The sequence below is a fragment of the Gordonia sp. DT218 genome (assembly GCF_049847105.1).
GTDB lineage: Bacteria > Actinomycetota > Actinomycetes > Mycobacteriales > Mycobacteriaceae > Gordonia.
Genome location: NZ_JBNCNS010000003.1, coordinates 1 through 57,046, shown reverse-complemented (window position 1 = coordinate 57,046; position 57,046 = coordinate 1). Strand labels below are relative to the sequence as shown.

General features: G+C 67.7%; 55 protein-coding genes and 2 tRNA genes (1 of these 57 cut by a window edge). 25 read left to right on the top strand and 32 right to left on the bottom strand.

The features are described 5' to 3' along the window. Both ACPXCG_RS11750 and ACPXCG_RS11745 read right to left on the bottom strand, forming a co-directional pair. Positions 1-1,517, bottom strand: partial view of a hypothetical protein gene (locus tag ACPXCG_RS11750; RefSeq protein ID WP_425792160.1) — the 5' portion only. The gene continues 901 nt to the left of window position 1, outside the view; the window shows 1,517 of its 2,418 coding nt (coding positions 1-1,517); the start codon lies at positions 1,515-1,517; its stop codon lies off the left edge, out of view. Positions 1,518-1,550: 33 nt separating this feature from the next. Beyond that, on the bottom strand, positions 1,551-1,925 hold the full coding sequence (locus ACPXCG_RS11745) for a hypothetical protein (protein WP_425792159.1): 375 nt from the start codon (positions 1,923-1,925) through the stop codon (positions 1,551-1,553). A gap of 127 nt (positions 1,926-2,052) precedes the next feature. On the opposite strand from ACPXCG_RS11745, the gene ACPXCG_RS11740 reads away from it, so the two are divergent. The 3 genes from ACPXCG_RS11740 (at position 2,053) to ACPXCG_RS11730 (ending at position 3,498) form a co-directional block, all read left to right on the top strand. Beyond that, positions 2,053-2,128: transfer RNA gene (locus tag ACPXCG_RS11740), tRNA-Thr, on the top strand. A 132-nt stretch (positions 2,129-2,260) separates the two neighbouring features. Beyond that, the gene (locus ACPXCG_RS11735) at positions 2,261-2,473 is read left to right on the top strand and encodes a hypothetical protein (RefSeq protein WP_425792158.1); all 213 of its coding nucleotides are present in this window, start codon (positions 2,261-2,263) and stop codon (positions 2,471-2,473) included. A 101-nt stretch (positions 2,474-2,574) separates the two neighbouring features. Further along, positions 2,575-3,498, top strand: coding sequence for a LysR family transcriptional regulator (locus ACPXCG_RS11730; RefSeq protein WP_425792157.1), 924 nt, complete (start codon positions 2,575-2,577; stop codon positions 3,496-3,498). 3 nt (positions 3,499-3,501) lie between these two features. On the opposite strand, the gene ACPXCG_RS11725 is transcribed toward ACPXCG_RS11730, so the two are convergent. Continuing rightward, entirely contained in the window at positions 3,502-4,761 is a 1,260-nt protein-coding gene (locus ACPXCG_RS11725; protein WP_425792156.1) for a DNA polymerase III subunit delta', read from the bottom strand. A gap of 171 nt (positions 4,762-4,932) precedes the next feature. Here ACPXCG_RS11725 and ACPXCG_RS11720 point away from each other — a divergent pair, with 171 nt between their 5' ends. Next, complete coding sequence (locus ACPXCG_RS11720; RefSeq protein WP_425792802.1) at positions 4,933-6,429, top strand: adenylate/guanylate cyclase domain-containing protein; 1,497 nt, start codon at positions 4,933-4,935, stop codon at positions 6,427-6,429. 213 nt (positions 6,430-6,642) lie between these two features. Here ACPXCG_RS11720 and topA read toward each other — a convergent pair whose 3' ends face one another. The 3 genes from topA to ACPXCG_RS11705 form a co-directional block, all read right to left on the bottom strand. Further along, positions 6,643-9,678 carry a type I DNA topoisomerase gene (topA, locus tag ACPXCG_RS11715; protein ID WP_425792155.1) on the bottom strand — a complete coding sequence of 1,012 codons (3,036 nt, stop codon included), beginning with the start codon at positions 9,676-9,678 and terminating at the stop codon, positions 6,643-6,645. Between the two features lie 174 nt (positions 9,679-9,852). After that, positions 9,853-10,440 carry a hypothetical protein gene (locus tag ACPXCG_RS11710; protein WP_425792154.1) on the bottom strand — a complete coding sequence of 196 codons (588 nt, stop codon included), beginning with the start codon at positions 10,438-10,440 and terminating at the stop codon, positions 9,853-9,855. Positions 10,441-10,619: 179 nt separating this feature from the next. Continuing rightward, on the bottom strand, positions 10,620-10,823 hold the full coding sequence (locus ACPXCG_RS11705; protein ID WP_004022110.1) for a cold-shock protein: 204 nt from the start codon (positions 10,821-10,823) through the stop codon (positions 10,620-10,622). 330 nt (positions 10,824-11,153) lie between these two features. Between ACPXCG_RS11705 and ACPXCG_RS11700 the strand changes: the two genes are divergently transcribed. Further along, on the top strand, positions 11,154-13,481 hold the full coding sequence (locus ACPXCG_RS11700) for a DEAD/DEAH box helicase (RefSeq protein WP_425792153.1): 2,328 nt from the start codon (positions 11,154-11,156) through the stop codon (positions 13,479-13,481). Continuing rightward, the gene (locus ACPXCG_RS11695) at positions 13,474-14,025 is read left to right on the top strand and encodes a hypothetical protein (RefSeq protein WP_425792152.1); all 552 of its coding nucleotides are present in this window, start codon (positions 13,474-13,476) and stop codon (positions 14,023-14,025) included. Before ACPXCG_RS11700 ends, ACPXCG_RS11695 begins: the two co-directional genes overlap by 8 nt. A 7-nt stretch (positions 14,026-14,032) precedes the next feature. On the opposite strand, the gene ACPXCG_RS11690 is transcribed toward ACPXCG_RS11695, so the two are convergent. Beyond that, positions 14,033-15,082, bottom strand: coding sequence for a TIGR03857 family LLM class F420-dependent oxidoreductase (locus ACPXCG_RS11690; protein WP_425792151.1), 1,050 nt, complete (start codon positions 15,080-15,082; stop codon positions 14,033-14,035). Positions 15,083-15,175: 93 nt separating this feature from the next. On the opposite strand from ACPXCG_RS11690, the gene ACPXCG_RS11685 reads away from it, so the two are divergent. Beyond that, positions 15,176-15,775, top strand: coding sequence for a TetR/AcrR family transcriptional regulator (locus tag ACPXCG_RS11685; protein ID WP_425792150.1), 600 nt, complete (start codon positions 15,176-15,178; stop codon positions 15,773-15,775). A gap of 89 nt (positions 15,776-15,864) precedes the next feature. Next, positions 15,865-18,279 carry an AAA family ATPase gene (locus tag ACPXCG_RS11680; RefSeq protein ID WP_425792149.1) on the top strand — a complete coding sequence of 805 codons (2,415 nt, stop codon included), beginning with the start codon at positions 15,865-15,867 and terminating at the stop codon, positions 18,277-18,279. On the opposite strand, the gene ACPXCG_RS11675 is transcribed toward ACPXCG_RS11680, so the two are convergent. The 10 genes from ACPXCG_RS11675 to ACPXCG_RS11630 form a co-directional block, all read right to left on the bottom strand. Continuing rightward, a complete protein-coding gene (locus tag ACPXCG_RS11675) occupies positions 18,220-20,985 on the bottom strand; it encodes an AAA family ATPase (protein WP_425792148.1) in 2,766 nt (921 codons plus the stop codon). The two genes, ACPXCG_RS11680 and ACPXCG_RS11675, sit on opposite strands and share 60 nt — an antisense overlap. A gap of 219 nt (positions 20,986-21,204) precedes the next feature. Continuing rightward, positions 21,205-22,638: a hypothetical protein gene (locus tag ACPXCG_RS11670; RefSeq protein WP_425792147.1), complete on the bottom strand. Its 1,434-nt coding sequence runs from the start codon at positions 22,636-22,638 to the stop codon at positions 21,205-21,207. A 128-nt stretch (positions 22,639-22,766) separates the two neighbouring features. After that, a complete protein-coding gene (locus ACPXCG_RS11665; protein WP_425792146.1) occupies positions 22,767-23,120 on the bottom strand; it encodes an Rv3654c family TadE-like protein in 354 nt (117 codons plus the stop codon). A gap of 5 nt (positions 23,121-23,125) precedes the next feature. Then, positions 23,126-23,512, bottom strand: coding sequence for a TadE family type IV pilus minor pilin (locus tag ACPXCG_RS11660; RefSeq protein ID WP_425792145.1), 387 nt, complete (start codon positions 23,510-23,512; stop codon positions 23,126-23,128). 4 nt (positions 23,513-23,516) lie between these two features. Beyond that, the gene (locus tag ACPXCG_RS11655; RefSeq protein ID WP_425792144.1) at positions 23,517-23,735 is read right to left on the bottom strand and encodes a DUF4244 domain-containing protein; all 219 of its coding nucleotides are present in this window, start codon (positions 23,733-23,735) and stop codon (positions 23,517-23,519) included. A gap of 96 nt (positions 23,736-23,831) precedes the next feature. After that, the gene (locus ACPXCG_RS11650; RefSeq protein ID WP_425792143.1) at positions 23,832-24,476 is read right to left on the bottom strand and encodes a type II secretion system F family protein; all 645 of its coding nucleotides are present in this window, start codon (positions 24,474-24,476) and stop codon (positions 23,832-23,834) included. Then, positions 24,473-25,267 carry a type II secretion system F family protein gene (locus tag ACPXCG_RS11645; RefSeq protein ID WP_425792142.1) on the bottom strand — a complete coding sequence of 265 codons (795 nt, stop codon included), beginning with the start codon at positions 25,265-25,267 and terminating at the stop codon, positions 24,473-24,475. The genes ACPXCG_RS11650 and ACPXCG_RS11645 overlap by 4 nt, the downstream gene beginning before the upstream one ends. Then, positions 25,264-26,439, bottom strand: a complete 1,176-nt coding sequence (locus tag ACPXCG_RS11640) for a TadA family conjugal transfer-associated ATPase (protein ID WP_425792141.1) — start codon at positions 26,437-26,439, stop codon at positions 25,264-25,266. Before ACPXCG_RS11640 ends, ACPXCG_RS11645 begins: the two co-directional genes overlap by 4 nt. Next, positions 26,436-27,497: a septum site-determining protein Ssd gene (gene ssd / locus ACPXCG_RS11635; RefSeq protein WP_425792140.1), complete on the bottom strand. Its 1,062-nt coding sequence runs from the start codon at positions 27,495-27,497 to the stop codon at positions 26,436-26,438. The genes ACPXCG_RS11640 and ssd overlap by 4 nt, the downstream gene beginning before the upstream one ends. 128 nt (positions 27,498-27,625) lie before the next feature. Further along, positions 27,626-28,591 (bottom strand): esterase/lipase family protein, encoded by a 966-nt coding sequence (locus tag ACPXCG_RS11630; protein ID WP_425792139.1) that lies wholly within the window; start codon positions 28,589-28,591, stop codon positions 27,626-27,628. Between the two features lie 318 nt (positions 28,592-28,909). Between ACPXCG_RS11630 and ACPXCG_RS11625 the strand changes: the two genes are divergently transcribed. Continuing rightward, entirely contained in the window at positions 28,910-29,827 is a 918-nt protein-coding gene (locus tag ACPXCG_RS11625; protein ID WP_425792138.1) for an HAD family hydrolase, read from the top strand. Positions 29,828-30,524: 697 nt separating this feature from the next. Here the strand turns inward: ACPXCG_RS11625 and ACPXCG_RS11620 are convergent. Beyond that, positions 30,525-31,280 (bottom strand): oxidoreductase, encoded by a 756-nt coding sequence (locus ACPXCG_RS11620; RefSeq protein ID WP_425792137.1) that lies wholly within the window; start codon positions 31,278-31,280, stop codon positions 30,525-30,527. A gap of 267 nt (positions 31,281-31,547) precedes the next feature. Between ACPXCG_RS11620 and acs the strand changes: the two genes are divergently transcribed. The 5 genes from acs (at position 31,548) to ACPXCG_RS11595 (ending at position 36,887) form a co-directional block, all read left to right on the top strand. After that, positions 31,548-33,500, top strand: coding sequence for an acetate--CoA ligase (gene acs, locus ACPXCG_RS11615; RefSeq protein WP_425792136.1), 1,953 nt, complete (start codon positions 31,548-31,550; stop codon positions 33,498-33,500). A gap of 112 nt (positions 33,501-33,612) precedes the next feature. Continuing rightward, positions 33,613-34,290 carry a HEAT repeat domain-containing protein gene (locus tag ACPXCG_RS11610; RefSeq protein WP_425792135.1) on the top strand — a complete coding sequence of 226 codons (678 nt, stop codon included), beginning with the start codon at positions 33,613-33,615 and terminating at the stop codon, positions 34,288-34,290. Further along, positions 34,284-35,282, top strand: coding sequence for a MerR family transcriptional regulator (locus tag ACPXCG_RS11605; protein ID WP_425792134.1), 999 nt, complete (start codon positions 34,284-34,286; stop codon positions 35,280-35,282). Before ACPXCG_RS11610 ends, ACPXCG_RS11605 begins: the two co-directional genes overlap by 7 nt. 117 nt (positions 35,283-35,399) lie before the next feature. Beyond that, positions 35,400-35,939 carry a phage holin family protein gene (locus ACPXCG_RS11600; RefSeq protein ID WP_425792133.1) on the top strand — a complete coding sequence of 180 codons (540 nt, stop codon included), beginning with the start codon at positions 35,400-35,402 and terminating at the stop codon, positions 35,937-35,939. A 3-nt stretch (positions 35,940-35,942) separates the two neighbouring features. Next, positions 35,943-36,887 (top strand): alpha/beta fold hydrolase, encoded by a 945-nt coding sequence (locus tag ACPXCG_RS11595; protein ID WP_425792132.1) that lies wholly within the window; start codon positions 35,943-35,945, stop codon positions 36,885-36,887. Between the two features lie 59 nt (positions 36,888-36,946). Here the strand turns inward: ACPXCG_RS11595 and ACPXCG_RS11590 are convergent, their stop codons facing one another. From ACPXCG_RS11590 to nth, 4 genes are read right to left on the bottom strand one after another with little or no spacing between them, the layout of a single operon-like run. Beyond that, positions 36,947-38,146, bottom strand: a complete 1,200-nt coding sequence (locus ACPXCG_RS11590) for a MarP family serine protease (protein ID WP_425792131.1) — start codon at positions 38,144-38,146, stop codon at positions 36,947-36,949. Further along, positions 38,143-39,027, bottom strand: a complete 885-nt coding sequence (locus tag ACPXCG_RS11585) for an NUDIX hydrolase (RefSeq protein ID WP_425792801.1) — start codon at positions 39,025-39,027, stop codon at positions 38,143-38,145. The genes ACPXCG_RS11590 and ACPXCG_RS11585 overlap by 4 nt, the downstream gene beginning before the upstream one ends. Positions 39,028-39,083: 56 nt before the next feature. After that, positions 39,084-39,836 (bottom strand): TlpA disulfide reductase family protein, encoded by a 753-nt coding sequence (locus ACPXCG_RS11580; protein WP_425792130.1) that lies wholly within the window; start codon positions 39,834-39,836, stop codon positions 39,084-39,086. Further along, positions 39,833-40,630 (bottom strand): endonuclease III, encoded by a 798-nt coding sequence (gene nth / locus ACPXCG_RS11575; RefSeq protein ID WP_425792129.1) that lies wholly within the window; start codon positions 40,628-40,630, stop codon positions 39,833-39,835. Before nth ends, ACPXCG_RS11580 begins: the two co-directional genes overlap by 4 nt. Positions 40,631-40,788: 158 nt before the next feature. On the opposite strand from nth, the gene ACPXCG_RS11570 reads away from it, so the two are divergent. Continuing rightward, positions 40,789-41,061, top strand: coding sequence for a hypothetical protein (locus ACPXCG_RS11570; RefSeq protein ID WP_425792128.1), 273 nt, complete (start codon positions 40,789-40,791; stop codon positions 41,059-41,061). 190 nt (positions 41,062-41,251) lie between these two features. Continuing rightward, positions 41,252-41,926: a Crp/Fnr family transcriptional regulator gene (locus ACPXCG_RS11565; RefSeq protein WP_006330855.1), complete on the top strand. Its 675-nt coding sequence runs from the start codon at positions 41,252-41,254 to the stop codon at positions 41,924-41,926. A gap of 80 nt (positions 41,927-42,006) precedes the next feature. Here ACPXCG_RS11565 and ACPXCG_RS11560 read toward each other — a convergent pair whose 3' ends face one another. From ACPXCG_RS11560 to ACPXCG_RS11540, 5 genes are all read right to left on the bottom strand, one after another. Continuing rightward, positions 42,007-42,846 carry an MBL fold metallo-hydrolase gene (locus tag ACPXCG_RS11560; RefSeq protein WP_425792127.1) on the bottom strand — a complete coding sequence of 280 codons (840 nt, stop codon included), beginning with the start codon at positions 42,844-42,846 and terminating at the stop codon, positions 42,007-42,009. Between the two features lie 79 nt (positions 42,847-42,925). After that, the gene (locus ACPXCG_RS11555; protein WP_425792126.1) at positions 42,926-44,038 is read right to left on the bottom strand and encodes an SPFH domain-containing protein; all 1,113 of its coding nucleotides are present in this window, start codon (positions 44,036-44,038) and stop codon (positions 42,926-42,928) included. A 142-nt stretch (positions 44,039-44,180) separates the two neighbouring features. Continuing rightward, the gene (locus tag ACPXCG_RS11550) at positions 44,181-44,384 is read right to left on the bottom strand and encodes a hypothetical protein (RefSeq protein ID WP_425792800.1); all 204 of its coding nucleotides are present in this window, start codon (positions 44,382-44,384) and stop codon (positions 44,181-44,183) included. Positions 44,385-44,470: 86 nt separating this feature from the next. Beyond that, positions 44,471-44,944, bottom strand: coding sequence for a RidA family protein (locus ACPXCG_RS11545; protein WP_425792125.1), 474 nt, complete (start codon positions 44,942-44,944; stop codon positions 44,471-44,473). A 5-nt stretch (positions 44,945-44,949) separates the two neighbouring features. Continuing rightward, positions 44,950-45,114: a DUF4177 domain-containing protein gene (locus tag ACPXCG_RS11540; protein WP_161061438.1), complete on the bottom strand. Its 165-nt coding sequence runs from the start codon at positions 45,112-45,114 to the stop codon at positions 44,950-44,952. Positions 45,115-45,157: 43 nt separating this feature from the next. On the opposite strand from ACPXCG_RS11540, the gene ACPXCG_RS11535 reads away from it, so the two are divergent. Together ACPXCG_RS11535 and ACPXCG_RS11530 are read left to right on the top strand one after the other, a co-directional pair. Continuing rightward, positions 45,158-46,183 (top strand): ArsA-related P-loop ATPase, encoded by a 1,026-nt coding sequence (locus ACPXCG_RS11535; protein ID WP_425792124.1) that lies wholly within the window; start codon positions 45,158-45,160, stop codon positions 46,181-46,183. Beyond that, positions 46,184-47,341, top strand: coding sequence for an ArsA family ATPase (locus tag ACPXCG_RS11530; protein ID WP_425792123.1), 1,158 nt, complete (start codon positions 46,184-46,186; stop codon positions 47,339-47,341). A 161-nt stretch (positions 47,342-47,502) separates the two neighbouring features. On the opposite strand, the gene ACPXCG_RS11525 is transcribed toward ACPXCG_RS11530, so the two are convergent. Then, positions 47,503-47,817 (bottom strand): WhiB family transcriptional regulator, encoded by a 315-nt coding sequence (locus tag ACPXCG_RS11525; RefSeq protein WP_161061435.1) that lies wholly within the window; start codon positions 47,815-47,817, stop codon positions 47,503-47,505. A gap of 352 nt (positions 47,818-48,169) precedes the next feature. On the opposite strand from ACPXCG_RS11525, the gene ACPXCG_RS11520 reads away from it, so the two are divergent. The 3 genes from ACPXCG_RS11520 to ACPXCG_RS11510 all read left to right on the top strand — a co-directional run bounded on the left by ACPXCG_RS11520 (position 48,170) and on the right by ACPXCG_RS11510 (position 52,376). Further along, positions 48,170-50,614, top strand: a complete 2,445-nt coding sequence (locus ACPXCG_RS11520) for a penicillin-binding protein (RefSeq protein ID WP_425792799.1) — start codon at positions 48,170-48,172, stop codon at positions 50,612-50,614. A 62-nt stretch (positions 50,615-50,676) separates the two neighbouring features. Continuing rightward, on the top strand, positions 50,677-51,678 hold the full coding sequence (locus ACPXCG_RS11515) for a metallophosphoesterase (RefSeq protein WP_425792122.1): 1,002 nt from the start codon (positions 50,677-50,679) through the stop codon (positions 51,676-51,678). Positions 51,679-51,701: 23 nt separating this feature from the next. Further along, positions 51,702-52,376 (top strand): haloacid dehalogenase type II, encoded by a 675-nt coding sequence (locus ACPXCG_RS11510; protein WP_425792121.1) that lies wholly within the window; start codon positions 51,702-51,704, stop codon positions 52,374-52,376. A 43-nt stretch (positions 52,377-52,419) separates the two neighbouring features. Here the strand turns inward: ACPXCG_RS11510 and ACPXCG_RS11505 are convergent, their stop codons facing one another. Continuing rightward, on the bottom strand, positions 52,420-52,863 hold the full coding sequence (locus tag ACPXCG_RS11505; protein WP_425792120.1) for a nitroreductase family deazaflavin-dependent oxidoreductase: 444 nt from the start codon (positions 52,861-52,863) through the stop codon (positions 52,420-52,422). Positions 52,864-53,045: 182 nt separating this feature from the next. On the opposite strand from ACPXCG_RS11505, the gene ACPXCG_RS11500 reads away from it, so the two are divergent. Next, entirely contained in the window at positions 53,046-53,465 is a 420-nt protein-coding gene (locus ACPXCG_RS11500; RefSeq protein WP_425792119.1) for a DUF7144 family membrane protein, read from the top strand. 24 nt (positions 53,466-53,489) lie between these two features. On the opposite strand, the gene ACPXCG_RS11495 is transcribed toward ACPXCG_RS11500, so the two are convergent. After that, positions 53,490-54,302, bottom strand: coding sequence for a crotonase/enoyl-CoA hydratase family protein (locus ACPXCG_RS11495; protein WP_425792798.1), 813 nt, complete (start codon positions 54,300-54,302; stop codon positions 53,490-53,492). Between the two features lie 307 nt (positions 54,303-54,609). Between ACPXCG_RS11495 and ACPXCG_RS11490 the strand changes: the two genes are divergently transcribed. Then, the gene (locus tag ACPXCG_RS11490; RefSeq protein WP_425792118.1) at positions 54,610-55,065 is read left to right on the top strand and encodes an LppP/LprE family lipoprotein; all 456 of its coding nucleotides are present in this window, start codon (positions 54,610-54,612) and stop codon (positions 55,063-55,065) included. Between the two features lie 29 nt (positions 55,066-55,094). On the opposite strand, the gene ACPXCG_RS11485 is transcribed toward ACPXCG_RS11490, so the two are convergent. After that, complete coding sequence (locus tag ACPXCG_RS11485) at positions 55,095-55,373, bottom strand: hypothetical protein (RefSeq protein WP_425792117.1); 279 nt, start codon at positions 55,371-55,373, stop codon at positions 55,095-55,097. 101 nt (positions 55,374-55,474) lie between these two features. Further along, positions 55,475-55,548 (bottom strand) — tRNA-Pro (locus tag ACPXCG_RS11480). A 215-nt stretch (positions 55,549-55,763) separates the two neighbouring features. On the opposite strand from ACPXCG_RS11480, the gene ACPXCG_RS11475 reads away from it, so the two are divergent. Continuing rightward, a complete protein-coding gene (locus tag ACPXCG_RS11475) occupies positions 55,764-56,201 on the top strand; it encodes a DUF7144 family membrane protein (protein ID WP_425792116.1) in 438 nt (145 codons plus the stop codon). Positions 56,202-56,290: 89 nt separating this feature from the next. Further along, positions 56,291-56,917 carry a lipocalin family protein gene (locus tag ACPXCG_RS11470; RefSeq protein ID WP_425792115.1) on the top strand — a complete coding sequence of 209 codons (627 nt, stop codon included), beginning with the start codon at positions 56,291-56,293 and terminating at the stop codon, positions 56,915-56,917. The last annotated feature ends 129 nt before the right edge of the window (positions 56,918-57,046 follow it).

The following is a 57,046-nucleotide window of genomic DNA, read 5'->3' as shown; positions in this document are numbered from 1 at the left end:
TCTGGATTCACATCGCCCAACGACCCGGAATGGGCGCCGGACATATCCATCAGGGACGTGAAATTCTTCGAGTCGGTGGTGAAGTCGTACATCCCTCGGAACGCGTCCGCCGACAGCCCGGCACGGTAGCTGTTTCCTTGATCGCCCGCGTAATCATCGATCCAATCGGTCAGGTGGCCGACTGTGGAGCCACGATCTTCCCAATGGAACCCGTAGAGGACCTGAAGAGTCCGGCTCGAGTCGTACCCCGCCGGTAGCCCTGCATCGGCACCGCCATGACCGGTCAAGATTGCGGTCGATGATTCGTGGTTCAACGCACCTGCATTCAGCAGACTCCGCATGGTGTCGTCATATCGGTCCTTGAAGGCCGCCGCCGGGTCGTCACTCACGTTCGGATGAGCCGGATCCTGAAGGCCGTTGGCCTCACCCCACATGCTGTGCTGCACGAGTAGATCCGACATCGTGACCTGATATTGCGGGTTCGACCTGGCGAGATCTGCAAGGTCAGCCGACTTGAGTTCGAGCTGAGTGCCCAGCTTGGTGCCGGGTTGTGTCGTCGCTCCATTGAACAGCTGACCGAGCGCGAACGAACGCGCAAAGTAGTTGGCGAACTGGTCGCTACCCCGATCTCCGGGAACGCGCTCGCCGACGATGTCCTTCATCCATCCGGGCAGCTCGTCGTATCCGCCCGAAGTACCTCCGCCCGAGACTTTCTCGTTTCCGAGCGTATTGAGTCCGTCGGCGAACGCGGTGCCCGCCGCCGGGTCGCCGGCGTCCAGCCCATACCTCAGCGCCAACGCGTCCTTTGGGCTCAATCCGCCGAACATGTTGCGCAAGTACGACACGACACCAGGCGGCACGTCGGCCATCTTGCCGTCCATGAGCGCCTTGATCTGTTCGGGCGTGAGTTGAGCGTCCTTGAGATGTTGGCCGATCGTCCGCAGTTCCTCGGGCGTGTAGCCGCCTTTCGCCATGCCCGCGTCCCGTGCACCCATGGTCCCGTTGAGTGCCAAAGACGCGGGGGTCAGGGTTGTCAGCTGTCCGAGTTCGGATTGCAGCGAACTCGCCGCCGCCTGCACCGCGTGAAAGACCTCGTTTGCCTGCGCGACCAACCTCGTTCGCCACGACTCCATCGCAGCGGCGTCGCCGTCCTTCTCTTCTTCGCCTTCCTTACGCTTCAACGTCCAATTGGTGTCCCCGGTGGATCCGAGTTGGTACCCGGCATCGAGCGCACCGTTCTGCAAAGCGTCGAGAGCGGTCTTCTGGTTGGCGATGTTCGCGCAACCCTGCTCGATGGCCGTCGCCACATCTTCGAAGTTGTCTGACAGATTGGTCAGCCACTTCTTTTCGGCCTCGGCGCGATCGTCCGCTGACGCGCGGCTGTGACCGACCCAGCCGGTGGTGCGGTCGATGTCGGACACCACCGCGTTGCGAATCGGTCCTGACTTGGTCTCCAATGAACCGGCGACCGACCGGAGGGAGGCAGCGACGGGCAGCATCTGGTGGGGAAACCACATGTCGACGTCGGATCGAGCGGGTGTGGTCACGGATCAATTCCCCGGCGGTGTGGACGGAGCTGGCACATTGCCGGGATTCCACGGCTCGACGCTCGGTAGTTCACCCGCGTCCGAGAACCTGGTCGAATTGAAGTCGTCGGTCGACTCGGTGACGGACTTGGCGGCCCGCACCAACGCGCCGAACGCCTCGACCTGACCCCCGCAATTGCTGAGCGACGTCGTCACCGTCTGGTCAGCCCCGGCAGCGACGGGTTTGATCGGCGACGCGCAGTTCGGCGTGTCCGGGATGGCCTCGCCGAGCACCGACATCTTGGTTCCGAGCTCTAGCTCGCGAATCTCGCCCGCCAAGCCATCGAGCTTCGCCGCCGCGGCCGACAGTTGACCCGGCTCGACACTGAAGATTGCCATCGATCCCCCAACGCAGTCTGACCTGGGCACCTTACCAAGAACGTATTGCTGCGCAGTCGGTCGTTCGACTGGTTTTGTCCTTGTCCTCGGGGCTCGCTACACTCGTGTGCGCTGCCTTGCGCAGCACGCCGCCCTAGCTCAGTCGGTAGAGCAATTCACTCGTAATGAATAGGTCAGGAGTTCGATTCTCCTGGGCGGCTCCATCAAGGTGACGCGCGCGGGCCAGGGAGCCCCTGCCCCGAAGACTTCGGTCATTCTCGAAAGACTCCAGACGTCCTTATAGTGGTGTCGGGACCACCGGTCGAGCGGCCGGGCGAGGTGGCAAGGAGAACACGATGTCGGACTTCATCAACAAGATCAAAGAGGAAGCGAAGGCCGCCTCCGCTGCGTTCGATCAGGAACTCACCGTCCTCGAGGGCGTCGACGGCTATGACGCGCTCCGTGAGGAGGACGACGCGTCCGCAGACTCCACCGACGGTGACGGCGACACCGATGCCGCGACCCCGTCCGACGACACCGAAGGCGGCGGATCGGCGACGGACAAGTGACCGCAGTCCGTCGCTGTCCCAGATGACACGACAGCGGCCGGCCGGGGTTGTCCTCGGCGCGACGATGCGCTCAGGTGCCATCTGGGACAGAAGGTCAACGCATGGTGCAACGTCGGCTCCCTGACATCCCCGCGCTCGACGTCGTGGTGACCGTCGCCCGGCTCGGCAGCATGGGCGCCGCCGCACGGGACCTCGGCATCAGCCAGCAGGCGGTGAGCGCCCGTGTGCGGGGGGTCGAACGCGAGCTGGGTGTCGAGATCTTCATCCGCTCAACCGGCGGAGTCGACGTCACCGCGAACGGCATGGCGGTGCTGGAATGGGCGAACGCACTCGTCGAGCGGGCGACCCAATTCATGGCCGGCGTCGACGCGCTTGTCGGCGCCCGGCACGCGACGCTGGTGGTCGCTGCGTCGAAGACGGTCTCCGAATACCTGATACCACTTTGGATCAGCACCCTCGCACATCGCAGCGACGTCAAGATCTCGGTGCGCCCGATGAACTCGGCCGAGGTCATCGAGACCGTCCACGCCGGCAAGGCCGACCTCGGATTCATCGAGAGCCCCGGTCCGACAGGCGATCTCGACAGCGCGGTGGTCTCCCGCGACGAACTCGTCGTCGTCGCGGCGCCCGGCCATCCATGGGCCGACGGTCGGAGTGTCGGCCTCGACGAACTCGCGGCCACACCACTGATCCAACGCGAACCCGGGTCCGGCACCCGCGTCACCTTCGAAGCCACACTGCGTGATTCGGGCGTCACGCCGGCCGATCCGCTCATCGAACTCCGCTCGGTCACCGCGATCCGGTCGTCGGTGCTGACGTCTCCGGGCGCCGCAGTCCTGTCGCGTCTCTCCGTCGACGACGACATCGCCGCGGGCCGCCTGGTCCGCGTCGACGTGGCAGGCCTTCGCATGGTGCGTCCCCTGCGCGCGGTGTGGACTCCCCACATCTCGCTGCGCGGCCCGGCCCGCGACCTGCTCGACATCGCGATGCAGGTCGGCGCGGCAGGCCCATCGGTCAGCGCTTGAGGTTCACCTACCCGAGTTCATCGCCAGACCGATCTTGGCCACCATCGCGTCGACCGCGAACTTCGGTTTCACGTTCACGTCGAGGGCGGTCCGACAGTCCAGGACGGCCTCGACACACCGCAGGAGACGCTCGGGCGACGCGTAGTGCGCCATCCCGCCGACCAGATCCGCCTTGTCCGGGTGCATCGCGGTCACCGAGGCACCGACCGACACCACCAACGCATCGCGGAAGAGAGCGGCGAGATCGACCAGCGCGCGGTCGAGCATGTCGCGGGAGACCCGGGTGGCCCGCGACTTCTGCCGTCGCTCCAACTCTTTCAATGCACCAGCGCTCCCACGGGGCGGTCGGGCGGTGCCCTTGCCGGTGCCGCCCGCGCCCAGCGCCGTCCGCATCTCCTCGGTCTCGGGTTCGTCGAGTTCGGCACTGATGGCCTTGGCGGCCTCCTCCGCGGACTTCACCAACGACTCCGCAGCGGCGTACGCCGTCGAATCCCGAGTGGCGGCCCGCGCGAGCCCGAGGGCCTTCTCACGCTGGGCCCGAGCATCGTCGTCGGTGGCCAGCCGCCGAGCCCGGCCGACGTGACCTCCGCACACGCCCGCCGCCCAGGCCGCCCGCTGCGGTTCGATGCCGTCGCGGTCGATCAGGACCCGCTCGATGTCGGCCGGCCCCGGCGTGGTGAGGGCGACGTGCCGACACCGCGACCGCAGGGTGACCGAGATGTCCTCCGGGTCGACCGACGGCGCGCACAGCAGGAAGACCGTCCGGGACGCCGGCTCCTCGACCGCTTTCAGGAGGGCATTCGCCGCCTGCTCGGTGAGCCGATCGGCGTCCTCGACGATGACGATCTGCCAGCGGCCGGTCCCCGGGCGCCGCGCCGCGGCCTGCACCACGTCACGCGCTTCGTGCACCGACAGACTCAGCCCCTGGGGGACGACGTGCCGGATGTCGGCATGGGTCTGCGCCATCGCGGTGACACAGGCGCGGCACTCGCCGCAACCGACCTCGTCCTCGGCGTGGCATTGCAGCGCTGCGGCGAAACACGTCGCGGCCACCGAACGACCGCTGCCGGGCGGGCCGGTGAACAGCCATGCGTGGGTCATCGCCGCCCGGGACCGACTCGCGAATCGGTCGTCGTCCGGTTCGGCGGCGGCGGAATCGCCCTTGTCGAGTCGTGCGGCCACACCACGGGCGGCGTGGGCCGCTGCCTGCAGTTCCTCGGCCACGGCGACCTGGCCGATCAAACGGCTGAAGACATTCGTCACACCGCCACCCTAATGTGCTGCTCAGACACCTCCCACCGGGCTGCATGTGTTTAACAATTGCAAGCAGACAGCTACCGTTGTGACGTGATTGAACGGCGGTCTCGGTGGTCAAAGGGCCTGCATCTGGCCCGTTGGCTCGTGCACACACCGTGGCCGATCCTTGCCCTCGACATGCTGAGGGCAAATGTGGTCGGCGCCCTGTTCACCTTCGCGTTCCTCCGTTTCGGGATGCCGATGGAGGATTCGATCCGGCTCGACGAGATCACCGCGCTCAATCAGGTGATCTTCGCCGTCTACCTCGTCGGCGCGATGCTGGTCGGCGCGTTCCTGAGCATCCAACTGTCGCTGCCGGTACTGGTGTGGCATCGGCGGCGCACGCGCCTGGACAACGAGAACGCGCGACGGCGCGCGCTCAAACTCCCCTACCTGCTGTCGGTGGTCAACGCCGGTCTGTGGCTGGTCGGTGGGGTGCTGTTCACCCTGGTCAATTTCGCGGTCTCCCACCGGGACGCCTTCATCGTGGGCATGGCCAGCGCCATCGGCGCGATGATCACCTGCGTCCTCTCGTACATGCAGGCCGAGAAGGTGTTGCGACCCATCACGGTGGCCGCGATGGCGAACGAGCCCGACGGGGTGGTCGCGCCGAGCGTGACCACCCGCATCGCGGTGTTCTGGGTGATCAGCGTCGTCGCTCCGCTTGCGGTCATCATCGGACTGATCACCCTGCAACGGCTCGGCTGGATCGCGACCGATCCGGCCGGGCTGCAGCGACCGATCCTGTGGATGTCGGGTGCGGCGCTCGCATTCAGCGTCATCGCGATCGTCCGTGTGGTCGCCGCGATCAACGATCCGATCAAACAGTTGCGGCGCGCCCAGAGCCAGGTGTCGGCGGGCAACCTGAACGTCGCGGTCCGGATCTATGACGGCAGCGATCTCGGTCTGCTGCAGGCCGGCTTCAACGACATGGTCGCCGACCTGCGTGAGCGACAACAACTACGCAACCTGTTCGGCCGGTACGTGGGTGAGGACGTGGCGCGGCGGGCGATCGAGACCGGCACCGAACTCGGTGGCCAGGAACGCTACGTGGGTGTGCTGTTCGTCGACATCGTGGGGTCGACGCGGCTGGCGGTGAACCGGCCGCCACGCGAGGTGGTCGAGTTGCTCAACGAGTTCTTCCGCGTGGTGGTCGCCGTCGTCGGCCGCCACGGCGGCTTCGTCAACAAGTTCCAGGGTGACGCGGCGCTGGCCATCTTCGGTGCGCCGCTCGACCTCGAGGACTTCGCCGGACGTGCCCTCGCCTCGGCTCGTGAGCTACGCACCGAGCTGTACCGCACCCTGGGTGACACCGACATCGGGATCGGGGTGTCGGCGGGCAAGGCGATCGCCGGCCACATCGGCTCCGAGCAACGTCTCGAGTACACAGTGATCGGCGACCCGGTCAACGAGGCCGCGCGACTCACCGAACTCGCCAAGGACGAACCGAGCCGAGTACTCGGCAGCGCACGCGCCGTGTTCCTCGCGTCGCAGGAGGAGTCGGAGAACTGGGAGATCGGCGAGGGCGTCGAACTCCGCGGTCGCGGTATCGAGACGCTGCTCGCACGTCCGCTTCTCGAGCCGATGGGGACTGAGCAGACCGCCGACCAGGACCGACCACCGGTTGCCGAGTAGGCGGGGCCGCCCTCTTCGCCGGTCGAGTAGGCGCGAGCCGCTACCCCCGCCGGTCGAGTAGGTGCGAGCCGATAGGCGAGCACCGTATCGAGACCTCCTGCGGCACAAGTGGTCTCGATACCTCCCTCGCCTAGCGGCTCGGTCGTACTCGACCGGCGGGGAGGAGCGGCTCGGTCGTACTCGACCGGCGGGAGGGAGAGACCCGCGGGGGACCTACTCGGTCGCCTTCTTGGCCGGGGCCTTCTTCGCGGTTGTCTTCTTGGCCGGGGCCTTCTTCGCGGTTGTCTTCTTCGCAGCGGTCTTCTTCGCAGCCGTCTTCTTGGCCGGGGCCTTCTTCGCGGCGCGCTTCTTCACGGGTCCACGCGCCCGACGGTCGGCCAGCAGTTCCATCGCCCGCTCCGGGGTGATCGAGTCGACCTCGTCACCCTTGCGCAGGCTGGCGTTGGTCTCACCGTCGGTGACATACGGACCGAAACGGCCGTCCTTGATCACCATCGGCTTCTCACTGACCGAGTCGTTGCCCAGTTCACGCAACGGCGGAGCGGCGGCCTGGCGACCCCGGCGCTTGGGCTCGGAGTAGATCTTCAGCGCCTCGTCGAGGGTGATCTCGAAGAGCTGTTCCTCATTGGTCAGCGACCGCGAGTCGGTGCCCTTCTTGAGATACGGCCCGTAGCGGCCGTTCTGTGCGGTGATCTCGTCGCCGGACTCCGGATCGACTCCGACCACCCGCGGCAGTGAGAGCAGCTTGAGCGCATCCTCGAGGGTGACCGTGGAGATGTCCATCGTTTTGAACAGCGATCCCGTCCGCGGTTTCGGACCGGCCTTCTTGGCGGCCTTTTTCGCGGGGGCCTTTTTCGCAGGGGCCTTTTTCGCAGGGGCCTTCTTAGCGGTCTTGGTGCCGGTTCCGCCACCGCCGGTCGGCGCGTCGTCGAGGTGAACGACCTCGCCGCCGGTGTCGCCGTCGCGCGGCGTCGGCCCCGCGGGGACCGTGGCAGGCGCGCTGCCGGTGTCATCGTCGTCGTCCGACGGCAGGATCTCGGTCACGTACGGACCGAATCGGCCTTCCTTCGCGACGATCTCGTGGCCGGACTGCGGATCGACACCGAGGGTTCGCCCCTCCTGCGGCGTCGCGAACAACTTCTCCGCGACGGCGAGCGTCAACTCGTCCGGTGTGATGTCGGCAGGCAGGTTGGCGCGCTTGAGATCCGGTTCCGCACCCGCCTGGGCAACGTTGCGCTCGAGGTACGGCCCGTAACGACCGACACGGACGTAGACGGGCCGACCCTCTTCGTCGTCGAACAGGCGGATCGAGTTGACCTCGCGGGCGTCGATCTCCTCGAGGTTGACGCCGACCAGCTTTTTGAGCCCGCCGTGTTTGGCGATGTCGGATCCGGACGCTTCCGATCCCTCGGGCGCCTCGGCCCCGGCATCGTCGCCGAAGTAGAACTCGGTCAGCCAGCGGGTGCGGTTGGCGTTGCCGCTGGCGATCTGGTCGAGGTCGTCCTCGAGCGAGGCGGTGAAGTCGTAGTCGACGAGATTCTCGAAGTACGCCTCGAGCAGCCCGACGACCGCGAACGCGACCCACGACGGCACCAGGGCGTTGCCCTTCTTCACCACGTAGCCACGGTCCTGGATGGTGCCGATGATCGATGCGTACGTCGACGGCCTGCCGATCCCCAGTTCCTCGAGCACCTTGACCAGCGACGCCTCGGTGAAGCGCGCGGGCGGATTGGTGGAATGCCCGTCAGCGGTCAGCGAGGTCGCCGTCAGTGCCTGACCCTCGGTGAGGTTCGGGAGACGGTTCTCCTCGTCGTCGGCCTGCCCGCCGGTCTGCTCGTCGACGGTCTCGACGTAGGCCGACAGGAAGCCCGGGAACGTGATCGTGCGGCCGGACGCGGCGAATGTGCATCGCTCCCCCGTCGACGCCGTGCCACTGATCCGCAGACTCATCGTGGTGCCCTTGGCGTCGGCCATCTGCGATGCGACGGTCCGCTGCCAGATCAGCTCGTACAGCCGGAACTCATCGGTCTCGAGCTGACCCGCGACCTGGCCAGGGGTCCGGAAGGTCTCACCCGCGGGCCGGATCGCCTCGTGGGCTTCCTGCGCGTTCTTGACCTTGCGCGTGTACTGACGCGGCGTCGGATGCACGAACGACTCGCCGTACAGCTCGCGCGCCTGGCCGCGGGCCGCGTTGATCGCCGACTCGCTCAGCGTCGTCGAGTCGGTACGCATGTAGGTGATGAAACCGTTCTCGTACAGGCGCTGCGCGATCCGCATCGTGCGATCGGAGGAGAACCGCAGCTTGCGTCCGGCCTCCTGCTGCAATGTCGACGTCATGAACGGCGCATAGGGGCGGCGGGTGTACGGCTTCTCCTCGACCGAGGTCACCGACATGTCGGCACCGTCGAGGGCGTCGGCGAGGCCGGTTGCGCGCGCGCCGTCGAGCACGATGACGCCGTCGGATTTCTTCAGGACGCCGCGCGCGTCGAAATCACGGCCGGTCGCGACCCGGGCGTCGTCGACCGACACCAGCCGGGACCCGAAGGTCCTGGGCGTCGAACTGCTCTCGGCGCCGACATCCATGGTGGCGGCGATGTCCCAGTAGTCGGCGGAGACGAACGCCATCCGCTCGCGTTCCCGGTCGACGATGATCCGGGTGGCCACGGACTGCACACGGCCCGCCGACAGCTTCGGCATGACCTTCTTCCACAGCACCGGTGACACCTCGTAGCCGTAGAGACGGTCGAGGATGCGGCGGGTTTCCTGGGCGTCGACGAGGTCGTTGTCGAGGTCGCGCGGATTCTCGGCGGCCGCGCGGATCGCCGGCTCGGTGATCTCGTGGAAGACCATCCGCTTGACCGGGATCTTCGGCTTCAGCGTCTCCAGCAGATGCCAGGCGATGGCCTCGCCCTCACGGTCACCGTCTGTCGCGAGGTAGAGCTCGTCGACATCTTTCATCAGTGACTTCAGCTCGGTGACCGTGGACTTCTTGTCGGCGGAGACCACATAGAGCGGTTCGAAGTTGTCGTCGACGTTCACCCCGAGGCGCGCCCACGGCTGACCCTTGTACTTGGCCGGAACATCGGCGGCACCGCGAGGGAGGTCGCGGATGTGACCACGAGAGGACTCGACGACGTAGTTCGCCCCCAGGTAACCCGCGATCTTGCGGGCCTTGGTCGGCGACTCGACGATGACCAATCGTCGAATCGTGCTCCCGTTCGCGGGAGATGCGGTGCTGGTATCGGCCACCGGGCGTCCTTACTTCGCTATCGCTGCTCGTTGAGGTTTGTACCTTATATATAGCGTCATCTGCACATCTGGATTCCCTTCTCAAAGTCCCAGTGTGACAAATTGCGCCACGGTCAGCCCATAACCCCAGGTCACGGGATTTCCGTGAATTTCGGGTCTGTCGGGGGTGTTCGGTCAGATTCCGGTGACGATGGGCCAGTGTTCGGCCGCGCCGGGGAGTGCCGGCGCCTCACCGACGTACTCGAGCAGATGGGTGAGGCGGCGCTTCCCCGCGATCCGCAGGGCGGGCGACTGACCGCGGGTCCCGACCAGGGTCGGCGCAACACCGACCCGCATGAGTGCGGTCGCCAGCATCGCGTGTGTGTCGAGCGCGTGGGCATCGAGACCGAGGAGGTACCGCTCCCCCTCACGTTCACCGCCGGCGATCGTCCAGAGGCGCAGCGCGCGGGGCGACGGCACCCACCCGGCGGGCATCGCCTTGACCGCTCCGGCCGACCATCGCCGGTGCAACCCGTCGAGCTGATGGCTGTGCCCGGTCCGAGCGATCGGATTGCCCTCGTCGGAGGTGACGATCTCGACCGCCAGACCGGTGGCCGCGATCTCCTCGACGATCGCCGTGGCGCGCCACCTGTCGGCCACGACCACAGACACCCGCGTACCGGCATCGGAGCGGACCGCTTGGCCGTTGGTGGCCAGCAGACCCGCCAGATCGTCGTACGCGGGCTGATCGATCTGCGCCGAAAAGAACGACAACTGGCCCACATCACAGAGGTTACTGCGTGACGCAACAGACGGGTGGCGCAGACGCAACAGACGGGTGGCGCAACAGACGGGCGTTCCACTCACTTCGACAGCACGACGAAAAGCCGCTCCCGGTCACCGTGACGGTGACCGGGAGCGGCTTCGCTCAAGCGTGCTTCGCAGCTTGCAGGAGGTGACTCCTAGACGGCGCGAACACCGGTGGCCTGCGGGCCCTTGGTGCCCTGACCGACCTCGAACTCGACCCGCTGGTTCTCTTCGAGAGTGCGGAAACCGGATCCCTGGATCTCGGAGTAGTGGACGAACACGTCGTCGGACCCCTCATCAGGTGCGATGAAGCCGAAGCCCTTTTCCGCGTTGAACCACTTCACAGTTCCCTGTGCCATTACTGCAATCCTTTACATACATTCCAACAGACGCGACACGATGGGTCTCGTGTCGTGGTCGGTTCCGACCGCCATACCTCGATGGACCCCTGCGGAGAACCCGCGAAAACCAGCCTCAGTACCACGGCCACAACACGATCTCGCTGCGCAACCGGCTGTCCGGCGCCTCACGAAAGCTGCGACCGCCACTAGTCAATCATGTTCGGCCCGCCTGCGATAGTCACCCCAACCAAACTGCGTAAAAACCTGGTCATTTTCGCTCGCGCGGACATCTCGCAGTAACATCAGGGTCCACGTTGGCGAACGCCGTCGACGATTGAGTCACCAACAATGCAGAATCTCACATTCGGGTCCGAACTCCTCCGCCAGAGCATGGCAGGCACCGACGCGATGGCGTCGTGCCTCACCCACATGTCGGTAATAGACTCGCGGACAGCTTCTTTCGCCAGGTGGCCGGAGTGGGTCCCGCCAGAATTGGTGACCGCCTTCATCGATTCCGGAATCGATGAACCGTGGACACATCAGGTGTCGGCCGCCGATCTCGCTTATCGCGGAAATCATGTCGCGCTCTGTACGGGAACCGCTTCCGGTAAATCGATGGCGTACCAGTTACCCATATTGACCACGCTGTCGAAGGATCCGAATTCGACAGCGCTGTATCTTTCACCAACCAAAGCGCTGGGTGCCGATCAGATCCGTTCGGTGAGTTCGTTACTCACCGGACATCGGGAGTTCACCCATCTGCAGCCGTGCGCCTACGACGGCGATACCGATGTGGAGATCAGGCAGTGGGCACGCGCGCACTCACGGTGGATCTTCACCAATCCGGACATGCTGCACATCGGCATTCTCTCCGGGCACGCTCGATGGCGGCACTTCTTCCGCCATCTCCGCTACATCGTGATCGACGAATGTCACCACTACCGGGGCGTCTTCGGCTCCAACACGGCGCTGGTCTTGCGGCGTCTGCTCCGGATCGCCCGATCTGCGGGCGGGAATCCGGTGGTGATCGGCACCAGCGCGACCATGGCCGAACCGGCAGAAGCGTTGACCCGCTTGATCGGCGAACCGGCGATCGCCGTCACCGAGGACGGCTCACCTCGCGGCGAACGTACGGTCGCGCTGTGGGAGCCCGACTTCCTGCCCGCCGTGACCGGCGAGAACGGCGCGCCCGTACGTCGTTCGGCAGGCTCCGAATCCGCCCGGCTGCTGGCCGATTTCGTCGTCGAGGGAGCGCGAACCCTCTGCTTCCAGCGCAGTCGCCGCGGCGTGGAGCTCACCGCACGCCAAGCACGTCACCTGTTGTCGCAGACCGCACCGGAATTGGTCGAGCGGGTCGCGGCGTATCGCGCCGGATACCTCGCCGATGACCGCCGCCGCCTGGAGCAGGCGATCTCCGACGGCGACCTCATCGGGGTGGCGACCACCAACGCGCTCGAACTCGGTGTCGACATCAGTGGTCTCGACGCGGTCATCGTGGGCGGTTATCCCGGTACCGTCGCCTCCTTCTGGCAGCAGGCGGGTCGCGCCGGGCGGCAACGCACCTCGGGGGATTCGCTGGTGGTGCTCGTCGCCCGCGACGATCCGCTGGACACCTACCTCGTGCACCACCCGGAGGCGCTGCTCGGGCGCCCGGTCGAGGCGACGGTGACCGATCCGACCAATCCGTACATCGTGACCCCACACCTGTTGTGCGCTGCCGCCGAGCTGCCGCTGCAGGACAGCGAGATCGAGGCATGGGGAGCCGTCGACGCGGCGGCGGGGCTGGCGGCCGACGGGATGCTGAAGCGCCGCAAGGCGGGCTGGTATGTGGCGGCCGGCGTCGAGCCACACGCCGACATCGACATCCGCGGAGGCATCGGCGGCCAGGTCCTGATCGTCGACACCACCACCTCCCAGCTACTCGGCACCGTCGACTCGGGCCGCGCCATGTCGACCGTCCACCCCGGCGCGTTGCACATCCACCAGGGTGAGTCCTACGTCGTCGACGAGCTCGACCTGACCGACGGTCTGGCCCTGGCACATCCGGAGGAACCCGATTGGACCACCTCCGCCCGCGAGACCACCGATGTGACGATCACCGACGTGGTGGCACGCCGCACCTGCGGTCCGCTGACCGTCGCACTGGTGTCTGTGGACGTGACCCATCAGGTGGTCGGGTACCTCCGCACGCTGTTGTCGGGCGAGGTGCTCGATTCGGTGGAACTCGACATGCCGCCGCAGACGCTGAGTACCCGCGCGGTGATGTACACGCTCACACCGGAAGCGCTGGAGGAGGCCGGCATACCCGTCGGCCTGTTCCCCGGAGCACTGCACGCCGCCGAGCATGCCGCGATCGGGCTGCTCCCACTCGTCGCCTCCTGCGACCGCTGGGACATCGGCGGGCTCTCGACCAATCAGCACCCCGACACCGGTCTGCCCACCGTCTTCGTCTACGACGGCTACATGGGTGGGGCGGGCTTCGCCGACCGGGGATTCGCGGCGTTCGAGACCTGGATCGCCGCGACACGTGACGCCGTGTCGAGTTGCCGGTGCGAGAGCGGATGCCCGTCGTGCGTGCAGTCGCCGAAGTGCGGAAACGGCAACGACCCGCTCGACAAGGACGGTGCGATCACAGTGCTGACGCTGCTGAGTCGGCAATACTCGAGTGATGACTGACGACAGTGCCGAGGGTCGCCGCGAGCCCGCGCACGCCATCGCCTCGTCACGGGCGGCGTACTTCTTGCTCGCCCGGCCGACCGAGCAGGCCGACGAACTACCCGCCACCATCGGCGAGCGCGATGTGTTCTTCAGCGAAGACGAGGCCCTCGACGCGCTCGATCTCCACTACGCCTGGTGCGCCGCTCAGCACGGCGGACATCACTCCTCGGTCGTGGCGGGCGCACATTGGTATCTCCAGAGTGCGATGGTCGGGGCGCAGGTCACCGCGGGCCTGGGTGAGGTCTTCCTGGCGACCGGCACCGCCGAACCCGGCCGACCGCAGGCGGTCGCGGGTGGTTTCCTCACCGAAGGCGAGCTGATCCACTGGACCTCGTTCGTCCGGGCTGCGATGCGGTACATGGCCGTCCCGTCGACCTTGATGTCCTTTGAGCTCGTCTATCGCGGTGACGAATCCGTGGATTTCGGTCAGATCGGATTCGCACCCGCGCATTCGCGGCGCGTGTATCCGAAGCGGATCGTGGTGCGCGAGGACGACACCTGATGGTCGGTCACCTGTCTCCCGCGCGGTAGGCCGTCACCACCGGCTCGAGCTCGGCGGGGGTCGCGCCGTGCATGATCAGCGCATCGGCGCCGTACTCGAACTCCTGACGGATGCGGGCGGCGCACTGCTCCGGCGACCCCGTCGCCGACGGCTCCAGCCACTCGTCGGGAAGGAGCGTGGCGATGTGCTCGATCTGATCGGCGCTCGCCTTGTGATCGATCCCACCGGGAATCGACTGGACCACCGAATCGTCCCGAAAATGCTGCAGCACGGCCGGATCCCAATCGTTGGTCTTCACCAGCAAGTCGCCGTAACCCTGTAGATACGTGGCCAGCCGCGCCACTGTCTTCTTCATCCGCAGCTCCTCGGACAGATGATCTCCGACGGTCGCGAAGCACGACCAGACGCGCACACTGTCCGGATCACGGCCCGCCTGCTCGGCGGCCTCCTTCACTGTTCGTACGCAGCGCTGCAACGTTTCCGGAGTGAAATAGGTGTGCAGGATGACGTCGTCGAACTCACGGCCGCCGAGGGCCAGGGTCTGCGGACCGAAGGCCACCACGGCCAGCCGGATGTCCTCGTCGAAGTCCGGGTCCAGGAACAGCAGGTCGTACTTCCCGATGGGGCCGTCGTGACCGAAGATCAACTCGCCGTGCCATAGTCGCCGCATCACCTGGGCGAAATCCTCCATCTGCGCCGTGGTCACCGCGGGGACCCCGAATGCCTTGTACATCGCGGCGATCCCACGACCGAGCCCGAGAGTGAACCGTCCACCGGAGAGCCGGTGCATCGTCGTCGCCCACGACGCGGTGATCAGCGGGTGACGGGTGTTGTGATTGGTTGCCGCCGTGGCGATCTGCATGCGATCGCTCACCGCGCACGCGGCGCCGACCAGCGACGACGCCTCCTTGACGTTCCAGCGTTCGGAGATGAATGCGGTCCCCAGCCCCAGCGCCTCACCCGCACGGGTCTCGTCCATCAGGGTGGCCGGCCCCTCCCCGCCGGCGCCGGCCAGCAGGTAGTAGCCCAGTTCGTCCAGCGCACGTGGATCGCTCACGCCCCACACCCCTCCGATGAAGTTCTCGACACTGAACACACAAGTTAGTTGTCGAGCGTCTAATATGCAATGGTGCCGTCACCCACCCGAGGAATGAGTCAACCCCAGCGCGTGGCGGTCTCCAACCGTCGGCTGGTCGAGGCCGCGGCCGAACTCATCGTCGAAAAAGGCTGGGAGGCAACCACGGCCGCCGAGATCAGCAGGCGTGCCGGGTACAGTCGGGCGATGGTGCACGCCCGGTTCGGGAACAAGGAGGCGATCCTCGACGCCTTCTTCGAGCACGACTACATCCGCCGTCTCACCCCGGACCTCGACCCCGGGGATCCCGGCCTCGAACAGGCCATCTCGCATGTCACGCACGTCCAGCAGCTACATGCCGAGGACCCCGACTTCCTGCGTGCGATGTTCGTCGCGACCTTCGAGGCCGTCAAGGCGACCTCGGCACTGCGAGACCGAGTACGGCACAACATCGATCAGGGCCGCGCCAAGGTAATCGCCGGACTGGAAAAGGGACTGCGCGACGGTTCGGTCCGCGCCGATATCGACCTCGATCGCGCCACCAATGACATCGGCTCGGCGGTGTTCGGTCTCAGCTACCAGTGGATCGTGTCGCCGGATCTCTACGATCTCCCGAGCGAACTGACCTATCTCGCCGGGCGTTTCCGGGCGGCCTACGGCACCGGGACGCCATAGCAATCCGGGGGCAATCGGGGATCCGGTCATTGGCGCAACCTACCGGGCAGTAATATGACGGCAACAGTCCTTCTCCCCGAAGCGAGTCCATGGCCGATCCCGCCCGCCACCTGCATGGACGTTCCGAGCTCGTGTCCGCGCTCGGCGCCTTCGTCACGGCGCCATCCGGCGGGTCGGCGCTCATCGTCGGTGAGCCCGGGTCGGGCAAGACCAGCCTCGTCCGCGCGGCGGAATCGATGGCGATCGACGCCGGGGTCACCGTCGTACGGGTCACCGCTGATCACCGGGGCGGACCATATCCCGCCCTACGTTCCGTGGTCGCCGCCCTCGACGACCCGCTCCTCGCACTCGACGGCGACCGCCGACACCTCCTGCAGGTCGCGCTGGGCGGTGTACCCGGCGCGCCGCCGTCGCGGCTGGCGCTCTCGGCCGCGGTGCTCGACCTCATCCGGCGTCGGGCGCACCGCGACGCCCTGCTCCTCACCCTCGACGACGCGCAGCACATCGACCGTGCCAGCGTCGAGATCCTGGCCTCCGTCGCGCGCCGGCTGCGCTCCGAACCGGTGGCGATCCTGGCCGCCGCACCTCCGGGTGAGGGCGTGTTCGTCGAACGTTACGCCGATCAGTCGTGGCACCTCGGCCCACTATCCGCATCGGCCGCGCACCGCGTGCTGCGCGACCAGCTGCCGATGTTGCCCGACACAGTGCGCGCACACGTGGTCGACACCGTCGCGGGCAACCCCCGAACCCTCATCGAACAGGCATCGGCCGAACTCTCGCGTCTGCCAGCCGTCGACCACGCGGACACCGTCAACGCCGCCGATCACCCCGGTGTCGCACGCCTTCTCGACAGTGTGGCGATCCGGGCGATGCGGCGCGGTGATGCCCGGGCGGCCGCCTTCGTGCTCGAGCGCGCGGTGGAGACGTCGACCGAACCGTCGGCGCGGGCGCGACGGCTGGCCGCGGCCGCGTGCCTCTCCGCCGACGTCACCGGAGACCTGCCGGCACTGGGCCACCTACTCGGACAGGCGCTGGGCGCCGACCCGCGGTCGGACCACTCACTCGAGGCCGTCATCGCCACATCGTATGTGGCACTTCACGGTAGTGAAGGGATCGCCGACATCCATCGACGACTCGTCGACGCGATCGGGGACCGTCGACACGAGATCGGACGCTGGGTGTTCGAGGAGGCATTGTGGGCGCTGTACCTGTTGTGCTGGTTCGGCAATCAGCGCGATCACTGGCACGACTTCCGTGCCGTGGTGGAGGCCGACGTCGCCCGAACCCCACCGTGGGCCGTACTCGCCGCACGTCTGGAATCCCACTCCGCGTTCGACGATGCCGACCTCGACGCACACGCCGATCAGCTGATCGAGAACCTGGCGTTCACCACGGATCCGTCGGCGGTGGTGCGCATCGCCTTTGTCACCCGTGGCCGTGATCGCCGCTTCTGGTGGCGCAACGCCCTGCAGCGACTCTGGGCCGACGAGCACAGCCCGTTCGCCTCGGTCGTCTACGCGGGCGCGCTGCTCGCCGCGGACGGCCTGGGCTCCGGGAACTGGAAAGCGGTCGAACAGGTGACCCGCCAAGCGTTGAACCTCTGTGAGACACATGACTATCGGATGTATGCCGAGCCGTGGCTACGACACTCGCGCGCGTTGCTCGCCGCCTATCGCGGTGAGGAACAGATGGCGCAATCGGCCGTCACCCTCCTACAGGGGTGGGCGGACGACCGTGGCTCCGCTGCGTTGCACTGGCGGGCCCTGCACTGTCGGGCGGTGATCGCGCTCGGCGCGGGCCGGCCGCGCCGGGCGTACCGGCTTCTCCGGATGATTCCCGGCACCGACGGATTCGGTGCCGTCATCGAATTCGACGACCGGACCGCCCTGGACTTCGCCGAGGCGGCGGTGCTGGCCGGCACCCGCGACGACATCGAGTCCCTCCGAGCCATCGTCTCCGCGCGCCCCGTGGACGGCCGTTCCGCGGCGGATCGCCGGACCTTGCTGTACGCGGGCGCACTGGCCATCATCTCCGATGACGATCTGTATTACCAACGCGCAGTGACCATGCCGGAGGCCGACAGGTGGCCGTTCGACCTCGCGCGCATCCAGCTGAGCCGTGGCCGTGCCCTTCGTGCACAGGGTTCTGCGACACAGGCGGGTCGAGCACTCCGCGCGGCGGCCGTGACGTTCCGGTACCTCGGTGCGGCACCGTGGCTCACACAGGCACGCGAGGAACTCCGGCGCCTGGGCGCGATCGACGCAGGAGATCACCTGCTGCACAACACTGACCAGGTATCCCCCATTGGTCGCCGGGTCGCCGAGCTGGCCGCCACCGGGCTGTCGAACCGCCAGATCGGCGGTGTCCTCCACATGTCCCCGAGCACCGTCGGTTCGCACCTGTCCCGTGTCTATGCGACGCTCGGCGTCCATTCCCGTGCCGGACTACGAGATTCGCTCCGATCCGACGATGCGGCCGGCGCGCCCGGTGTTCGGCACGCATAGCGCGTCCCGGAGACCGCCGCGAGAGGCGACGTCGAGCTTGCGGTAGGCCTTGTGGAGATGATTTCCGACGGTGCGATGCGAGATCGCGAGGCGCTCCGCGATCTTCTTGTTGCTCATGCCCTGTGCCGCCAGTTCCGCGATGTGCCGTTCCTGCGGGGTGAGGGATCGGGCCATCGCCTCGGTCACCACCACCCGGGTGGCTCCGGTCGCCTCGAGTTCCGCGCGAGTCCGGTCCGACCACGGCCGGGCGCCCAGACCATCGAACGTGGCGAGTGCTTCCGCCAGCAGGGGCCGCGACGCCGCCGCCTCGTGATGGCGGCGCAGGTGCGCACCAAACATGAGTTGGGCACGGGCGTGGTCGAATCGCCACGTCGTCGCGTTCGGGACCGCCAGCGCCTGCCGGTACAGTGCGCGAGCCTGCTCGTCATCGGCGATCAGGGCGTGGGCGGTCAGGTGGATCATGGCCAGTCGCGGCGACAACCTGCCGTACTCGATGCGGTCCATCGCATCGACGTGTGCGCGGGCGAGATCCGGTCGTCGTAGCCGTACCGCGGCGTCCACGACGTCGAGGGCCACCGAGATCGCCATCCACGCATGCGAGGCGAACTCACCGATCGGACTGATCGATGTGGCATGCGCCAGCACACCTTCGGCGTCGCCACGCCCAGCCGCTGCCGTCGTCTCCACATGCTCGACGCAGGCGATGACCGTGGTCGCCCGGCGAGGGATCGCCCATGCCGCCATCGCGTCGGTGAGCACCGCCATCGATGCCCGATCTCCCCGCGCGGCCGCGAGCCATGCCATCTCGTAGTCCGCGGCCCAGAGGAGCAGGTTGTAATCCGCGCCGTTGGCCAGCCGGCGTGCGCGATCGACGGCGTCGACGCCGGTCTGCCAGTCTCCGCGGTTACGCCCGTCGCGAGCGATCATGAGCAGTGCCCAGATCGCCGGGAGGACGGGACCACGGTGTTCAGCGGCGTCGACGATTCGGTCGAGCGCCACACGGCAATCGGGTAACCGGTCGAACGTGACCGCCATCTCGGCGATCTGGATGACCTGGACGGGGTCGGTCTCGGCATGCATTCCGCGGATCAGTGCGTCGACCTCGTGCAACGTCGTCGCGGTGGTGCGGGCGGGATCGAGAGATGTACGACTCGCGAGGTCGGCGACGATCGGGGGACGGGGGGTCAGTCGATCGAGAGCCCGGTAATACGCGGGCCACAGCTCTGCTCGTCCACCCAGCCAGCAGACCCACCGCAGTTCACCGATCGCCTCCACGAGCGCCTCGTCCGCCGGATCCGTGTGATGGGCGTATCCGTCGATCGCCCGCACGAGGATCTGGTGAGCCATGTCGATGTCGCCGTCGTGGCCACTGGCGATCACGGTCGCGGCTGCACAGGCTGCGGTGAGCGACTGGGTGAAACCGGGGTCCAACCCCCGGATCTCGTCGATCAGCCGGAGTGCGATGGACGAGTCGGAACCGGCTGCGATGTAGGCGGCACGCGCGAGCCGTCGGGCCCGGTCGGGCGGTGTCGGTGTGAGGCCCGCGGCGCGGGTGAGCAGCGTGAGTGCCTCCGTCCAGTCTCCCTCTCGGAACGCGGCCTCCGCAGAACGCTCGAGATGCGATGCGAGGGGTTCGTCATGGTGGCCGACCACGTGTAACGCGCCGGGCCCGGTCACCTCGTGAGGTGTGTGGGCGAGCAATCTGCCGAGCCGACGGTGTGCGTTCGTGCGTTCCTGCGGCGTGGAGTCGGCGAACAGCGCAGACCCGAGCAGCGGATGGGACAGTCTGATCCGGGCTTCGGCGCCGACTCCGGCGATGGCGATCACGCCGGCGTCGGCCGCGTCGACGATGGCACGCGTCGCCGATCCATCCGGGAACGCTCCGGCGAGATCGGCCCGCGATGCGGTCGGTTGGAGAACATGCAGGAGGAGGAGAAGTCTGACCTCGGCACTCAGCGAGGCGAGCTGCGGGGCGAACGCATCGCGCAGCCGATGAGTCAGTGGCAGCAGCCGCGGCACAGGCGTGATACCCGAGTGCTGTTCGGCCGAGAGCGCCGCGGGCAGGTCCACCAGCGCGAGCGGGTTGCCCTGTGCCTCGGCCAGTAGTCGCGCCCGCACCGACGGTGCGAGCGATGGGCGAATGGCGTCGAGCAGCGATGCCCCGTCGGCATCATCGAGGGGGCCGAGGGTCATCTCGTTGCGGCCCGACATACCGCGGTCACGCGTGGCCGTGAGGATGCCGACGCGGTCGAGCTCGAGGCCGGCCAGGCCGTCGAGTACCGCGCGGCTCGCTGCGTCGGCCCAGTGCAGGTCGTCCACGATGACCAGCACGGGTGCATCGGCGGTGAGCTCCCGGATCGAGCTCGTCGTCGCTCGCAACACGGCGGTGATGTCGGAGGTCGCGTCGTCGTCGAGGCCGAGAGCTGCCCGCAATGTCGCTGCCCAGGACCGGCCGGTCGCCCTCGGACTGTCGACCACGGGGAGCAGCAGTTCCTGCAGCGTCGCGAAATCGATGTCGGTCTCGAACTCGACACCCGTTGCGTGCAGCACACGGTATCCTCGGGATTCGCCGAGCCCGGCCGCGCTGGTGAGGATCTCGGTCTTCCCGATCCCCGGCTCCCCGACGACGGCGAGTGACCCGCTCGACCCGTCGATGATCGTGGCCAGCAGCTCACAGATGCGGTCCACGTCGCCCGTGCGGCCCACCGGCGCGGGTGAGTCGCCGCGACATCGCCCGTCGACAACATCTGCTGACAACTCGTCCGTCTCCCCCGCCAGGGCCACGTTTGACCTGGCCTTCCGTGGATGAACGCTAATTCACGCCACGCCGGCGGGTCAATATCGTCCGACGACGCGGAGAGTCCGCCCCGACGACCTCGGTGGCCGATGGGACGGACTCTTCTGATGCTGCTGCGACCTGGGTGTCTAGGCGGCCGCGCTCGTGCTGCTCGAATCCGAATCGCTCGACGAGGAGCCGTCCGACGAAGAGCCGTCCGACGAGGAGCTCGACGTTCCGGTGGATGCGGCCGAACCCGAGGCGTCGGCATCCGTGGAAGCCGAATCCGAACTGTCCGACGACGATCCGGCGGTGTCCGCAGACGACTCGGCTGCGTGGCCGTCGGCGGTGGTCCCGGCATCCGGCGTGGTCGATTCCGCCGTGGTCGATTCCGCCGTGGTCGAGTCGGCAGTCGTCGAATCGGCAGTCGTCGAATCGGCGGGAGTCGAGTCGGCAGTCGTCGAATCTGCGGGAGTCGAGTCTGCGGCAGTCGAGGCGTCGGCAGTCGAGGCGTCGGCGCCCGAGGCGTCGGCCGATTCCGATGCGTCGCCGGCCGACGGTGCCGCCGATTCGCTGCTGTCCGTGGATGATTCGATCGTGGCGTCGTCACCCCCTGCCGTGTCGGTGTCTGCCGCCGATCGCAGACCGGCAAGGGTCGCGGTGGCCGGCGGGGTGATGCCGTACAGGATGCTCTGCTGGATGCCCTGCAGGGACGCCAGCGTGCCCGGCATGATCAGGCCGCCGTCCGCGGTCGCGCCACCATTGCCCAGCAGTCCCCCGGCGTAGATCGTCAGGCCGGGGATGTCGAGGCCGATGAGCGGCCCGAGGTTGGGACCGTAGCCGCCGTTGAGGAGGCCGTCGAGCATCACCGCCGGCGCCTTCGCGAGGGCGTCGACGATCTCCGTTGCGCCGCCCCCGCTCTGAGCCGCGTCGATGACGCCCTGGATCGCGGCGCCCAGACCGCCGACCCCGCCGTAGATCGGGCCGACGAGGGCCAGGCCGGCGTTGAGCGCGATGTTCGGCACCTGCTCGTTGATGACCCGGGCCAGGTTCTCCACCGGTGCGGCGAGCGCTTGCTGGATGGCGGGGATGAGCTCACCCGACACCGGGTTGATCGCGGAGAAGATCGGGAGGATCACCGCCGTCAGCACGCTGTTGAGGGCCGTGGCGACGTCGCCGCCCCGGAGCGCGGTCGAGGCCGCTTCGAGGAGACCGGGAACATCGTCGTTCAAGGAGGTGGTGAGAGCCGTGCCGGCGGACTGCAGACCGCTGATCAGGGTCTGGCCGTTGGCGGACTGGTTCTCGAGGATCTGACGCAGGATCGGGAGCGCTCCCCGGGCATCCGACGTCGCGGCGATGCCCTCGAGATTGGTGATCGCATGCTCGATGGCTTCTTGATAGGCCGCGAACGAACTCAACCGGACGTTGGGTGAGACGACGCTGTGTACCTGTGCTCCGAGGTCATTCGTCAGCGACGGCGCTCCGGAGATGGCGAACGGGGTGGCGGCGATCGCGGTCGCGCTGACCAGCGACACTCCGGCCAACAGGTATGGGCGCAGCTGTGGGCGGCTGAGGACGTGCAATGTAGCTCTCCTTGACAACAGAAACGAACCGACACATGTCGGACAATTTCGAAGTCTGGACCGTGGTCCGTATCTCGATGCCAGGAAATCGGAACAGTGTGGACAAATGACTCATGCTGCAGTCGCCCTCACCCCACCGGGCCGGCCCGCGCGACGGCCTGCGCGCGATGGACACCGAACGGTCCGAGCTGGACCGGAACCGCCACCGTCACCAACATGTCGGCACCCTCCGCCACGCACCGCTCGACCTCGGCACCGACGTCCTGCGCAGCGGCAATCCGGCGCGCAGCGGCACACGGATCCGGCTCGGCGGCCACCTGCTGCTGCGCCGCGGCGAGCACCGCGAGATCGGCGGCCGACTGCGCGCGATGCCGGGCGACGACCGCAGCTCCGACGTACAGCAGGGTGACCACCGTCGCCGCGATCGCTGCGATCGCGAACGCCCCGGCGACGGTCGCGAAACCCCGGTCGTCGCGCCACATCCGGATCACGGCAGGGATGCCTGGGCCGGCGCGTCGTCGTCGGGCTCCTTCGCCGCCACCGCCCGGGCCGACACCGCCACCTTCGGCAGCAGCGGGATCGACGACCGCACGACGACCTCGACGCGGGTGTCGGTGCCGGTGATGGTGATCTGCGCGGTCCGCCCGACCACCCGGGCGGCGACGTCTTGGGCGGCGGCGTCCCCGGCAGCGGCCAGTCGGGCGGCCTCGCGGGCCGCGTCGGTACACCGGATCTGCACCGTGGCACCGACCACCGCGGTGATGCCGAGGACCACGGTGGCCACGATCGCCGCGATGGCATACGCGCCCTCGACGGTGACCATGCCACGCTCGTCGCGCCACAGGCGCCGCAATGCGATCACCAGACCGAGCACCGCCTCAGCCCACCGAGGTGTTCAGGGCCTTGCCGATGATGCCGGTGAGGGCACTGACGATGTTGTCACCGGTCACGACCGTGTAGAGGATCGCCCCGAAGGCCGCGGCGGCGATGGTGCCGATCGCGTACTCCGCCGTACTCATCCCCTCGTCGTCGGCGACGACCCGCAACACCTCGGCCTGCAATCGCACGATCGGACGTCGAAAGATTCTGTCGGACATGATGTTCTGACCTCCCCTGGCCACGCACCTTGCGTGTCACAGATAAGACGCAGCAGATCACGGTTCGGATCCACTGCGCGACAATGAATCCATCGATCAGCCGCCGAGGACGGATCCGGCGAGGCCGACAACCACCGGCACGATCCCGAGGCAGACGAATGCCGGGAGAAAGCACAGTCCGAGCGGACCGCTGATCGCGACACCCGCGCGTTCGGCGGCCGCCAGCGCATCGTCGTGCGCCTCTCTGCGCGTGCTGTCGGCCAGTTCGGTCAAACCTCCGGAGAGCGACGACCCGGACCGCGCCGAACGCCGCGCCAGCGTCGCCAGCGCCTCGAACCGGTCGGCGTCTACCTCCTTCCCCGTGGGTCTCCGGCCCTCGGCGGCGGGCGGCCGCTGACGACGCCAGGCGTGTTCGGGGTCGGCGCCGAGCCCCAGGAGTTCGGCCGCCGACGCCAACGGACGGGCGAGTCCGGGCGGCGCGGAACGCGAGACCACGCCCGCCGCCGCGGCGATCGGCATCCCGGCGCGCAGGCATACGGCGAAGAGATCGAAGGACGCGGCGACCGCGAACGGGTCGTCGGGACCGGGCCGCGGATGCGCAGAATCGTGCTCGCCCATCACCGACACCGGATCGCCCACCACCCGATGCAGTGCCCAGCCCGGAGCAGGCCACACCCACAGTGCCGCACCCACCGCGACAAGGGTGCTCAGCGAAAAGGTGCTCAGCGAAAAGACGCTCATCGGTCGAGCACCCGATCGGTGATCCGCTCCGACCACACGAGCCCGGCCACCGACAACGCCGTGCCCACGATGAGCAGGACCCCACCCAGTCCACTCCCGAGGAGCACCCCGATGGGGTGCGCACCCATGAGCTCGCCCAGCAGGATGCCGATGACCGGCAACCCGGAAAGCACTGCCGCGGTGGCCCGCGGGCCGGCGAGTCCGGCTCGGGTCCGGGTGGCGAACTGCCTGCGTGCGAGCAGATCGGCCCGCACCGATTCCACCAGCTCGATCATCGGCAGACCGTGCCGGTCGGCGGTCTGCCAAGCGACCCCCACGCGATGCCAGGAGAGCTGGTCGGAGGCCTCGACGTCGGGCATCACCTCTCCGCCGAGTTCGGCCCGTCCGGCCATCATCGTGAGGCCGTCGGCAACCGGCGACCTGGGCTGCCCGACGCCGAGTTCCCGCGCCGCAGCCGCACACGCCGGCGCGGGCGGGGCACCGACCGACAGCTCGGCCGTCATCACCGACAGCGCCAGCAGCAGATCGGAGGTCTCCCCGTCGCGCGAGCGAAGCCGCTGCGCGCGGTGCCGTCGCCACATCACCGTCGCGGACACCAACGCCGTCGCGATCGCCGCGTGGAACCCGACGATCACGACTGCCGCCACCGGGGCGCCGACGGCGACCGTTGCCTGCCACGGAACACTCCGCGCCCGCGATGTTCCCGGCGTGAGCGTCACCAGCCGGTACTGGGCGTGGGTCGCCGGCCACCAGAGCACCGCAGCCGCGAGCGCCAGGATGACCGCGATCATCGGTGCGTCCGGGAACGCACCAACGCATCGAATCCCGCCATCTCGTCGGTGAATCCGTGCGCGCGCATCCACACGGGTCGGATGTGCACGAAGCCGTCGTGGTCGCGGGACACCAGGCCGATCTCGGTCAGGCCGCGCGAGCCACCTGGCGTCCGCGCGACGCCCAGCACCACGTGAACCGCCGCCGCGAGTTGGCTGTGCAGAGCGTCGCGCGCCATCCCACCGAGCGCCGCGAGCGCCTCCATCCGTGCCGGGACCTCCGACGTCGAGTTGGCGTGCAGGGTGCCGGCACATCCCTCGTGTCCGGTGTTCAGCGCCGTCAGCAGATCGATCACCTCCGCACCGCGGACCTCACCCACGACGATCCGATCCGGTCGCATCCGGAGCGCCTGCCGCACCAGGGCCCGCACCGGGACCTCGCCCACCCCCTCCACATTCGGCGTCCGGGCGACCAGACGCACGATGTGCGGATGAGGCGGGTCGAGTTCGAGCGCGTCCTCGACACAGAGAACCCGTTCGGCCGCATCCATCTCACCGATCAGCGAGCCGAGGAGTGTGGTCTTACCCGATCCGGTCCCGCCCACGATGAGGAACGCGAGTCGTGCGCGCAGCATGGCGCGCAAGGCGTCCACCGCCTCGTCGGGGACGGCGCCGAGCGCGACGAGTTCGTCGAAGTTCCGGGTCGCGGTGCGCAGGACTCGGAGCGAGATGCAGGTTCCATCGGTGGCCACCGGTGGGATCACCGCATGCAGCCGGACCGCATGGCCGCGCCGCCCGAGGTCGGCGAGCTGGCCGTCGACCCAGGGCTGCGCGTCGTCGAGCCGCTTACCCGCACTGAGCGCCAGCCGGCTCGCGAGACGGCGGACCGCCGCTTCGTCGTCGAACCGGATATCGGTGCGCTGCAGCCCATTTCCCCGATCGACCCAGACCCGGTCGGCGCCGACGACGAGGATGTCGGCGACGTCCGGTTCGGCCAGGAGATGCTCGAGCCGCCCCGCTCCGATCAACTCGGTCTGCAGAAAACGCAGAGCGGCAAGGAGGTCCGTGTCGCCGAGCATGCCCCGCGACTCCGAGCGGATCGCGTCGGCGATGACCTCCGCCGTGGGCTCGACGGCTTGCGTCGCCAGCCGGTCACGCACACGGTCGAGCAGCGCATCGTGCGGGCCGTTCACGCCGCGAGCCGTTCGGCCGCCCCCACCTTGCGGCAGACCGCCCGCGCCGCGCGGCCGAGCGGGCTGCGCGGCGGAACCCGCAACCTTCCGGATTCCATCCGGCCCGGCAGTCCGGGATCGGATCGGTATGCGGTGAGCAACGGCAGGCCCACGGCGGAGGCCACCTCGGCGGCGCGCAGCCCGCTCGGCGCCGGACCCCGGACCGCCAGCGCCGCCGCGACCCCGCGCTCGGCCAGCCGGGCGGCGACGGTCCGCGACGACGCCACCCCGTGCACACCTGCGGCGGTGACGAGCACGACGAGATCGACGGAATCGAGAACGGCATCGGTCACCGGGCCGGCCGTGCGGGGCAGGTCGACCACCACGGTGTCGCCGTTCACGCGACCGGCGTCCATCGTCGCGACGACCGCCTCGACGCTGATCCGCAGCCGGCTGTCGCGGCGGGGCGCGAGCACCGACAGCCTGTCGTTCACCTGCGGCAATGCGCTGTGCAGCGATTGCGCCCGGACCGCGCCGCCGGCCAGGGTCAGGTCCTGCCAGCGGAGTCCGGTACGGCCCTCGATCCCGAGCGTGAGGTCGATACCCGCCCCGAATTCGTCGACATCGAAGAGCAGTACGTGTGCGGACTCGTCGGCCGCGGTCAGGGCCACTGCGGCCGCCAGGGTCGTCGCGCCCGCGCCGCCGTGTCCGCCGATCACGGCGACCGCGCCCGCCGGGGTGGCGAGCGGTGATCGGAGATCGGAGAGGAGTCCGACGAGTATGGACTCCTCGGCGGGCAACGACACCGCCCGATCTGCACCGAGACCCATCGCCGACCGCCAGATGTCTGCTGCGGGTTCGCCGTCGGTGACCATGACGACCCCCGCGCGCCGCGGTGGCCCGAGTTCGGCCAGCACCCGCGTCGCGTTCGCATCGGCGACCACCGCATCCGCACGCAGCCACTCCCGGCGGCAGTGTTCGGGGTCGGCGCGCAGCATCCGATATCCCGCCGCGGCCGCACACCGGGCGACGTCGTCGGAGAGGTCGGGACCCACCAGGGCGAGGAGTTCGTCGGTCATGGACCGATCATGCTGCGACATCGCCCTCGACGGGGGTGTCGGCGGCGCGACGGCCCGATCTGTGGAATCTCTCGGATTTGTGGATGACCAGGATTGCGAATGACCCGGTTTGCGGGCGACCGGTGCCGTCAGCCCGTGAAAGGGGGCACGAACTCACACGGGACGCGGACCGGATGCCGCGGATCGAGGGCGTTGAGCACCATGTACGCGGCACGCCGCGAGCCGGCGAGCGCGAGATGATCGCTGTGGTCGGCCGCGCAGGTGTCCTGGACGACGATGTTGCGGACCTTCTCGCCCGCGCGGCCGGGAACCTGTCCGCTGGTGTACGGCAGGACGAGTTCGTCGTAGCGGGTCGAGATGTTCGTGTAGTCGACGCCCTTGACGTACGGGCTCCCCCCGCGCCAGATCTCCCGGTTGAAGGCCGATCCGGCGGTCATCTGGCCGCACGCGGCACAGATCGGCAGATCCCGGCCGTCCAGCAGCGCGTCGGTGAGGCCGGTCAGCGGAGTGCCACCGAAGGTGCCCCGCCACAGGGGTGCGAGCGAGATGTACTTGCTGACCTTGCCCGCACCGCCCAGGTTCTTCAGGTAATAGGTGGGCATGTACGTGCCCTGGGAGTGCCCGACGAGATCCACGGTCTTCGCGCCCGTACCTGCCAGCACCTTGTCGACGAATCGGGAGAGCTGGCCGGCGCTGCCCTCGATGGGTGTCATGCCCCCGATCGCCGACACCGGCCACGGAGCCCCCGGCAGTGCGCCGTAGGTGAGCGCGAAGACGCAATACCCACGATTGGCCAGCATCGCCACGTACGCACCCCAGTTGGTCTGCTGCGATCCACCCGTTCCGTGCACGAGTACCACCGGTCGAGGATGCTGCGCCGTGGGCTTGCAGCTGAAATCGTTGGAGCCGGGCAGGGAACCGCCGGGATGCGAGAGCTCGGCCGGGATACCGGAGAAGAAGTTGTAGGTCTCCGGCAGCGGCGTCGGTGGTGATGGCGGGGCCGCGTGAGCAGTGCCCGCGCCCAACACGACGGCCACCACACAGACGACCACCGAACCGATCAATCCCACCCGTGTCCTTGTACCGATCGACATACCCACTCCCCCATTCGGCTGACGTCCGCCCAGAACCTAGCAAGTGCTTGGTCAAGCGTCCCAGTTTTCGGAAAACCGCCGAATACCCGCGAGAGATGGTTGCTGCCGAGGTGAAACCGACCCCAGACAGAGGACGACCCCGGCCAGGGGGGGAGGAGGCCGGGGTCATCGCGTTTCAGCCCCGGGGGGTCGGGCTGAAAGGCACCGGTATTAACCGGTTACGGCCGACTATACACACGAGATTTCGTTGATTGCAACCACAACAAAGATCGATCCGAGGTCACATTTTTATATCGCTGCCTGCGCATTCACGATGCAATGACGTTGCATCGGGGCTATCGCCGACGGCGTGTCAGACCGTACCCTGACTGGGTGACGGACACCTCACCGAAGGCGACCGGGTCGCCACCTTCGGTACCACGTCTGAACGACCGACGCCGCGTCGCGGCCTTCTTCGATCTCGACAAGACGGTCATCGCGAAGTCGAGCGCGCTCGCATTCTCTCGACCGTTCTTCGACGAGGGACTGATCAATCGGCGGTCGGTGCTGAAGTCGAGCTATGCCCAGTTCCTGTTCCTCGTGACGGCGGCCGACCACGATCAGGTGGAGAACCTGCGTCGGCACGTGACCGACATGTGCCGCGGGTGGGACGTGGAGCAGGTGCGGACGATCGTCAACGAGACCCTCCACGACATCGTGAATCCGTTGATCTTCGCCGAGGCCGCCGAGCTGATCGCCGGCCATCAAGCGCGCGGACACGACGTCGTCCTGATCTCGGCCTCCGGTCGCGAGATGGTCGAGCCGATCGGCGATCTCCTCGGGGTCGACCACGTGGAGGCCAGCGAGATGAAGGTCGTCGACGGTCACTACACGGGCGAGCTCGAGTTCTATTGCTACGGAGAGCACAAGGCGGCCGCGATGGCCACCCTCGCCGAGGCCCGTGGCTACGACCTCGCCGAGTGTCACGCGTACTCCGACTCCATCACCGACCTACCCATGCTCACCGCGGTCGGCCACCCTGTCGCGGTGAATCCGGACCGGCAACTCCGCAAGCAGGCAGCCGATCGAGGCTGGCCGGTGCTGGGCTTCAATCGCCCGGTGCCGCTCCGCAAACGGATCCCCACGCCGTCGTCGCGGGCGGCCGCCGCCCTGGCGATCGGCGCCGGCGTGGCGGCCGTCAGCGGCGTCGGAATGCACTCGTTCCTGCATCGGCGGCATCGCCCACGTCGCACCTGAGACTCCTACGAACACCACCGAATGTTGGTGCGAAAGGCCCTTGATGTGACCGCGGTCACGGTGTACAAAAGGTGTTACGGAATCTCGGAAGGCAAAGTCCGATCCGGAAGAGAAGGAGCGGACCCCCACGCCGAGCGCTTCCCAGCACGGGCGGCAAGCACCCACGCGGAGCACGCCGCAATAAGGCAAAAGCGTTGTGCGCCTGCGACATCGTAGGCTGGCAAGGGCAAGCCGATGGCCATCAACGGGCCGTATGCGGGAACATGAGGAGTTCCCCGTCGGGCCGGACGAATCGATCCGATCGGAACGGACCAACGGGTCTGTGAGACGGAACGAATCGATCCGATGAAGCTCGATTCGATTGCACGGCACCGTCATTCGTAAATGGTTCACATCGGGGCGTACCGACCAGTACCGCGGTCCCTCGCCGAGGCGATTCACACAACCCACCGAGCACGCTTGGTAACTTGAGTCCGTGCTATGCGGGCGGCAACCCGGCCGGTTTCATCCGGCCGAGCGGCCGCCCGCATTGTATTGTCCAGGTGTCGCCGTATTGTCCAGGTCAGGCGCAGTGCTGAGAGTTCGCTTGCCGCTTCCGTTTTCGTGCGGGGGAACCCTTCGAGGCTCGCTACGCTCGCACCTCAGGGAACGGGACGGACACGGGCGCGCTCGCACCTCAGGGAACGGGACGGCAGAGCTAGCCTGCGCGCGCCGCGTCGGCGATCGAGCGGGCCTCGCCGGCACCGGCCTCGAGCGCTTCGCAGCACAGCACGATCCAGGCGCCCACACCTGTCGGGTCACCGTCGGCGAACCTCGCCGACAACGAGCGGTAGTCGTCGAGGCGACGCAGCCACGTCACCTCCGGGACGCCGAGGTTGTGCGGATCCAGGCCCGACGACGTGCACACCAACCGCGAGGCCGCCCGCGCCACCACTCCGTTCGCGGTGGGGAACGCGCCGACTCCGAGCAATTCGCCGTGGACCACGGCAGCGAGCACCGGCGCCGGGACCGACGTGGCGCCGGTGACCAGCTGGCCGAGCAGATCGAGGCGTCCGGCGACTCCGGCCTGCGCGCTCGGGCGGCCCAGCTCGTCGGGGTCGGCGACGAGATCGGCGGCGGCGAGCATGTGCAGCCGCGCGAATGCCTGCGCAGGAGCCCGACGGAAGACCCCGGTGAGCTGATCGAGGGCATCGCCGTCGAGGGCCTGGGCCACGCGCATCGCGCCGGCCAGCAGCGGATCGTCGAAGTCGCCGTCGCGACGCAGTTCCACGCTGCCACCGTCGATCGCCGCCGAGGATCGGCCGGCCCGCCAGGACGCCTCGGTCGCGGTCTTGTCCCATCCGCGGAGGTTCGCCGGATGACGATGTACCGCGCTCAGGGCGTCGCGTGCACGGTCGGCGGCGTCGCGCACACCGGGCAGATCGAGCAGCGGCGCGAGCGGATCAGAGGTCACGCCTTCCCACGATAGTGATGAGGGGTCGGCCGCCGTCCGCCCGGTGACGACGATCGGCGTCGTGCACCACTCGTCGTGTCCATGGGACCATTCGTCGCGGAACTCCGGGGCCCGGCCGACGGCACCTGCAACGAGCTTCCAACGTGACTACCCTCACAATGAGTAACCAGTATGAGTGCACGTCACGCCAGTGTGCGGGCACCCAGCACGCACACACCACAGCACGCATCCACATCGTCTCCTCGACAGTGAAAGGTCGCCTCACCGATGACTCCCGCCACCACTTCGTCCGCCCAGGGATATCCGCCGTCGGAGGACTTCGTCGCGCAGGCCAATGCCGGGGCGGAGCTCTACGACCGGGCCGACGCGGATCGTCTGGAGTTCTGGGCCGAGCAGGCCCGCCGGCTGGACTGGGTCACCGATTTCGACCAGATCCTGGACTGGACGGACGCACCGTTCGCCAAGTGGTTCGTCGGCGGCCGGCTCAACGTGGCCTACAACTGCGTCGACCGACACGTCGCCGCGGGCAAGGGCGATCGGGTCGCGATCCATTGGGTCGGCGAGCCCGGCGACACCCGCGACCTCACCTACGCCCAGCTGCAGGACGAGGTGTCCAAAGCCGCCAACTACTTCGCCTCGATCGGACTGGTCGCAGGCGACCGCGTCGCGATCTACATGCCGATGGTCCCCGAGGCCATCGTCTCGATGCTCGCCTGCGCCCGGCTCGGGTTGACGCATTCGGTGGTGTTCGCCGGGTTCTCCTCGGGCGCACTGCGTTCGCGCGTCGACGACGCCGAAGCCAAGCTCGTCATCACCACCGACGGACAGTACCGTCGCGGCAAGCCCGCCCCCCTCAAGACCGCCGTCGACGAAGCGCTCGGCACCGGCGACGACGCCGCGAAGTCGGTGGAGAAGGTCCTGGTGGTGCGCCGCACCAACGACGATCCCGATCTGCCGTGGGTCGAGGGGCGCGACGTGTGGTGGGACGACACCGTCGACGAACAGTCGACGACGCACGAGCCCGAGGCCTTCGACGCCGAACACCCACTGTTCCTGCTCTACACCTCGGGCACCACCGGCAAGCCCAAGGGCATCGTGCACTCCTCCGGCGGCTACCTCACCCAGGCGTCGTACACCTTCCACTACGTGTTCGACCACAAGGAAGGCCGCGACGTCTTCTGGTGTGGCGCCGACATCGGCTGGGTGACCGGACACTCCTACCTCGTCTACGGACCACTGAGCAACGGTGCGACCGAGGTGGTCTACGAGGGCACCCCCAACTCCCCCAACGAGCATCGTCATTTCGAGATCATCGAAAAGTACGGCGTCACCATCTATTACATCGCGCCGACGCTGGTCCGCACCTTCATGAAGTGGGGTCGCGAGATCCCCGACGCCCACGACCTGAGCTCGGTGCGGCTGCTCGGCTCCGTCGGCGAACCGATCAACCCCGAGGCATGGAAGTGGTACCGCGAGGTCATCGGCGGCGACAAGGCGCCCATCGTCGACACCTGGTGGCAGACCGAGACCGGCGCCATCATGATCTCCCCGCTACCCGGAGTGACCACCACCAAGCCCGGCTCTGCGATGGCACCGCTGCCCGGCATCTCGGCGAACATCGTCGACGACCAGGGCAAGCCCGTCGGCGCCGGGGAGCAGGGCTATCTCGTCCTCGACCAGCCGTGGCCGTCGATGTTGCGCGGTATCTGGGGCGACGAGGAACGGTTCCGGGAGACCTACTGGTCACGCTTCGCCGAGCAGGGCTGGTACTTCGCCGGCGACGGCGCCCGCTACGACGACGACCACGCATTGTGGGTCCTCGGCCGCGTCGACGATGTCATGAACATCTCCGGGCACCGCATCTCCACCGCCGAGGTGGAGAGCGCCCTGGTCGGACACTCCGGGGTCGCCGAGGCCGCGGTCATCGGCGCCGCCGACGAGACCACCGGTCAGGGCATCGTCGCCTTCGTCATCCTGCGTGAGGGCGTCGAGAACACCGGCGACCAACTCGTCAAGGAACTGCGCGACCAGGTCGCCGTCGAGATCTCGCCCATCGCCAAACCCCGCGAGATAAACGTAGTGCCCGAACTGCCCAAGACCCGCTCCGGCAAGATCATGCGGCGCCTCCTCAAGGACGTCGCCGAGGGCCGCGACCTCGGTGACACCTCCACCCTGGTGGACCCGTCGGTCTTCGAGGCCATCCGCGCCCGCAAGTCCTGAGCAACGCCGTCTCCGCCCCGACCCACGACCGACCCGGCCGGGGCGGAGACGAAATCCTCCTTGACCTTGACACAGTGACAAGGTCTTGACTGGTGTCGAGGAGGTGATCGCGATGAACAACGCGATTCGTGACAATCGGCAGGCCCGCCTGATCGAGGCGCTGGCGGATCCGCAGTCGTCGACACGACTGCAGGCAGCGCTGGCCGCCGGGACTCACCCGGATGATGCGCTGGTCGACGTACTCGTGGATTGCTGTGCTGTCGAACCCGACTTCTTCGTGCGCGACATGCTGACGTGGGCTCTCACCCGCTGCGCAGCCGGCGTCACCATCGCACGGCTGCTACGCGAGCTCACCTCACCCACAGCGCAGGCCCGCAGTCAGGCGTTGCACACGTTGTCGAAGATCGGCGACCACACCGTCTGGGCGAAGGTTCCGTCCGGGCTTCTCCACGATCCCGACGACGACGTCGCACGCAGCGCCTGGCGCGTCGCGACTGTCCTGGCTCCCTATGAGAAAAGGGACGTTCTCGCAAGGGAATTGGCGACCGAGCTCGGCCGCGGCGACCGCGACACGCGGCGCAGTCTGAGCCGCGCGCTGATCACTCTCGGCGACGCGGTGGTCCCGCTGCTCGCCGCCGCACGTTCGGGTCGAACCCCGGAGGTGCGCGAGCATGCCGTCGCCACCGAGCACCTCATGGAGGACCCGGACAGCGATTTCTCGGCCGCCGTGGATCAGGCGCGACGGACTCTCTCCCTGAAGGACGCGCCGTCGCCGGGCACCAAATGCTGATCGGTGAGGTGTCGCAGCGATCCGGCGTGAGCACCCGGATGCTGCGGCACTACGACCGGCTCGGCCTCGTGGCGCCTGCCGGACGTACGTCCGGCGGGTACCGCGAGTACTCGACGGACGACATCGCGCGACTGTTCCGGGTGGAGGGCCTCCGGTCACTCGGTTTGTCGCTCGCCGAGGTGCAGCGGGTGCTGGAAGCACCCGGATCCCCCGGGCCGACCACGCTGATCGGCGAACTCGTCGACTCCTCACGCCGACGTCTCGCCCGTGAGGAGGAGCTGCTGGCCCTGCTCCGGCGCATCGAGGCGTCCACCCCGGCGGATTGGGACGACGTGTTGCGAGCGGTGCGTTTGATGCACGACCTCGGTTCGGATTCCGCCGGCGTGCGCTATCGGGCCGCGCTCGCGGCGATGGGTCACCAGCTCTCCTCCGAGGCCGTCGCCGACGCCGTCCTGGCCGAGGCGGACCCCAACGTCTCCGGCGCCCTGACCTGGGCACTCGCTGCCTCCGGCGACACGGCGGGCACGGCCGTGCTGGCGACGGGCCTGCGATCCGACGATGTGGAGGTACGACGACGCGCGGTGTCGGCCGTCGCGGAACTCGCGGGTCCGCTGGTGGCCGACGTGCTTCGCGGCGCCCTCACCGACCCCGACATCGTCGTCCGCAGCCGCGCGGCGCTGGCTCTCGGGGCGCGAGGCGACCGGGAGGTGGTGCCGACGCTCATCGACATGGTGGTCGCCGGGACCAACGATGTCGACGCCGCCGACCTGCTCCGCGATCTGGCACACAGCTCCGGCACCGCTGATCAGGTCGCGGCCGATCTCGGGCGCCTGCTCGACGACGCCGCGACACCGCCCGCGGCGCGGAGCCGTCTCGCACAGGCTCTGGTGGAGCTGCCTGGCGACATGGCCGTGGCCATCCTCGCCAGGATGGTCGACGACGACGATCCGGCGGTCGCGGCGGTCGCGAAGATGACACAGCACCGGAGGTGATCTCGCCGGTCGCGGGCCCGGTCGCGCGACTCGCGGCGGGGTGACCCGGGTGGCCCGCGCCCCGACCGCCCATCGCATGGCACCATAAGCGCAGAGCACCGAGATACGGAGGATGCAGTGAGCCGCAACGAGCACGGCCAACCCGCAGAAGGCACCGGATCGGTCCCGTCCATCCCGCTGTCGGACCCAACGCTGGGTCGGGACGGCGAGCCCAGTATCGGGAACCTGGTGAAGGACGCCACCGCGAATGTGTCCACGCTGTTCCGGTCCGAGGTGGCACTGGCGAAGGCAGAGCTCGTCGGGGAGGCCAAGAAGGCGGGCGCCGGCACCGGCCTGCTGGTCGTCGCCGGGGTGATGGCCCTCTATTCGAGCTTCTTCTTTTTCTTCTTCCTCGCCGAGCTGCTGGACAACTGGATGCCCCGCTGGCTGGCATTCCTGATCGTCTTCCTGATCCTGGTGCTGATCACCGTCATCATGGCGTTCGTCGGCTATGTGCTCTTCCGCAAGGTCAGGGGCCCCAAGAAGACGATCGAATCGGTCCGGGAGGTGCAGACGGTGCTGCCGGGCAAACACCCCGCCGACCTCCCGCCGACGTCCGCGACACGAGCGGGCGAACATCCCGAGATCCCACGCGCGCACGACCCCGGGCGGAGATGACCGTTGGCGGTTCCGCCTGACCCGTCGAGCGTCCGGGTTCCCGGAAACTGGCATCACTTCGACGTCCGGGCGAACGGGGTCCGCTTCCACGCTGTCGAGGCGGACGGCCGATGGCTCGCCGACCGCCCCCTGGTTCTGCTTCTGCACGGCTTCGGTGAGTTCTGGTGGAGCTGGCGACATCAGATCGCCGCGCTGACCGACGCCGGATACCGGGCCGTCGCCGTCGACCTGCGCGGGTACGGCGACTCCGACAAGCCGCCGCGCGGCTACGACGGCTGGTCGCTGGCCGGTGACACGAACGGTCTGGTACGCGCCCTGGGACACACCGAGGCCACGCTGGTCGGGCATGCGGACGGTGGCCTGGTGTGCTGGGCGACCGCCACGCTGCATCCCCGGGTGGTGAACCGGATCGCCGTCATCGCGTCACCGCATCCGCGCGCACTGCGCCGGGAGGTGCTGCGCAACCGGGCACAGCGATCGGCCTTCCTCCCCGGATTCCTGCGGAACCAGTTGCCGCGGAAGGGCGAACGACACCTGACACGCCGCGACGGCGACTACATCGAGCAGTACTTCCGCGAGCGCGCCGCCGACGCCTGGCAGCAGACCGACGAGTTCGCCGAAGCCGTCGAGCGGAACCGGTCGGCGATCCAGATCCCGTACGTCGCTCATTGCAGCCTGGAGTATCAGCGCTGGGCATTCCGGTCGCAGTTCCGGCCCGACGGCATGCGCTTCATGGAGTTGATGAATCAGCGGCTGCACATTCCCGTGCTCGCACTGCGCGGCCGGGAGGATCCGTACATCCTGGATCACCTGATGACCGCAGGCAACCGATGGTCCGCGCACATGGATTACCGGCAGATAGACGGCAGCGGCCACTTCGCCCACCAGGAACGGCCCGCTCAGGTCAACGAACGACTGGTCGAGCTGCTCTCGCGCGATCCCGCGTAGCCGTATCCGTCATCCCCATGTCGTCGATCGGGCACACTTTCGTGCCGATCGGGACGCGCTCAGGCGTGAACGCAGGATTCGGTACTGACCCGCGACGACCGGTTCTCCGAGTCGGTGAAATTCGACTGAACCTGCTTGGCGGTCAACACGAAGCCGGTCTGGTCCGTGGTGTCCTCGGCAGCACCGAAGACGACGCCGAGCACCTCGCCGTCCGAGTTGATCATCGGGCCACCCGAATTGCCCTGACGGATCTGGCCGCGGACGGTATAGACCTCGCGCAGAATCCGGCCGGTGCGATAGATGTCCGGGCCGGACAGGTTGATGACCTCGCGTACGCGAACGGGATTCACCGCGAACGGTCCCGCCTCCGGATAGCCGAGGACGATCGCGTCGTCGCCGGGTGACGCCTCCTTGTCGGCGAACTTCAATGGCGGCGCGGTCAATCCCGGGACATCGAGCACGGCGATGTCGTTGCTGCTGTCGAAGAGCACCACCCGCGCAGGCAATTGCTGGCCGCTCGGGGCGGAGACAGTAAGGCGGCGTGTGCCCGCGACCACGTGGGCATTGGTCATCACGCGTTCGGGCGACACCACGAAACCACTGCCCTCGAGGGCCTGCCGACAACTGGGCGCGGTCCCCTCGATCTTCATGACACTTGGACGCGTCTGGTTCACGACGGGGAGCTGGACCACCGACGGATCGGGCGGACCGACGTTGACGACGGGAGTCCGGCCGAACGGTCCGATCACCTGCGGCAGGCCCGAATTGTCCAACAGCGCACTGAAGTCCCGGGGCAGATCGCGCAGCCACTGCGGGGCGAACACGTCGACTCCGCCGAGGACCTTGGAGCCGCGGACCGCGGACGAGAGCTGGGTCTCGGTGGAACTGCTCAACGGGATCGCCAGCAGCCATGCCGCGACCAGCACCGCGATCACCTGCAGGACCAAGCCGATCACGCTGTCGACGCGGCGGATGCCCCGGGACCGGATACCGCTGCGCGCCGCCCGGCCGAGGATCATTCCCGACACCTCGCCGACGATGATCAACGCGACCAGCAGCACCACGCCGACCAACAGCCGCACGGTGCTGTCGTCGAACCGCGAGATGATGTGCGGCGCAAGCAGGATTCCGGCAACGGCCCCCAGGATGACCCCCAGGAACGCCAGTGCCGAGGCCACCGCGCCCTGACGGTACCCACTGGCCGCAGCCAGCACGGCGATCACCACGACGATGAGGTCCACCCATCCGGAACCGCTCACCTATGTCCACCCTCACCGCGATCGGGATCGCCGACCGCCTGACGCATCGCCTCGGGCAACACCGCCGAAAAACCCGCCGTCTGGGGACTCCCGGCGTCACTGGCCCCGCTCGCTACGCTCCCGGCGGCCGCATGCTCGATGGCGTCCTCCAGCGGACGCACATCCGACTTGTCCCACGGCACATCCCATCCCGACACCTCGCTGATGGCCGCGATCAGACCCCCGGTGAATCCCCACACCAGCAGACCGTCGACCATGAATGCCGGTCCACGATAGGCACTTGCCCCCATGACTTTCCGTTGCACCTGGAAGCGGCTCTCCGGCGCGAGCAACGAGCGCAGGTTGACCCGGGCGACCCGCGACGTCTCCGCGGTGTCCATCACCTGCACGTCACCCGGCCGCTGCCAGTGCGCGAGGACGGGAATGACGTCGAACGCCGACACCGGGACGGGGAACGACGGCAGGTTCGCCACCACGTGGACGCCGGCGGCGGTCAGACCGGTCTCCTCGTTCGCCTCTCGCAGCGCGGTGCCCACCGGGTAGTCGTCGCCGGGATCCATGGCACCGCCGGGGAAGGCGACCTGTCCACTGTGCTGCCGGAGCGTCGCGGCTCGTTCGGTCAGCAAGATCTCGGCGTCGGCCGGCAGTCCACCCGGATGGTCGGGCGCCTCGTCCCAGCTGCCCGAGATCAGCACCAGGACAGCGGCGGCACGACGGTTCCGGCCGAGCATCGACGCCCACCGGGTCCGATCTCCGCCTCGATTGAGCACCGCGTCGGTCACGGCACCGACATTGCCCGTCACCGCGCGCATCCACGGCGGGATCTGTCCGGTCGGCACCAGCGGCCCGACCGGTGAGACCTGCTCGTCGTGATCGGTCATGTCGTGATCGGTCATGTCGTGATCGGTCATGTCGTGATCGGTCATGTCGTGATCGGTCATGTCGTCACCCCCAGGTATTGGTGGACCGCGGCGGCGATCTGGTCGGGATCGTCGAAGACCTGCGGGAGCACCTTGGCGACGGTGCCGTCGGCGCGCACCAGGATCGTCGACGGAAAGACCCGCGGAGCCTTGAGCGCGCCGGCGATGCGGGCGTCGGGGTCCAGGACGACGGGCAGGTGGACGTTGTTCTCGGCGAGGAACCGCAACGCCAGATACGGATTCTGCGCACCCTCCTGGGCGTGGACGGCCAGGACCGTCACCTTGTCACCGGCGCGCTGGGCGTAGTCGGCCATCTCCGGCAGCTCCCGACGACACGGCAGGCACCACACGGCCCACATGTTCACGACCATCGGTTTCCCGGCGGTGCCCACCCCGACGTCGTACGGCTTGCCGTCCGCCAGACACGGCGCGGTCACGCCCGCGAGGACCGACGCCGGACCAACCGGCAGACCGGTCTGGGGGCAGGGTTCGAGCGCGGCATCACGGCGGGCCTGGGCCAGCTGCCCCTCGTCCACCTGCGCGTCGGTCGCCTTCGGACCGGTCGCTGTCGCCGGGTCCGACCCGCCGGCCGTGTCGTCGCCGCCGCCGCGTGGCCAGATCGCCACGACCAGGGCGATCATCACGACGATGAAGACCAGGGTCCATCGGGCTGACGCCGGGAAGCGGCCGCCCGGGGGTCGCGACGGTTCCGGTGGACCGGGCTCGGACTCCGCGGCACCCGAGTCCGCGTCGGTGGGGGTCTGATTCACTGCGCTGCGATCCCCGCCAACTCGAGCAGGTGATCGGTCTCGGGGCCCTTGACCAAACGAGCGGCCTCTGTTTTGTCCATCGGACCGGTCCCGGCCGCGGGGCAGTCCTTTGCCAGGATGCAGACACCGCAGGCCGGCTTGCGGGCGTGACACACCCGTCGTCCGTGAAAGATCACCCGATGCGAGAGATCCGTCCATTCTTTCCGTTCGATCAGCTCACCGACCGCACGCTCGATCTTGACCGGATCGGATTCGGTGGTCCAGCCCCACCGACCGACCAGCCGCGCGAAATGGGTGTCGACGGTGATGCCGGGCACCCCGAAGGCGTTCCCTAGTACGACGTTGGCGGTCTTGCGCCCGAACCCGGGCAGCGTGACCAGCTCTTTCAGTGTGTTCGGGACCTCGCCGTCGAACCGCTCGACGAGCGCCTGACCCAGGCCGATGATCGAGTTCGCCTTGTTCCGGTAGAAGCCGGTCGAGCGGATCATCTCCTCGAGTTCGGTGCGGTCCGCCTGCGCGTACGACACCGCGGTCGGATACTTCGCGAACAGCGCGGGGGTCACCATGTTGACCCGGACGTCGGTGCATTGGGCCGACAGGATGGTGGCGACCGACAGCTCGAGCGGCGTGGTGAAGTCCAGCTCGCAGTAGACGTGCGGGAACGCGACCTCGAGGGTCCGGTTCATCCGACGGGCGCGCCGCACGAGCCCGAGGCGTGTCTCGGCCCCGGCGCTCCGCCGCGGACGGGCCGGCGGTGCCGGCACCGTGGAGTCGGTCCTCTTACGTGCGCTCACCGATTCAGGTTAGCCAGATCGCCGCCGTGTGACCGACAGAGACCGTGCGCATCGCCGGGAACGGGTATCCCACGACGGTGCTACGCATTGGTAACAAGTCAGTGAAGGCCGCCACTCTGGTTGGCGGGAGACGGATCCGATTGTGTTTACTGGTCCCCATGCAAGGACTCGCGGCGCTGCTGTTCCCAGCCGTCCTCATGCTTTTCGCGCTGGCGATGGAGAAAGTCCAGGGTCGGATCGATCGCCTCGCCGTTTCCCGCGACCACGTGGAGGAATTCCTCGAATCGGCCGACGCCGCACACGTGGACACCCTGGCCAAGGAGGGTTTTCCCGCCGCGCTCGACGAGTTCCGCAGTCGCCGCGGGATCGGTGAACCGGCCCTGCCGACGTCGGATTCGATGCTGTCGTCGTCGCCGAAGCGTGCCAGCTGACCGGCAGAACCCCCATAACCGACGAAGCCGACTCGCCGCAATGGTCCGGTCCGTGACCCATTCAACACTTATGCTTGGGGCGAGAGTAGCGTTGCACGGGGCAACGCGTCGGCGGGGCGGTATCCACGTGTTTGAGAACGCCGGTGACCAGTTGCCACGCGAGTGTGGTTTGGACGAGAAAGGTTCCTAGGTGGAGGACGTACTGGCGCGGGCTGGCATATTCCAGGGTGTCGAGCCCTCGGCCGTCGCAGCGCTGACCAAGCAGCTTCAACCGGTCGATTTCCCTCGCGGCCACGTGATCTTCCACGAGGGCGAGCCCGGTGATCGGCTGTACATCATCCTGTCCGGCAAGGTGAAGGTCGGGCGTCGTTCGCCTGATGGTCGCGAGAACCTGCTGACGATCATGGGACCGTCGGACATGTTCGGCGAGCTCTCGATCTTCGACCCCGGGCCCCGGACCTCGTCCGCGACCACGGTGACGGAGGTCCGCGCGGTCTCCATGGATCGCGACGCCCTGCGCGCCTGGATCAAGGACCGCCCCGAGATCGCCGAGCAGCTCCTCCGGGTGCTCGCCCGCCGCCTCCGCCGGACCAACAACAACCTGGCGGACCTCATCTTCACCGATGTGCCGGGACGCGTGGCCAAGCAGCTCCTCCAGCTCGCACAGCGATTCGGCACCCAGGAGGGTGGCGCGCTGCGTGTCACCCACGACCTCACGCAGGAAGAGATCGCGCAGCTCGTCGGCGCGTCCCGCGAGACGGTCAACAAGGCGCTGGCCGACTTCGCGCAGCGCGGCTGGCTGCGCCTCGAGGGCAAGAGCGTGCTCATCGCCGACTCCGAGCGCCTGGCGCGCCGCGCGCGGTAGCAGAACCCGAACATCACAGAACTCCCACGAACACGAGGCGGTGTTCGTGGGAGTTCTGCGTTCGGGTTTGTGAACGTGGCTCAGTCCCTGAGGTACTCCAGCTGCGCCTTGACCGACATCCGGGCGGCGGGCCACAGCTTCTTGTCGACGTCCGCGTAGACCTTCCGGACCACCTTCATCGGTTTGGCGTCCTTGGCCGACACCCCGAGTTCGTCGAGGGCGGCCACGATCTGGTCGATGCGTTCTTCGCGGTGCGCCTTGTAGTAGCGCGCCACCGGGCCGACCCGGGGATGGTCGGGGCCGTGCGCGGGGAGCAGGACGGCGTCCTCCCCCTCGACGATGATCCGGTTGAGCGAGTTCAGGTAGTCCCGCAGAGTGCCGTCGGACGGATCTATGACCGTGGTCCCGCTACCCAGGATGGTGTCGCCGGTGAGCAGGGCGCGCTGTCCGTCGCACTCGACGAGGAAGCTCACCGAATCCCCGGTGTGCCCCGGTGTGTCGAGCACGGTGATCCGGACGCCCGCCACCTCGATGACCTCTCGATCAGTGAGGGTGGGCGCACCGTGGGTGAATTTCGACGATCGCGCCCGCACCGGGGCGTCGACGCGTTTCCGCAGGCGCTTGATGGCGCCGGTGTGGTCGAAATGGCGGTGTGAGATCAACACGAGCGCGATGCCCGGTTGCTCTGCGATGCGCTTGACGTGGCCCTTCTTGTTGGGCGGCCCCGGATCGACCACCACGCACTCCGCATGCCCCGGCGCCCGCAGAATCCACGTGTTGGTGCCGTCGAGCTCCATGTTCCCCGGGTTGTTGCACAACAGCACCGACGCGAACGGCGTGACCTCTCGGACCACACCGTAAGCGGGATGGGCGGGCTGGGCGGGCGCCGACCCCGTGTCGTCACTTCCGTTGTCGGTCATGTCATCCGACACTACCCACAGCGTCTCCGAGGGCAGTGCTTCAGGTCACCGGTGATGCGGAGTCCGGGCGAGGTCGTGGCTACGCCGACCGATCGACGTCCTCGACGATCTGGGGCGCGAACTCGCTCTGCAGACTCTTCAGCAGCGACGCTCCTTGCGTGACGACGCCCGTCATCAGTTCGTTCACACCTTCTGCTCCGTTGAAGACGGTGAGATTCGACGTGCCGAGGCCCTTGGCGACCTCACCGACGAGCGCCGGCAGTTGCTCGATGAGTTGCTGGTCGAGCGCGATCCGATTGTGCTTCGCCGCCGCCGCGGACTGGATCTCGACGGCACGCGCCTCTGCCTCCGCGATGATCTGGGTACGACGGGCCTCGGCCTCCGCCGGCTTCACCACCTCGGAGATCAGCTCCTGCTCGCGCAGATCGGCCTGGGCGTGAGCCAGCAACGACTGTTCGCGGGTGATCTCCTGGCTGACCCGGGCCTCGGCCAGTGGACCCGCCTGGGCGGCCTCGGCGTCGGCCTTGTCGGTCTCGGACTTGATCTGGGCCCGCTTGATCGCCGTCTCCCGCTCATAGTCGGCCTGGTTCCGGAGCGACTCCTGCTGGGCCTTCGACGCCTCCTGATCGGCTCGAGCGCGTTCGACCGCCGCCTCCCGCTGCACCTTCGCGATGTTCGGTGCCGCGAGCGCGTTGATGTACCCCGAATCCATGTCATCGATGGACTGGATCTGGAACGAGTCGACGACCAGACCGATCGAACCCATCTCCCGTTTCGACGCCTCGAGCACCTGCCGCGCCAGGGTGTCACGTTCCCGGATGATCTGTTCGACCGTCATCGACCCGACGATCGACCGCAGGTGGCCGGAGAAGACCTGGCCGGTGAGCTGGTTCATCTCGTCCTCCTGCTCCGAGATGAACCGCTGTCCGGAGTTGACGATCGACGCGACGTCGCTGCCGACCTTGTGCGCGATGACCGCCCGCACGTTCAGCTGGATGCCCTGGGTGGTCACACAGACCTCGCGGATCTGGGCCTCGTGCAACGCCATCGACAGGAACCGCACCTTGCGGAGGATCGGGATCACCCACTTGCCGTGGCCGACCACGACGTCGAACGGCGCGCCGCCGTCCTGGGCCTTCTTGCCCGAGATCAGCATCGCCTCATCGGGTTCGGGAACGTGGTAGCCGAGCATGGTGGTCCTCCTCAGTCGCCGGTCGCGCCGCGACATCACCGGTGCGCGAACACGAATCACCTATCTGACGGCTCATGCTACGGCTCGGTTCCAGGGTGTCGTTCGGGCAGACGACACCCTGGCCAGGCCTGGCGCCATCGCGTCAGGTCGGCAACGGCAGCCAGGGTTCGACGTCGACGATCCGGCCGGGCCGGACCCCGATCACGAGTACCGTCGCGTCGACGCCGACCGGTTCGGACGCCACCGCCAGGAACTTCTCGGTGCCGCCCGCGAGGCGCAGTTCCACCTCGCCGAGGGATTCACCGCCGCCGATCGCGAGGGTGACCACGCCCGTCGTCCCGATCACGTCAGCACGCTCGGCGAAGATCTGTACCCGATCGGCGAAGATCTGTACCCGATCGGCGGGCAACTCCCGTCCCGCGGGTCACCGGATCAGGCGACCTCGACGATGAGCTCGACCTCCACGGGCGCGCCCATCGGCAGCTCGGCCACACCGACCGCAGAGCGGGCATGGACGCCCATCTCGCCGAAGATCTCCCCGAGGAGGTCGGAGGCACCGTTGATGACACCGGGCTGGCCGGTGAATCCGTGCGCGGAGGCGACGAACCCCACGACCTTGACGATGCGCACGACCGAATCGATGCCGACCAGACCGTCGACGGCGGCGAGCGCGTTCAGGGCGCATTGGCGCGCGGCCGCGTTGGCCTGATCCGGGTCGACGACGCCCTCGGCACCCTCGTGCACCTTGCCGGCGACGTCGAGCTCACCGGCCACGATCGGCAGCTGCCCGGCCGTGTAGACGAGGTTCCCGGTCCGCACCGCGGGTGCGTAACTCGCGACCGGCGAGACCACCGGGGGCAGTTCGATACCGAGCTCGGCCAGACGCTGGGTCCATGTACCTGCCATCGGTGCTATCCCTTCGGCCGCTTCAGGTAGGCGACGTGCTGCTCACCGGTCGGGCCGGCCAGCACGCTGACCAGTTCCCAGCCGTCGGCGCCCCACTGATCCAGGATCTGCTTGGTGGCGTGCGTCAACAACGGCACGGTCACGTACTCCCACGCGGTCACTTCACTCATGGACCCACCCTAACGGGTCGACGGTTGTCGATATGGTGATGCAGTGGTGAACGAAACACCGGCCGACGACGCCGGGCACGCCAACGAATGGCCCGAGTCCGCCGAGCGCGCCCGCCTGCACTTCGTGTCCGGTAAGGGCGGTACCGGCAAGACCACCGTCGCCGCCGCCCTGGCTCTCGCCCTGGCCGCCGACGGCAAAAAGGTCCTCCTCGTGGAATGCGAAGGCCGACAAGGCATCGCACAGCTCTTCGACATGCCGCCGCTGCCGCCGAACGACACCCGGATCGCCACCGCCTCGGGCGGGGGCGAGGTGTCGGCGCTGGCCCTCGACATCGAGCACGCCCTCCTCGAGTACCTCGACATGTTCTACAACCTCGGATTCGCGGGTCGCGCGATGAAGCGCATCGGCGCCGTCGACTTCGTCACCACCGTCGCGCCCGGACTCCGCGACGTCCTCATCACAGGCAAGATCAAGGAACGGATCATCCACACCGACAAGCAGGGCAAACGTGTCTATGACGCGGTCGTCGTCGACGCCCCGCCGACCGGCCGGATCGGGAACTTCCTGGACGTGACCAAGGCGATGGCCGACATCGCCAAGACCGGGCCGATCCGCAACCAGAGTGATGGCGTGGTGAAACTCCTGCATTCCGAGGACACCGTCATCCATCTGGTCACCCTGCTCGAGGCGATGCCCATCCAGGAGACCGTCGAGGCGGTGGCGGAGCTGCGCGAGAAGGACCTCACGATCGGCACGCTCATGATCAACCGCGTGAGCCCGACCCATCTGCCCGCGGGCTTCATCGACGAGATCGCCGAGAGCCGGATCGATGCACCGCGGGTGCTCGAGCATCTGAATGCGGCCGGTATGAACGTCTCCGACGAGGACCTGGCCGGCCTGCTCACCGAGACCATCGAGCACGCGACACGACTGCAGGCCCAGCAGGTGGCCAAGGCACAACTCGACGACGTGGAGCTGCCGACCCTGGAGCTGCCGACCCTCGGCGACGGCATCGATCTCGGGGCGATCTACGAACTCGCCAACCTCTTGCAGAAGGCAGGTGCCTAGATGCCGCTGGACCTGAAGATGGGCTCGGTGCTCACCGATCCCGCCACCCGCGTGGTCATCTGCTGCGGCGCGGGCGGCGTCGGCAAGACCACCACCGCCGCCGCCATGGCGCTGTACGCCGCCGAGCAGGGCCGGACCGTCGCGGTGCTCACCATCGACCCGGCCCGACGACTGGCGCAGTCGCTGGGCATGTCCGAGCTCACCAACGATCCGCAGCCGGTGGACCTCGGCGCCGGGAGCGGAGCGAGCGGGCCGGCGGATCTCGGCGCCGGGAGCGGAGCGAGCGGGCCGGACAAACGCGGCTCGCTCGACGCCATGATGCTCGACATGCGACGCACCTTCGACGAGATGGTGCTGGAGTACTCCTCACCCGACCGGGCGGCCGCAATCATGGAGAACTCCTTCTATCAGACGATGGCGTCGTCGTTCTCCGGGACGCAGGAGTACATGGCCATGGAGAAGCTGGGCAAGCTCCTCGAGCGGGACCATTGGGACCTCATCATCGTCGACACCCCGCCGTCGCGGAACGCCCTCGACTTCCTCGACGCACCGCAGCGACTCGGCTCGTTCCTGTCGGGCCGGCTGATGAAGGTGCTCGTCGGCGGTGGCCGCGGCGTGGGTCGGATGGTGACCGGCGCGATGAGCCTGGCGATGCGCGGTGTCTCGACGATCATCGGCGGTGACATGCTGCGCGACGTCGCGATGTTCGTGCAGTCGCTCGACTCCATGTTCGGCGGTTTCCAGGACCGGGCGCTCAGGACCTACGAGTTGCTCAAGCAGCCCGGCACCCAGTTCGCGGTGGTCGCGGCGGCCGAACCGGATGCGTTACGCGAGGCGGCGTTCTTCGTCGATCGCCTCTCGGAGGAGTCGATGCCGCTCGCGGGCCTGATCCTCAACCGCACCCACCCCAACCTGACGTCGATCTCCGAGTCGTCGGCGCGGGCGGCTCTCGAGAGCGTCGACGACGAACTGACCCGCGGCATCCTCGAGATCCATTCCGAACGTGCGGCCCGGGGCAAGCGGGAACTCCACTTGTTGCAGCGGTTCACCGCATCGCACCCCGCCGTCCCGATCGTGGGGGTCCCGTCCCTCCCGTTCGAGGTGGCCGACGCGGTCGCCCTGCGTGCGGTCGCCGAGCAGATCGTCAGCCGCGGCTGACAGCTCTTCCCCACTCTCTTTCCGAACCGGGCGCTCGTTCCGAACAGGATGCTCGTTCCGAACAGGGCCCGGTCCCGAACAACGCACTCCCCCGAACAACGACGATGGCCGCCCCTTGTGGGCCGGCCATCAGTGTCGTGCGACTGTCGTTCAGCGGTGGGTCACACCGCGTCGGCGCGTTGCCGGCGTCGTTGGGCGTCGAAGAATGCCGCCCAGGACGTGACCTCGGGATGCTGTCGGAGCAAGGCCCGTCGCTGCCGCTCGGTCATGCCGCCCCAGACCCCGAACTCGACTCGGTTGTCGAGGGCGTCGGCACCACATTCGAGCTGCACCGGGCAGTGCCGGCAGATCGTTGCGGCCTTACGCTGGGCCGCTCCGCGAACGAACAGGTCGTCGGGGTTTCCTCCCCGGCATCGAGCTTGTGACACCCACATCAACCGAGCGTCATCTCCGGTGGAAACTGCCGCAATCGCCATCCGCCGACCCCTGTCTGTCGTTGTGTCCCGCCGGGTCGCGTCCGTATCTCCGCACCGATCCCGACTTCCTGACCGTGAACGTGACCCCACCGACAAATGGGTTTGCGCTGGTCATGAGACCCGCTGCGCCTTGTCCGCTTCACATCCCCGAGGGAATGTTAAGTGAGTCACATTCTGCACTCAATTTAAGGATCTGTGCATGGGAGCGCAACCCCTGGAGCAAAGAAAATGGCACCATCGTCCAAACAAGTGACATCCACGCAGGTCATCTGTCCCGCTCGCCGCGCGCGACCCCCCGTGACCCGTGGTCGGCCGATGTTCCGCCCATCACACGTATCCTGTGCGTGTGCCGATCTCGAAGAAGCTGTGGCCGCTGGCCGGAGCCTGCCTGTTGGCAGGCGTGTTGGTGGCCGGTCTGCTATACCCGGTCGCCAGCGGTATGGGCGTGGTGTCCAACCGTGCGGCCTCCGCCGTCGAAAATGTCTCATCGGAGCTGCTCAACGGCACTCTGCCGGAGGTCACCACGATGACCGACTCGGCAGGTACGCCGATCGCCGTGCTCTACGACCAGTACCGCTATCAGGTCGGCTACAACGACATCTCGCCGGACATGATCCGCGCGATCATCTCCATCGAGGATCGCCGGTTCCTCGAACACGACGGCGTCGACTGGAAGGGCACCATCCGCGCGGCGCTCAAGAACTCGTCGTCGGGTGAGGTTCAGCAGGGCGCCTCGACGCTCGATCAGCAGTACATCAAGAACTATCAACTCCTGGTCCTCGCGCGCACCGAGGCCGACCGGCAGGCGGCGATCGAGACCACCCCGGCGCGCAAGCTGCGTGAGGTCCGCATGGCGCTGACCATGGAACAGTCGCTGACCGACCAGGCGAAACGGGACAAGGGTCTCGACGACGCGGCGGCCAAGCAAGAGGCCAAGAAGCAGATCGTCACCCGCTACCTGAACGTGGTGCCGTTCGGCAACAACTCCTACGGCATCGAGGCGGCGGCCCAGACCTATTTCGGCAAACACGCGAAGGACCTGGCCGTCGAACAGGCGGCCATGCTGGCCGGGATGGTGCAGTCGAGTTCGGCCCTCAACCCGTACAGCCATCCGGAAGCCGCGACCAAACGTCGGAACACCGTCCTCGACACCATGATCCAGAACTTCCCGGATCGCCGGGCGGAACTCGTCGCGGCGAAGGCCAAACCGCTCGGTGTGGTGCCCAACCCGCAGACCCCGACGCAGGGCTGCATCGGGGCGGACAACAACGGGTTCTTCTGCGACTACGCGTTGCAGTTCCTCGCCGAGAACGGCATGTCACGTGACTCGGTGGCACGCGGCGGCTATGTGATCCGCACGACCCTCGACCCTGATGTCCAGCGGTCGACGATGCGGGCCGTCAAAGCACAGGCCAATCCCGATTCCGACGGCGTCGCCGACGTGATGAGCGCGATCCGGCCGGGCAAGAAGTCGCACGACATCCTGGCGATGGCCTCCAGCCGCGACTACGGGCTCAACCTGAAGGCCGGCCAAACGGTGCAGTCACAGCCGTTCTCGATGGTCGGTGACGGCGCCGGATCGGTCTTCAAGATCTTCACCACCGCGGCGGCCATGGAGAAGGGCCTCGGTCTCGCCTCCAACATCCAGGTACCCGGCTTCGTCGCACTCGAGGGCATGGGCAACAGCAATGGCTCCAACGGCTGTCCGGCGAACTCGTATTGCGTCAAGAACGACGGCAAGTATCCCGCCTCGATGTCGGTGACGAATGCGCTCGCGCAGTCCCCCAACACCGCATTCGTGAAACTGCTGCAGCAGGTCGGCGTGAAGCCGGCAGTGGACATGGCCGTGCGTCTCGGTCTGCGGTCCTACACCGTGCCCGGGTCGTCGGGCTACGGCGACAAGAGCATGGCAACCTACGTGAAGGAGGGCAACTTCGGCTCGTTCACGCTGGGACCACTCCCGGTCAACGGCCTCGAGTTGTCGAACGTCGCCGCCACTCTGGCGTCGGGCGGCACCTGGTGCCCGCCGAACCCGATCGCGTCGATCAGCCGCATCAAGCGCGATCAGTACGGCAATCCGGTGCTGGGTCCCGACGGCAAGCCGGCGATGACCGCTGTCCCGTTCAATCCGCCGCCGTGCGAGCAGGCCGTCGAGGAAGGCCTCGCCAACACCCTCGCCAACGGCCTCAGCCACGACGACAAGGGCGGCGGTACGTCCGCAGGGTCCGCCGGCGCCGCAGGCTGGACCTTGCCGGTGTCCGGTAAGACGGGCACCACCGAGTCCCACCGCTCGTCGGCGTTCCTCGGCTTCACCAACAACATCGCCGGCTCCTCGTACGTCTACAACGACGGCCCGAACCCGACCGGGATCTGCAGCAGCCCGCTGCGGCAGTGCTACGACGGCGATCTGTACGGCGGCATGGAGCCCGCGCGAACCTGGTATACGGCGGTCAAGCCGGTGGCCACCAAGTTCGGGCCGGTACGTCTCCCACCGACCGATCCGCGCTTCATGGCCGGCAACGACCGCGGTCGGATCCCGTCGGTCAGCGGGCTCCCGGCCAGCGCCGCGACATCCCGACTGCAGGGCGCCGGGTTCAAGGTGAACCAACTCGACGTCGACAGCAACCGACCGCAGGGCACGGTGGTGTTCACCGCGCCATCGGATTCGGCGATGCCGGGCAGTGTGGTGACGATCTATGTCAGCAACGGCCGACGCGATGACGACGACAAGGGTCCCACCGAGACGACGGTGCAGGTCCCGGGTGTCGGGCCGGTGGTGATCCAGCTGCCGGGCTGAGTCGCCCGAGGGCCGGGGAAACCCGTGGGTGCCTCGGCCCTCTCACTGCGTATCCTGAGTGAATGGTTCACGTCGACAACGCCCTCGCGGGCCGAATCACCTCAGCGGGCCTGACCTCCGCGGCAGCCGTGCGCGCGGCGGGCGGACTGGCCGGTCTGGCCGCCGCGGGTCTCTTCTATTCGACGGTGGTCGAGCGCAATGCCTTCACGCTCCGGCACAGCACTCTGTCGGTACTCGAACCCGGGGCCGCGCCGCTGCGTGTGCTGCACATCAGCGACCTCCACATGACGCCCCACCAGCGCCTCAAGCAGGCGTGGGTCTCCGAGCTCGAGGCCCTGGAGCCCGACCTGGTGATCAACACCGGCGACAACCTCGCCCACCCACAGGCGGTCCCGGCGGTCATCCAGTCGCTGGGCGGGCTGCTGTCGCGGCCCGGTATGTTCATCTTCGGCTCCAACGACTACTTCGGACCGCGCCTGAAGAATCCCCTCCAGTACTTCCGGAGCGACCACACCCGGACCTTCGGCGACCCGCTGCCGTGGCAGGACCTGCGCGCCGCGTTCATCGAGCGCGGCTGGCTGGATGCCACTCACACCGTGCGCGAACTCGAGGTCAGCGGGGTGCGCGTGGTGGCCGCCGGTGTCGACGACCCGCACATCGAGCGCGACCGCTACGAGACCATCGCAGGGCGGCCGAACCCGCTCGCGCATCTACGTCTGGGACTCACCCACTCGCCGGAGCCCCGGGTGCTCGACCGCTTCGCCGACGACGGCTACGACCTCGTGATGGCCGGACACACGCACGGCGGGCAGCTGTGCCTGCCGTTCTTCGGGGCGCTCGTCACGAACTGCGAGCTCGACCGCTCACGTGTCAAGGGCGTCTCCAGTTGGGGCTCGACGATGAAGTTGCATGTCAGCGCCGGCCTCGGGACCTCTCCGTATGCGCCCGCCCGGTTCTGCTGCCGACCCGAGGCGAGCCTGCTGACGCTGACGCCGGTCTCGAACGGCGACGCCGAGTTCGCCGAGGATCACTCATTGCCGCAGTTGGCATCGGAGATCGGCTGAGCGAGCTCGCCGACGGTCCGAAGGTGCTCGCCTTCGACACGTTCGGCACCGTCACCGACTGGTTCACCGGGATCTCCTCGACCGTCCGGGAGGTCGTACCGGGCGTGGACGCCGGCGCTTTCGCTCGTGAGTGGCGCCGTCGGTACGGGCCGATCCTGGCGCGCGTGGAATGCGGAGAGCTGCCGTGGCGGCGTCTCGACGATCTGCAGACCGAGACCGTCCACGAGGTCGCGACGCGGTTCGGCCGGACGCTCGACCACGTGCAGGCGACTCGGCTCGTCCGCGCGTGGCGCACCATCCCGGGATGGCCGGATGCGGCCGACGGAATCCGCAGACTCCGAACAGGTTTCATCGTGTGTGCGCTCAGCAACGGCACCGTCGCGCTGCTCACCGACATGGCCCGGCACAACGGCTTCGAGTGGGATGTCATCGGCGGCTCCGATCTCTGGCGGCACTACAAGCCGGCCCGCGAAACCTACTGCGGGCTGGCCGATCTGCTCGAGGCCACGCCGGCGCAGGTGATGATGGTGGCCACACACCAGCACGACCTCGATGCGGCCCGCTCCTTCGGCCTGCGCACCGCATTCATCGAACGCCCGATGGAGTGGGGCGGCGACCCGAAGGACGACTCGGGCTCGCCCGAGAACGACATCCATGCCACCGACGTCCTCGATCTGGCGCGGCAACTCGGCTGCTGATCCGGTTCGGGGAAAGGCACCCCGGATTCAGGTCCAGGCGAGTTCAGGTCAGGGTCAACCTCACCAGCGGCACGTCGTCGATCGAGAGACCCGTGGATTCCTCGATGACTCCGGACAACTCGGCATACGCACGGGCATGCGCGTCGCGATATCGGTCCATGACGGCGGTCGCGTCATCGGTACCGAGCACCTCGGCGAGTGCCGGACGGCGCGACGACCACCCGATGGACACCCGGCAACGGGGATCCGCCTGAAGATTCTTGAACCACTGGGCACGCGGCCCGAAACCCGATGCGATCACCACCTGTGCCGGTGTGGATCGTTCGACGGTCTCGAGCACCACATAGCGTGCCTCCCCGGTGCGACGCCCGGTGTGCTCGAGCAGCAACAGACGACCACCGAACAGGAAGCCGAGACGGGCGCGGAACAGGATGATCGGTGCACGCACCAGCCACCGGGTCTGCAGCATTCGGGCGGCGATGCTCACTGGGACCTCCTCGTCGTGCGCCGGTATCCACCGACACCCACCGGTACCAACGACATCTACCGCGTCCATCACCGACCCGCAATCACCCGCTACGGGGGATGTGGCTGCCGCATTCGTCCACGACCATGCGGTAGAGGTGACGCGACAACGCTTCCGGCACCCCATCCGAGAGAAAGGTTGCCATGACCACACCACAGTATGAGGAACCACGGTACGAGGACCATCGCGTGCAGCAGGGCTTCGCCGGCGGCACGACGATCGCGGCCGCGATCCTGCTGCTCACCGGCGGCATCCTCGGACTCCTGCAGGGCATCTCGGCGGTAGCCAAGGACGATCTTTTCGTCGCGGGCCCCCAGTACATCTACAAGTTGGACATCACTGGTTGGGGATGGATCCACATCGTCGTCTCGATCGTCGCGATCGGCATCGCGATCGGGATGTTCACCGGCGCGGCATGGGCGCGGATCGCGGCCATCATCGTCGCGGCGCTGTCGATCATCCTGAACTTCCTGTGGCTGCCGTACTACCCGTGGTGGTCGGTCCTGGTGATCGCCATCGATCTGGTGATCATCTGGGCGGTCGCCACCTGGCGAACCGCCTAACAACTCGGAGCCGCCGCACCGACCTCAGGCCCGGTCTGTATCTGCCGCATCGGCGGGTGCGGGCCGGGCCTCGGCGGCTCCATGACGCCCGGCCCCACCGGCGAAACGTCGGGCCCCGGCCAGCGTGTCCGCGGCCAGCGACTCCGTGCCGTGGCCGAACTCGTTCGCAATGGCAGCGGGCTCGTCGAGGCCCTCCTGCTCAAGCATGGACAACCGGTCATGTCGGAGGCAGGTCTGCGGGAGTCCGGCGAGCTCGGTGGCCAGTCGGATCGCCGCGTCGAGCGACGTCCCCGCCGGGACAACACGATTGGCCAGTCCGATGTCGAGTGCCTCCGACGCCGACACGGCCCGTCCGGTCAGGATGAGGTCCATCGCCCGGCTCGCACCGATCAGCCGCGGTAGTCGCACGGTTCCGCCGTCGATCAGCGGCACGCCCCAGCGGCGGCAGAACACCCCCAAGACGGCGTCGTCGTCCATCACGCGCAGGTCTGCCCACAACGCCAGCTCCAGCCCGCCTGCCACGGCATGCCCCGAGATCGCGGCGATCACCGGCTTGGACAACCGCATTCGCGACGGGCCCATCGGGCCGTCGCCGTCGTCGGCGATCCGATTGGGCATCCCGTCGGCGATGGCCTTGAGATCAGCTCCCGCACAGAAGGTTCCACCTTCGCCATGCAGGACCGCCACCGACGACGAATCGTCGGCGTCGAATCGACGGAAGGCATCCGAGAGGGCGTCCGCGGTGGTCCGGTCGACTGCGTTGCGCACCTCGGGCCGATTGATACCGATGATCCGGACGGGCCCGTTCGAACGCTCGATGATCACCCCGCCGACGATACGCCGCAGGCCCTCCGGCGAGGCCGGGATCTGTCGCCGTTTCCGGTAACCGTGTCGGCGGTTGTCGCGATAGACGAGGTAGGTCGGGACATCGACGTCCGAGGGGCGAACCATGACGATCCAGCCGCCGTCGCGCGTCGCGTGCGTGGTCGCGACAGTGCTGACCGTGGCGACAGCACTGGCAGTCGCGACGGCCTGCGGCACCGCCGAGACCGCCCAGCACGACGCGCTTCCCGCGGAGACCACAGCGATGAACACAGGGATGAGCACCGCGATGAGGCCGGGGACCACCGCGGTGACGCCACGCATGACCGCGCCCGGTACCGGACCGAGACCGCAAGCTCCACCTGCCGGCAGTGGTCACCGATTGTGCCTCGACGCGAACTCGGCGTTGGTCCACAACGCCGTCGCGTCGCTCGGCAACGACCCGAACGGTGGACAGTGGCAGGTCGAGAGGGCTTCCGACAACCCCCTCGGACGCGGCTGCGACCTCGACTTCGTGCTGGTCACCGGGTCGGGGTACAACGATGCGACCGCCACGAGCCGGGTGTTGCTGTTCCACGGCGGCGAGTTCGTCGGGACTGTCGAGTCCAGGCCGTATTCCTATACGGGCATCGCTGGATTCAGCCGCAATTCGGTGGCCGTGCGCTATCGGTGGCTGCTCGACGACGACGCCTTCTGCTGCCCCACCGGTGGTCCGGCGATCGTGACCGCCACCTATGACGAGGGCATCCGGCGAGCAGGCGCCTTCCCGCCGGGCTGACCACCGACAGCCCGATCAGATGCCGATCCTTACCCCTGCCCTGCGGCCCGATCGCGCAGTTCGGCGAGCGATGTGAGCACTGTGACCTGGTCATCGGCCAACGACTCGTCGTCGCGATCGAGCTCGGTGAGCGCGAACTGCTTGAGGTTCGCGAGATTGACGAGAAAGACGTGGTGGTCCGCATTCGTCGACAGACCGATGGGTTCGTGCCCCCGAATCACCTCGCGCACAAACGTCAGGACGTCCGGCGCGGATTCGGTGAAAAGGATCCGGACGTCGAGCTCATCCGAGGTCAGAAGTGTCGGCATAGCCCATGTTCACACACGGGTGGGCCGAGGAATGCCGGAAACGAGGAAGCCCTGACCGGATCTCTCCAGGCCAGGGCCTCTTCTGCAATCTCAACCTTGCGTCGGGGTGGCGGGATTCGAACCCACGACCTCTTCGTCCCGAACGAAGCGCGCTACCAAGCTGCGCCACACCCCGTGTGCAACCTGCGATAGCTTACCCCCACGTCCCCCTGGGGACTAAATCGGCTGGTCAGGGCCGAGTTGGCCCCTGCGCCGGCGCCGACAATCCCGCATGTCGCGACATAACATTTCGACCTGCGCGGCGCGTTTGCCTCATTTCATTTGCTTCGGCAACTTAATCTGATCGTGCACTATCGTCCGATCGTCTGAACCAACGAAGGGAGGCGCACCATGACCGCCGAGAGAACCGATGTGACCAAGCCCGACCGCGACGCCGACTACGGAGCCAAGACCGGGTTCGCATTCGGGATCTCGATAGTGGCGGCCGCGCTGATCTTCGTGGCCAGCTTGGTGGCGATCTTCCAGGGCATCTCTGCGTTGGCCAAGGACGACCTCTTCGTTCTGGGCAACCAGTACGCCTACAAGTTCGACCTCACGACCTGGGGTTGGATTCACATCGTCATCGGCGTTCTCGGAGTACTGGTGGCAGGCGGCCTGGCGGTCGGCGCGGATTGGGCACGCATCGCGGCGGTGGTCATCGCGTCCGTGTCGATCATCGCGCAATTCCTGTGGCTCCCCTACTACCCGCTGTGGGCGATCCTCATCATCGCGCTCGACCTCATCGTGATCTGGGCGGTCGCGACCTGGAAGCCCGCCGAGGAGTACTGACCGGGCGCATTCACCTGACGGCTCCACCCATCCACGCCGACGACGGCTCCGAATCGCTGGCACTATCCAGCACACCGAACGGAGCCGCCATGCGCACCATCCGCACGACCCGCCCGCTGTTCACACTGTTCGCGACCGTTGCACTCACGATCGCAGCCTTGTTCGTCGCGACGGCGCCAGCATCGGCCGCTCCTCTGCAGCCGATTCCGAAGCTCGACGCGGAGCGGTACCTGGGTTCGTGGTGGCAGCTCGCCGCGGTGCCGGCGTTCTTCAACCTGAACTGCGCCAAGGACACCAAGGCCACGTACACGCCGATCAATGCCAAGACCATCGGCGTCGAGAACACCTGCACCACATTCACCGGCCAGACCAATCGCGTGCAAGGTCGCGCCACGGTCGTCGACCCGGTCACCAAAGCCCAGCTGTCGGTGACGTTCCCCCAGGTTCCGGTGAGCATCAATCCCGGCAACGCTCCCAACTACATCGTCGCCTGGATTGCCGACGGCAAGACCCCGACCGACCCGTACCGCTTTGCCGTCGTCGGCGACCCCACTCGGACATCGGGATTCCTGCTCTCGCGCGACAAGGTCGTCCCCACCTCGACGCTGCGTATGTTGCGCGGCGAGATCGAAAAGGTGGGTTTCAACTCGTGCACCTTCCTCGTATCGCCGACAACCGGTGGGCGGACCGACCATTCGCCGCTCTGCACCGTCTAGGCCACGTGTAGGCGACGGTGGCCGGATCTGGCTATCGCGGGTAGGTGACGAGTTCCTGTCCGGTTGTGGGGTTGTGCCAGGTGATGGTGCGGTCGGTGTGCATGGTGGGGAGCCAGATCGCCAGGTGTT

What these genes read in the sequence shown, in the direction of transcription:
- ACPXCG_RS11500 (WP_425792119.1), top strand. Translation starts at nt 53,046, where the DNA reads ATGACCACACCACAGTATGAGGAACCACGGTACGAGGACCATCGCGTG.
- ACPXCG_RS11735 (WP_425792158.1), top strand. Translation starts at nt 2,261, where the DNA reads ATGTCGGACTTCATCAACAAGATCAAAGAGGAAGCGAAGGCCGCCTCC.
- ACPXCG_RS11685 (WP_425792150.1), top strand. Translation starts at nt 15,176, where the DNA reads ATGAGTCAACCCCAGCGCGTGGCGGTCTCCAACCGTCGGCTGGTCGAG.
- ACPXCG_RS11475 (WP_425792116.1), top strand. Translation starts at nt 55,764, where the DNA reads ATGACCGCCGAGAGAACCGATGTGACCAAGCCCGACCGCGACGCCGAC.
- ACPXCG_RS11470 (WP_425792115.1), top strand. Translation starts at nt 56,291, where the DNA reads ATGCGCACCATCCGCACGACCCGCCCGCTGTTCACACTGTTCGCGACC.
- ACPXCG_RS11655 (WP_425792144.1), bottom strand. Translation starts at nt 23,735, where the DNA reads ATGTCCGACAGAATCTTTCGACGTCCGATCGTGCGATTGCAGGCCGAG.
- ACPXCG_RS11645 (WP_425792142.1), bottom strand. Translation starts at nt 25,267, where the DNA reads ATGATCGCGGTCATCCTGGCGCTCGCGGCTGCGGTGCTCTGGTGGCCG.
- ACPXCG_RS11570 (WP_425792128.1), top strand. Translation starts at nt 40,789, where the DNA reads ATGCAAGGACTCGCGGCGCTGCTGTTCCCAGCCGTCCTCATGCTTTTC.
- ACPXCG_RS11720 (WP_425792802.1), top strand. Translation starts at nt 4,933, where the DNA reads ATGCTGAGGGCAAATGTGGTCGGCGCCCTGTTCACCTTCGCGTTCCTC.
- ACPXCG_RS11605 (WP_425792134.1), top strand. Translation starts at nt 34,284, where the DNA reads ATGCTGATCGGTGAGGTGTCGCAGCGATCCGGCGTGAGCACCCGGATG.
- ACPXCG_RS11625 (WP_425792138.1), top strand. Translation starts at nt 28,910, where the DNA reads ATGACGTTGCATCGGGGCTATCGCCGACGGCGTGTCAGACCGTACCCT.
- ACPXCG_RS11530 (WP_425792123.1), top strand. Translation starts at nt 46,184, where the DNA reads ATGCCGCTGGACCTGAAGATGGGCTCGGTGCTCACCGATCCCGCCACC.
- ACPXCG_RS11610 (WP_425792135.1), top strand. Translation starts at nt 33,613, where the DNA reads ATGAACAACGCGATTCGTGACAATCGGCAGGCCCGCCTGATCGAGGCG.
- ACPXCG_RS11525 (WP_161061435.1), bottom strand. Translation starts at nt 47,817, where the DNA reads ATGGCGATTGCGGCAGTTTCCACCGGAGATGACGCTCGGTTGATGTGG.
- ACPXCG_RS11630 (WP_425792139.1), bottom strand. Translation starts at nt 28,591, where the DNA reads ATGTCGATCGGTACAAGGACACGGGTGGGATTGATCGGTTCGGTGGTC.
- ACPXCG_RS11745 (WP_425792159.1), bottom strand. Translation starts at nt 1,925, where the DNA reads ATGGCAATCTTCAGTGTCGAGCCGGGTCAACTGTCGGCCGCGGCGGCG.
- ACPXCG_RS11730 (WP_425792157.1), top strand. Translation starts at nt 2,575, where the DNA reads ATGGTGCAACGTCGGCTCCCTGACATCCCCGCGCTCGACGTCGTGGTG.
- ACPXCG_RS11545 (WP_425792125.1), bottom strand. Translation starts at nt 44,944, where the DNA reads ATGGCAGGTACATGGACCCAGCGTCTGGCCGAGCTCGGTATCGAACTG.
- ACPXCG_RS11585 (WP_425792801.1), bottom strand. Translation starts at nt 39,027, where the DNA reads ATGACCGATCACGACGAGCAGGTCTCACCGGTCGGGCCGCTGGTGCCG.
- ssd (WP_425792140.1), bottom strand. Translation starts at nt 27,497, where the DNA reads ATGACCGACGAACTCCTCGCCCTGGTGGGTCCCGACCTCTCCGACGAC.
- ACPXCG_RS11665 (WP_425792146.1), bottom strand. Translation starts at nt 23,120, where the DNA reads ATGTGGCGCGACGACCGGGGTTTCGCGACCGTCGCCGGGGCGTTCGCG.
- ACPXCG_RS11540 (WP_161061438.1), bottom strand. Translation starts at nt 45,114, where the DNA reads ATGAGTGAAGTGACCGCGTGGGAGTACGTGACCGTGCCGTTGTTGACG.
- ACPXCG_RS11485 (WP_425792117.1), bottom strand. Translation starts at nt 55,373, where the DNA reads ATGCCGACACTTCTGACCTCGGATGAGCTCGACGTCCGGATCCTTTTC.
- ACPXCG_RS11555 (WP_425792126.1), bottom strand. Translation starts at nt 44,038, where the DNA reads ATGCTCGGCTACCACGTTCCCGAACCCGATGAGGCGATGCTGATCTCG.
- ACPXCG_RS11680 (WP_425792149.1), top strand. Translation starts at nt 15,865, where the DNA reads ATGGCCGATCCCGCCCGCCACCTGCATGGACGTTCCGAGCTCGTGTCC.
- acs (WP_425792136.1), top strand. Translation starts at nt 31,548, where the DNA reads ATGACTCCCGCCACCACTTCGTCCGCCCAGGGATATCCGCCGTCGGAG.
- ACPXCG_RS11695 (WP_425792152.1), top strand. Translation starts at nt 13,474, where the DNA reads ATGACTGACGACAGTGCCGAGGGTCGCCGCGAGCCCGCGCACGCCATC.
- ACPXCG_RS11490 (WP_425792118.1), top strand. Translation starts at nt 54,610, where the DNA reads ATGACCGCGCCCGGTACCGGACCGAGACCGCAAGCTCCACCTGCCGGC.
- ACPXCG_RS11560 (WP_425792127.1), bottom strand. Translation starts at nt 42,846, where the DNA reads ATGACCGACAACGGAAGTGACGACACGGGGTCGGCGCCCGCCCAGCCC.
- ACPXCG_RS11705 (WP_004022110.1), bottom strand. Translation starts at nt 10,823, where the DNA reads ATGGCACAGGGAACTGTGAAGTGGTTCAACGCGGAAAAGGGCTTCGGC.
- ACPXCG_RS11700 (WP_425792153.1), top strand. Translation starts at nt 11,154, where the DNA reads ATGCAGAATCTCACATTCGGGTCCGAACTCCTCCGCCAGAGCATGGCA.
- ACPXCG_RS11515 (WP_425792122.1), top strand. Translation starts at nt 50,677, where the DNA reads ATGGTTCACGTCGACAACGCCCTCGCGGGCCGAATCACCTCAGCGGGC.
- ACPXCG_RS11650 (WP_425792143.1), bottom strand. Translation starts at nt 24,476, where the DNA reads ATGAGCGTCTTTTCGCTGAGCACCTTTTCGCTGAGCACCCTTGTCGCG.